Origin of the sequence: Burkholderia territorii, from assembly GCF_902833055.1 — a bacterium.
Taxonomy (GTDB): domain Bacteria; phylum Pseudomonadota; class Gammaproteobacteria; order Burkholderiales; family Burkholderiaceae; genus Burkholderia; species Burkholderia territorii.
In genome coordinates this window covers 56,209-113,879 of the sequence record NZ_CADFEJ010000017.1, presented here as the reverse complement: position 1 = coordinate 113,879, position 57,671 = coordinate 56,209, and the positions used below count along the sequence as shown (strand labels likewise).

The 57,671-nt window shown below is 63.2% G+C and carries 48 protein-coding genes, 1 tRNA gene and 2 pseudogenes (2 of these 51 only partly in view); 38 read left to right on the top strand and 13 right to left on the bottom strand.

The annotated features are described in order from the left end of the window. The 9 genes from hisA to tatC all read left to right on the top strand — a co-directional run. Nucleotides 1-505, top strand: partial view of a 1-(5-phosphoribosyl)-5-[(5-phosphoribosylamino)methylideneamino]imidazole-4-carboxamide isomerase gene (hisA, locus tag HW466_RS24430; RefSeq protein ID WP_059449810.1) — the 3' portion only. It extends 251 nt beyond the left edge of the window; only the last 505 of its 756 coding nucleotides appear in the window; the start codon falls outside the window, past its left edge; its stop codon occupies nt 503-505. A 109-nt stretch (nt 506-614) separates the two neighbouring features. Continuing rightward, nucleotides 615-1,388, top strand: a complete 774-nt coding sequence (gene hisF / locus HW466_RS24425) for an imidazole glycerol phosphate synthase subunit HisF (protein WP_059449809.1) — start codon at nt 615-617, stop codon at nt 1,386-1,388. After that, a complete protein-coding gene (gene hisI / locus HW466_RS24420; RefSeq protein ID WP_044845954.1) occupies nt 1,388-1,804 on the top strand; it encodes a phosphoribosyl-AMP cyclohydrolase in 417 nt (138 codons plus the stop codon). Before hisF ends, hisI begins: the two co-directional genes overlap by 1 nt. Then, nucleotides 1,801-2,166 carry a phosphoribosyl-ATP diphosphatase gene (locus HW466_RS24415; protein WP_059449808.1) on the top strand — a complete coding sequence of 122 codons (366 nt, stop codon included), beginning with the start codon at nt 1,801-1,803 and terminating at the stop codon, nt 2,164-2,166. The genes hisI and HW466_RS24415 overlap by 4 nt, the downstream gene beginning before the upstream one ends. A 71-nt stretch (nt 2,167-2,237) precedes the next feature. Beyond that, nucleotides 2,238-2,630 (top strand): DUF4870 family protein, encoded by a 393-nt coding sequence (locus HW466_RS24410; protein WP_059449807.1) that lies wholly within the window; start codon nt 2,238-2,240, stop codon nt 2,628-2,630. A 29-nt stretch (nt 2,631-2,659) separates the two neighbouring features. Beyond that, nucleotides 2,660-3,025, top strand: coding sequence for a histidine triad nucleotide-binding protein (locus HW466_RS24405; protein ID WP_059504644.1), 366 nt, complete (start codon nt 2,660-2,662; stop codon nt 3,023-3,025). A gap of 93 nt (nt 3,026-3,118) precedes the next feature. Further along, nucleotides 3,119-3,349, top strand: a complete 231-nt coding sequence (gene tatA, locus HW466_RS24400; RefSeq protein WP_034183658.1) for a Sec-independent protein translocase subunit TatA — start codon at nt 3,119-3,121, stop codon at nt 3,347-3,349. 28 nt (nt 3,350-3,377) lie between these two features. After that, nucleotides 3,378-3,908: a Sec-independent protein translocase protein TatB gene (tatB, locus tag HW466_RS24395; RefSeq protein WP_059449805.1), complete on the top strand. Its 531-nt coding sequence runs from the start codon at nt 3,378-3,380 to the stop codon at nt 3,906-3,908. 41 nt (nt 3,909-3,949) lie between these two features. Further along, on the top strand, nt 3,950-4,735 hold the full coding sequence (gene tatC / locus HW466_RS24390; protein WP_059543780.1) for a twin-arginine translocase subunit TatC: 786 nt from the start codon (nt 3,950-3,952) through the stop codon (nt 4,733-4,735). A gap of 224 nt (nt 4,736-4,959) precedes the next feature. On the opposite strand, the gene HW466_RS24385 is transcribed toward tatC, so the two are convergent. Then, nucleotides 4,960-6,165 carry a Do family serine endopeptidase gene (locus HW466_RS24385; protein WP_059449803.1) on the bottom strand — a complete coding sequence of 402 codons (1,206 nt, stop codon included), beginning with the start codon at nt 6,163-6,165 and terminating at the stop codon, nt 4,960-4,962. A gap of 21 nt (nt 6,166-6,186) precedes the next feature. On the opposite strand from HW466_RS24385, the gene HW466_RS24380 reads away from it, so the two are divergent. The 9 genes and pseudogenes from HW466_RS24380 (at nt 6,187) to HW466_RS24340 (ending at nt 12,946) form a co-directional block, all read left to right on the top strand. Beyond that, nucleotides 6,187-6,933, top strand: a complete 747-nt coding sequence (locus HW466_RS24380) for a Nif3-like dinuclear metal center hexameric protein (protein WP_151004137.1) — start codon at nt 6,187-6,189, stop codon at nt 6,931-6,933. Between the two features lie 217 nt (nt 6,934-7,150). Continuing rightward, entirely contained in the window at nt 7,151-7,771 is a 621-nt protein-coding gene (petA, locus tag HW466_RS24375; protein WP_009691892.1) for a ubiquinol-cytochrome c reductase iron-sulfur subunit, read from the top strand. Then, a complete protein-coding gene (locus HW466_RS24370) occupies nt 7,771-9,153 on the top strand; it encodes a cytochrome b (RefSeq protein WP_059543788.1) in 1,383 nt (460 codons plus the stop codon). Before petA ends, HW466_RS24370 begins: the two co-directional genes overlap by 1 nt. 21 nt (nt 9,154-9,174) lie before the next feature. Beyond that, on the top strand, nt 9,175-9,933 hold the full coding sequence (locus HW466_RS24365) for a cytochrome c1 (RefSeq protein WP_059449800.1): 759 nt from the start codon (nt 9,175-9,177) through the stop codon (nt 9,931-9,933). Between the two features lie 94 nt (nt 9,934-10,027). After that, nucleotides 10,028-10,639, top strand: coding sequence for a glutathione S-transferase N-terminal domain-containing protein (locus tag HW466_RS24360; protein ID WP_006400565.1), 612 nt, complete (start codon nt 10,028-10,030; stop codon nt 10,637-10,639). 71 nt (nt 10,640-10,710) lie between these two features. Beyond that, nucleotides 10,711-11,232, top strand: a complete 522-nt coding sequence (locus HW466_RS24355; protein WP_059449799.1) for a ClpXP protease specificity-enhancing factor — start codon at nt 10,711-10,713, stop codon at nt 11,230-11,232. A gap of 19 nt (nt 11,233-11,251) precedes the next feature. Then, nucleotides 11,252-11,327: transfer RNA gene (locus HW466_RS24350), tRNA-Thr, on the top strand. Nucleotides 11,328-11,424: 97 nt separating this feature from the next. Then, nucleotides 11,425-12,060 (top strand): annotated as a pseudogene (locus tag HW466_RS24345) (site-specific integrase); the annotation flags it as partial. A 160-nt stretch (nt 12,061-12,220) separates the two neighbouring features. Beyond that, entirely contained in the window at nt 12,221-12,946 is a 726-nt protein-coding gene (locus tag HW466_RS24340; RefSeq protein ID WP_151004139.1) for a hypothetical protein, read from the top strand. Nucleotides 12,947-12,986: 40 nt separating this feature from the next. Here the strand turns inward: HW466_RS24340 and HW466_RS24335 are convergent, their stop codons facing one another. Genes HW466_RS24335 through HW466_RS24325 form a run of 3 tightly spaced genes read right to left on the bottom strand, consistent with a single transcriptional unit; the run spans nt 12,987 to nt 14,520 of the window. Then, a complete protein-coding gene (locus tag HW466_RS24335; protein WP_151004141.1) occupies nt 12,987-13,736 on the bottom strand; it encodes a nucleotidyl transferase AbiEii/AbiGii toxin family protein in 750 nt (249 codons plus the stop codon). Beyond that, entirely contained in the window at nt 13,724-13,909 is a 186-nt protein-coding gene (locus HW466_RS24330) for a hypothetical protein (protein ID WP_151004143.1), read from the bottom strand. Before HW466_RS24330 ends, HW466_RS24335 begins: the two co-directional genes overlap by 13 nt. Next, a complete protein-coding gene (locus tag HW466_RS24325) occupies nt 13,906-14,520 on the bottom strand; it encodes a type IV toxin-antitoxin system AbiEi family antitoxin domain-containing protein (protein ID WP_203385198.1) in 615 nt (204 codons plus the stop codon). The genes HW466_RS24330 and HW466_RS24325 overlap by 4 nt, the downstream gene beginning before the upstream one ends. Before the next feature lie 84 nt (nt 14,521-14,604). On the opposite strand from HW466_RS24325, the gene HW466_RS24320 reads away from it, so the two are divergent. Then, nucleotides 14,605-18,675, top strand: a complete 4,071-nt coding sequence (locus HW466_RS24320) for a helix-turn-helix domain-containing protein (protein ID WP_151004145.1) — start codon at nt 14,605-14,607, stop codon at nt 18,673-18,675. Between the two features lie 494 nt (nt 18,676-19,169). On the opposite strand, the gene HW466_RS24315 is transcribed toward HW466_RS24320, so the two are convergent. Beyond that, nucleotides 19,170-19,871, bottom strand: a complete 702-nt coding sequence (locus HW466_RS24315; RefSeq protein ID WP_151004147.1) for a hypothetical protein — start codon at nt 19,869-19,871, stop codon at nt 19,170-19,172. A gap of 427 nt (nt 19,872-20,298) precedes the next feature. Between HW466_RS24315 and HW466_RS24310 the strand changes: the two genes are divergently transcribed. After that, on the top strand, nt 20,299-20,502 hold the full coding sequence (locus tag HW466_RS24310) for a hypothetical protein (RefSeq protein WP_059449797.1): 204 nt from the start codon (nt 20,299-20,301) through the stop codon (nt 20,500-20,502). 79 nt (nt 20,503-20,581) lie between these two features. Here HW466_RS24310 and HW466_RS24305 read toward each other — a convergent pair whose 3' ends face one another. Further along, nucleotides 20,582-21,382: a transporter substrate-binding domain-containing protein gene (locus HW466_RS24305; RefSeq protein ID WP_014722334.1), complete on the bottom strand. Its 801-nt coding sequence runs from the start codon at nt 21,380-21,382 to the stop codon at nt 20,582-20,584. 359 nt (nt 21,383-21,741) lie between these two features. On the opposite strand from HW466_RS24305, the gene HW466_RS24300 reads away from it, so the two are divergent. From HW466_RS24300 to HW466_RS24290, 3 genes are read left to right on the top strand one after another with little or no spacing between them, the layout of a single operon-like run. Then, nucleotides 21,742-24,921, top strand: a complete 3,180-nt coding sequence (locus tag HW466_RS24300) for a type VI secretion system Vgr family protein (RefSeq protein ID WP_174905650.1) — start codon at nt 21,742-21,744, stop codon at nt 24,919-24,921. Between the two features lie 51 nt (nt 24,922-24,972). Continuing rightward, nucleotides 24,973-29,583, top strand: coding sequence for an RHS repeat-associated core domain-containing protein (locus tag HW466_RS24295; protein ID WP_239006175.1), 4,611 nt, complete (start codon nt 24,973-24,975; stop codon nt 29,581-29,583). Beyond that, nucleotides 29,571-29,837 (top strand): hypothetical protein, encoded by a 267-nt coding sequence (locus HW466_RS24290; protein WP_239006174.1) that lies wholly within the window; start codon nt 29,571-29,573, stop codon nt 29,835-29,837. Before HW466_RS24295 ends, HW466_RS24290 begins: the two co-directional genes overlap by 13 nt. A gap of 1,399 nt (nt 29,838-31,236) precedes the next feature. On the opposite strand, the pseudogene HW466_RS24285 reads toward HW466_RS24290, so the two are convergent. Further along, nucleotides 31,237-31,340 (bottom strand): annotated as a pseudogene (locus HW466_RS24285) (DotU family type IV/VI secretion system protein); the annotation flags it as partial. Nucleotides 31,341-31,390: 50 nt separating this feature from the next. On the opposite strand from HW466_RS24285, the gene HW466_RS24280 reads away from it, so the two are divergent. Both HW466_RS24280 and HW466_RS24275 read left to right on the top strand, forming a co-directional pair. Then, nucleotides 31,391-31,723 (top strand): hypothetical protein, encoded by a 333-nt coding sequence (locus tag HW466_RS24280; RefSeq protein WP_239006173.1) that lies wholly within the window; start codon nt 31,391-31,393, stop codon nt 31,721-31,723. A gap of 204 nt (nt 31,724-31,927) precedes the next feature. Further along, nucleotides 31,928-32,236 carry a DUF7716 domain-containing protein gene (locus HW466_RS24275; RefSeq protein WP_151004937.1) on the top strand — a complete coding sequence of 103 codons (309 nt, stop codon included), beginning with the start codon at nt 31,928-31,930 and terminating at the stop codon, nt 32,234-32,236. A 92-nt stretch (nt 32,237-32,328) separates the two neighbouring features. Here the strand turns inward: HW466_RS24275 and icmH are convergent, their stop codons facing one another. The 3 genes from icmH to tssJ form a co-directional block, all read right to left on the bottom strand. Then, nucleotides 32,329-33,111: a type IVB secretion system protein IcmH/DotU gene (gene icmH, locus HW466_RS24270; protein ID WP_059449793.1), complete on the bottom strand. Its 783-nt coding sequence runs from the start codon at nt 33,109-33,111 to the stop codon at nt 32,329-32,331. Beyond that, nucleotides 33,108-34,454, bottom strand: a complete 1,347-nt coding sequence (tssK, locus tag HW466_RS24265; RefSeq protein ID WP_151004935.1) for a type VI secretion system baseplate subunit TssK — start codon at nt 34,452-34,454, stop codon at nt 33,108-33,110. Before tssK ends, icmH begins: the two co-directional genes overlap by 4 nt. Before the next feature lie 102 nt (nt 34,455-34,556). Further along, entirely contained in the window at nt 34,557-35,156 is a 600-nt protein-coding gene (gene tssJ / locus HW466_RS24260; protein ID WP_059449791.1) for a type VI secretion system lipoprotein TssJ, read from the bottom strand. 391 nt (nt 35,157-35,547) lie between these two features. Between tssJ and HW466_RS24255 the strand changes: the two genes are divergently transcribed. From HW466_RS24255 to HW466_RS24195, 13 genes are all read left to right on the top strand, one after another. Then, a complete protein-coding gene (locus HW466_RS24255; protein WP_174905649.1) occupies nt 35,548-36,189 on the top strand; it encodes a tetratricopeptide repeat protein in 642 nt (213 codons plus the stop codon). 44 nt (nt 36,190-36,233) lie between these two features. Then, nucleotides 36,234-36,749 carry a type VI secretion system contractile sheath small subunit gene (tssB, locus tag HW466_RS24250; protein ID WP_059545056.1) on the top strand — a complete coding sequence of 172 codons (516 nt, stop codon included), beginning with the start codon at nt 36,234-36,236 and terminating at the stop codon, nt 36,747-36,749. A gap of 15 nt (nt 36,750-36,764) precedes the next feature. After that, on the top strand, nt 36,765-38,255 hold the full coding sequence (tssC, locus tag HW466_RS24245; RefSeq protein ID WP_059449788.1) for a type VI secretion system contractile sheath large subunit: 1,491 nt from the start codon (nt 36,765-36,767) through the stop codon (nt 38,253-38,255). Between the two features lie 70 nt (nt 38,256-38,325). Then, entirely contained in the window at nt 38,326-38,829 is a 504-nt protein-coding gene (locus tag HW466_RS24240) for an Hcp family type VI secretion system effector (protein WP_059449787.1), read from the top strand. 57 nt (nt 38,830-38,886) lie between these two features. Continuing rightward, nucleotides 38,887-39,372, top strand: coding sequence for a type VI secretion system baseplate subunit TssE (tssE, locus tag HW466_RS24235; protein ID WP_044845929.1), 486 nt, complete (start codon nt 38,887-38,889; stop codon nt 39,370-39,372). 77 nt (nt 39,373-39,449) lie between these two features. After that, nucleotides 39,450-41,285 carry a type VI secretion system baseplate subunit TssF gene (gene tssF, locus HW466_RS24230; RefSeq protein WP_060337848.1) on the top strand — a complete coding sequence of 612 codons (1,836 nt, stop codon included), beginning with the start codon at nt 39,450-39,452 and terminating at the stop codon, nt 41,283-41,285. Next, nucleotides 41,249-42,349: a type VI secretion system baseplate subunit TssG gene (gene tssG, locus HW466_RS24225; RefSeq protein WP_059449785.1), complete on the top strand. Its 1,101-nt coding sequence runs from the start codon at nt 41,249-41,251 to the stop codon at nt 42,347-42,349. The genes tssF and tssG overlap by 37 nt, the downstream gene beginning before the upstream one ends. A 40-nt stretch (nt 42,350-42,389) precedes the next feature. Next, nucleotides 42,390-45,062: a type VI secretion system ATPase TssH gene (gene tssH / locus HW466_RS24220; protein WP_151004983.1), complete on the top strand. Its 2,673-nt coding sequence runs from the start codon at nt 42,390-42,392 to the stop codon at nt 45,060-45,062. A gap of 44 nt (nt 45,063-45,106) precedes the next feature. Continuing rightward, nucleotides 45,107-46,228 carry a type VI secretion system protein TssA gene (gene tssA, locus HW466_RS24215; RefSeq protein WP_059545062.1) on the top strand — a complete coding sequence of 374 codons (1,122 nt, stop codon included), beginning with the start codon at nt 45,107-45,109 and terminating at the stop codon, nt 46,226-46,228. Between the two features lie 66 nt (nt 46,229-46,294). Next, entirely contained in the window at nt 46,295-48,976 is a 2,682-nt protein-coding gene (locus tag HW466_RS24210) for a type VI secretion system Vgr family protein (protein ID WP_151004981.1), read from the top strand. Nucleotides 48,977-48,978: 2 nt separating this feature from the next. Continuing rightward, nucleotides 48,979-50,391, top strand: a complete 1,413-nt coding sequence (locus HW466_RS24205; protein WP_060348855.1) for a hypothetical protein — start codon at nt 48,979-48,981, stop codon at nt 50,389-50,391. Further along, entirely contained in the window at nt 50,388-51,164 is a 777-nt protein-coding gene (locus HW466_RS24200; RefSeq protein WP_059449781.1) for a hypothetical protein, read from the top strand. Before HW466_RS24205 ends, HW466_RS24200 begins: the two co-directional genes overlap by 4 nt. A gap of 128 nt (nt 51,165-51,292) precedes the next feature. After that, complete coding sequence (locus tag HW466_RS24195) at nt 51,293-52,054, top strand: hypothetical protein (RefSeq protein ID WP_151004979.1); 762 nt, start codon at nt 51,293-51,295, stop codon at nt 52,052-52,054. Between the two features lie 162 nt (nt 52,055-52,216). Here the strand turns inward: HW466_RS24195 and HW466_RS24190 are convergent, their stop codons facing one another. The 3 genes in view from HW466_RS24190 to tssM are tightly spaced (at most 4 nt apart) and all read right to left on the bottom strand, a layout consistent with a single transcriptional unit that may run on beyond the window. Further along, nucleotides 52,217-53,158 (bottom strand): OmpA family protein, encoded by a 942-nt coding sequence (locus tag HW466_RS24190; RefSeq protein ID WP_059449779.1) that lies wholly within the window; start codon nt 53,156-53,158, stop codon nt 52,217-52,219. A 4-nt stretch (nt 53,159-53,162) separates the two neighbouring features. Further along, the gene (gene tagF, locus HW466_RS24185) at nt 53,163-54,152 is read right to left on the bottom strand and encodes a type VI secretion system-associated protein TagF (RefSeq protein WP_059449778.1); all 990 of its coding nucleotides are present in this window, start codon (nt 54,150-54,152) and stop codon (nt 53,163-53,165) included. Next, a protein-coding gene (gene tssM, locus HW466_RS24180; RefSeq protein WP_174905648.1) for a type VI secretion system membrane subunit TssM crosses the window boundary here: on the bottom strand, nt 54,149-57,671 show its 3' portion. 437 nt of this gene lie beyond the right edge of the window; the window shows 3,523 of its 3,960 coding nt (coding positions 438-3,960); the start codon falls outside the window, past its right edge; its stop codon occupies nt 54,149-54,151. Before tssM ends, tagF begins: the two co-directional genes overlap by 4 nt.

The following is a 57,671-nucleotide window of genomic DNA, read 5'->3' as shown; positions in this document are numbered from 1 at the left end:
CATCCGCAGCCTCGAGACGATCGAGAAGTATCTCGACGCCGGCCTGTCCTACGTGATCATCGGCACCGCGGCCGTGAAGAATCCGGGCTTCCTGCAGGACGCTTGCACCGCGTTCGCCGGCAACATCATCGTCGGGCTCGACGCGAAGGACGGCAAGGTCGCGACCGACGGCTGGAGCAAGCTGACGGGCCACGAAGTGATCGATCTCGCGCGCAAGTTCGAGGACTACGGCGTCGAATCGATCGTCTACACGGACATCGGCCGCGACGGGATGCTGCAGGGCATCAACATCGAAGCGACGGTGAAGCTCGCGCAGGCGGTCGGCATTCCGGTGATCGCAAGCGGCGGCCTGTCGAACCTTACCGACATCGAGCACCTGTGCGAAGTGGAAGAGCACGGCGTCGAAGGCGTGATTTGCGGCCGTGCGATCTACTCCGGCGATCTCGATTTCGCGGCCGCGCAAAAGCGCGCGGACGAACTGAACGGCGAACTCGACAACGCCTGAGCGCGGCGGCGTCTTCTTCGCCACGGGCTGCCCACGGGCGGCCCCGACCGGGCGCCTCGCGCGAGGCGTTCGCAACCGGCCGTCCCACCGCGGCCTATGGCGCAACATCATGGCTCTAGCTAAACGCATCATCCCCTGCCTGGACGTGACTGCCGGGCGTGTCGTCAAGGGCGTCAACTTCGTCGAACTGCGCGATGCCGGCGACCCCGTCGAAATCGCCCGCCGCTACGACGACCAGGGCGCCGACGAACTGACGTTCCTCGACATCACCGCGACCTCCGACCAGCGCGACCTGATCCTGCCGATCATCGAGGCCGTCGCGTCGCAGGTCTTCATTCCGCTGACCGTCGGCGGCGGCGTGCGCGCCGTCGAGGACGTGCGGCGCCTGCTGAACGCCGGCGCGGACAAGGTCAGCATGAATTCGTCGGCGGTCGCGAACCCGCAGCTCGTGCGCGACGCGGCCGACAAGTACGGCTCGCAGTGCATCGTCGTCGCGATCGACGCGAAGCGCGTGTCGGCCGACGGCGAGGCGCCGCGCTGGGAAGTGTTCACGCACGGCGGCCGCAAGGGCACGGGCCTCGACGCGATCGAATGGGCGCGCAAGATGGCCGAGCTCGGCGCGGGCGAGATCCTGCTCACGAGCATGGACCGCGACGGCACGAAGTCCGGCTTCGACCTCGCGCTCACGCGCGGCGTGTCGGACGCGGTGCCGGTGCCGGTGATCGCATCGGGCGGCGTGGGCTCGCTGCAAGATCTCGCGGACGGCATCAAGGACGGCCGCGCCGACGCGGTGCTGGCCGCGAGCATCTTCCACTACGGCGAGCACACGGTCGGCGAGGCGAAGCGCTTCATGGCCGACCAGGGCATCCCGGTGAGGCTGTGATGAATACGGAAACGAAATCCCTGCCCGCGTGGCTCGACAAGGTCCGCTGGGACGACAACGGCCTCGTGCCGGTGATCGCGCAGGAAGCGTCGACGAACGACGTGCTGATGTTCGCGTGGATGAATCGCGAGGCGCTGGCGAAGACGATCGAGACGCAGCGCGCGGTTTACTATTCGCGCTCGCGCAAGCGCCTCTGGTTCAAGGGCGAGGAGTCGGGCCACGTGCAGCACGTGCACGAGGTGCGCCTCGATTGCGACGAGGACGTCGTGCTGCTGAAGGTCGAGCAGGTGTCGGGCATCGCATGCCACACCGGCCGGCATTCGTGCTTCTTCCAGAAATTCGAAGGTACGGTGGACAGCGGCGACTGGGTCGCGGTCGATCCGGTGCTGAAAGACCCCGAACACATCTACAAATGACGCAATCGACCGAAGACACGCTGCTGCGCCTCGCGGCCGTGATCGATAGCCGCAAGGGCGGCGACCCCGAACAATCGTACGTATCGCGCCTGTTCCACAAGGGCGACGATGCGGTGCTGAAGAAGATCGGCGAAGAGGCGACCGAAGTCGTGCTGGCCGCGAAGGACGTGCGCCAGGGCGGCGCGCCGACGGCGCTGGTCGGCGAGGTGGCCGACCTGTGGTTCCACTGCCTCGTGATGCTGTCGCATTTCGACCTGAGCCCGGCCGACGTGATCGCCGAACTCGAGCGCCGCGAAGGGCTGTCCGGCATCGAGGAAAAGGCGTTGCGCAAGCGCCGCGAGCGCGAGCAGAACGGCGGGTGACGACACGCGGCCTGCCGTGCCGACGACAGTGCGGTAAGCTGTAAGAATTGTCATCTAACGGGGGTAGCATCATGACCGATACGCCGAGCCAGTTTCCGACACCGTCGGTGCCGGGTGCCGCGGACGCCGAGCGACTCAAAGGCCTGCGCACGTTGACGCACGTGTTGTACGGCCTTTATGCGATTCATTGGCTCACGGGCGGCGTCACCGGGATCATCGCGATCATCATCAACTACGTGAAGCGCGACGACGTGGCCGGCACGCCGTACGCCGACCATTTCGAATGGCAGATCCGCACGTTCTGGCGTGCGCTGATCGCCTACGTGATCGGCTTCGCGCTGATGTTCGTGGTGGTCGGGTTCGTCGTCATGTTTGTCACATGGATCTGGACGCTGTACCGTATCATCAAGGGTTGGCTGTACCTGAACGACAACAAGACGCTCGATCCGCAGGCCTGGTTCTGACCGGCGCGCGGGCGTTTCGCAGGAGCAACATGAGTCACGATCCGAATTGCCTGTTCTGCAAGATCGCGGCGGGCGAGATCCCGAGCACGAAGGTGCACGAGGACGACGAATTCGTCGCGTTCCGCGACATCCGCCCGGCGGCCGAGACGCACGTGCTCGTGATTCCGCGCCGGCATCTGCCGACGCTGTCGGCGGCGAGCGAGGACGATGCGCCGATGCTCGGCCGGCTGATGTTGCTGGTCGCGCGCCTGGCCGACCAGCTCGGCGTCGCGTACACGGGCGGCGAAACCGGTTTTCGCACGGTGATCAATACGGGCCCCGGCGGCGGGCAGGAGGTCTACCACCTGCACGCGCATATCCTGGCCGGCCCGCGCCCGTGGCTGCGGATGGGTTGACGTGGCGGGGCGTTTCCCCGCATCGATAGTCGAAGCCGGCGTGCCGCCGGCGATTTGCGCCGCGACGCGGCGTGGTTGAGGAGAGGTTTCATCATGGGTGGATTGAGCATTTGGCACTGGCTGATCGTGCTGCTGATCGTCGCGCTGGTTTTCGGTACGAAGAAGCTGCGCAACATCGGCAACGACCTCGGCAGCGCCGTGAAGGGTTTCAAGGACGGCATGAAGGAAGGCGAGACGCCGGCTGACGCGCAGCAACTGCCGCGCTCGGGTTCGGTCGACGTCAACGCGAAGGAAACGACGCGTTCCGATTCGAACAAGGCGTAAATCGCCTGCACGCTGACAGGCATTCGCGATGCTGGATCTCGGTCTTTCGAAGATGGCGCTGATCGGCGTCGTCGCGCTCGTGGTGCTCGGCCCCGAGCGCCTGCCGCGCGTCGCGCGCACGGCCGGCGCTTTGTTCGGCCGCGCGCAGCGGTACATCAACGACGTGAAGGCCGAGGTCTCGCGCGAAATCGAGCTCGACGCGCTGCGGACGATGAAGACCGATTTCGAGGCGGCCGCGCGCAATGTCGAGACGACGATTCACGACAACCTGCGCGAGCACGAGAAGGAGCTGAACGACACGTGGAATTCCGCGGTCGGCGGCCTTAACGAAGGCTCGGTCGATGCCGGCACGTACGGCTCCGACACGCCCGCCGCGCCGTCGTGGCGCGGCAGCACGGCCGCGCTCGCGCCGAAGCGTCGCAACTGGCGTGTGAAACAGGCGGCGACGCCTGTCTGGTACAAGCGCGCGACGACCCGCCGCACGCACGTGCAGTCGGGCGCCGCGCGAGTCGCGCGCCACCAGCCGGCCAGCCTGCGCCGGCCGACGCGCTTCTTCTGAGCCGAGCGCATGCTCGCTCGTCAATCCTACCGAGGGCCGGTGTGAGCGACCCCCAGCAGAACCCGGGCGACGCCCCGGAAGAAACCTTCATCTCCCATCTCGTCGAGCTTCGCGATCGCATCATTCGCGCGGGGCTGGCCGTGATCGTCGTGTTCCTCGGGCTCGTGTACTGGGCGCCCGACATCTTCCGGCTGCTCGCGCGGCCGCTGATGGAAAACCTGCCGAAGGGCGGCAGGATGATCGTCACCGACGTGACCGGCTCGTTCTTCGTGCCGATGAAGGTCACGATGCTCGTCGCGCTCGTGATCGCGCTGCCGGTCGTGCTGTACCAGATCTGGGCGTTCGTCGCGCCGGGGCTGTATCAGCACGAGAAGAAGCTCGTCGCGCCGCTCGTGGGCAGCAGCTATTTCCTGTTCCTGTGCGGGATGGCGTTCGCGTACTTCCTCGTGTTCCCGACGATCTTCCGCGTGATGGCGCACTACAACGCGCCGCTCGGGGCCGAGATGTCGACCGACATCGACAACTATCTGAGCTTCGTGCTCGGGATGTTCATCGCGTTCGGCGTGACGTTCGAGGTGCCGATCGTCGTGGTGCTGCTCGTCCGCATGGGCGTGCTGTCGCTGAAGAAGCTGAAGGAGATGCGGCCTTACGTGATCGTCGGCGCGTTCGTCGTCGCGGCGGTCGTCACGCCGCCGGACGTGTTCTCGCAGCTGATGCTCGCGCTGCCGCTCGTCGTGCTGTTCGAGATCGGGCTGCTCGCCGCGCGATTCTTCGTGCCCAAGGCGACCGAAGAACCCGAGGCGGAGAACAACGGCGCCGCCGGCTGACGAAAGCGCCGCGCAGCCGGGCCGGCATGACGGCCACCGGCGATGTCGCTTTTTCGGTTCGGTCACACTTGGCCGGCGGCAGCAAGGGTCGAACGGTGGGGGCGAACGCAGGCTTCACTGCGATGGAAAGAACTTCGCAACAAAACAAATGGGCAGCCGATCGGCTGCCCATTTGCGTTTTCGGCGTGGCCGGCGGACGAAGCCGCGGCGCGAACCGCCATCCGTTACTCGGAGTCGCTGTCCTGCTCGTCGAGCGTCTGTTTCGGCGGCGGCGGGCGCTTGCCGATCACCACGCTCACGTCGAACTCCTTGCCCTTGCGCACGACGTGCACCTTGGTCGGCGTGCCCGGCTTGATCTGCGCGACGGTATTCAGCAGCTTCGTCGTGTCGGTGATTTCATCGCCGTTCACGCTGACGAGGATGTCGCCCGGCTTGATGCCGGCCTTGTCGGCCGGACCGCCCTGCAGCACGCCCGCGACGATCGCGCCCGACTTCTGCTGGAGCCCGAACGACTCGGCGATTTCCGGCGTGACGTCTTGCGGCTCGACGCCGATCCAGCCGCGCGTGACCGAGCCCGTCGTGATGATGCTCTCGAGCACGGTGCGCGCGGTCGACACGGGGATCGCGAAGCCGATGCCGAGCGAGCCGCCCGAGCGCGAGTAGATCGCCGTGTTGATGCCGAGCAGGTTGCCGTTCACGTCGACCAGCGCGCCGCCCGAGTTGCCCGGGTTGATCGGCGCGTCGGTCTGGATGAAGTTCTCGAACGTGTTGATGCCGAGGTGATTGCGGCCCAGCGCGCTGATGATGCCCATCGTGACCGTCTGGCCGACACCGAACGGGTTGCCGATCGCGAGGACGACGTCGCCGACGCGCGACTGGTCGGAACGGCCGAGCGTGATCGTCGGCAGGTTCGTCATGTTGATCTTCAGCACGGCGAGATCGGTTTCCGGATCGCTGCCGATTACCTTCGCGGTGCCCGTGCGGCCGTCGGCGAGCGCGACTTCGATCTGGTCGGCGCCGTCCACGACGTGCTGGTTCGTTAGAATGTAACCTTCCGGGCTCACGATAACGCCGGAGCCGAGGTTGGCCGCCGGTTCGTCCTGCTGCTTGCGGGCGTTGCGGTCGCCGAAGAAGTAGCGGAACAGCGGATCCTTCGCGCGCGGATCGGGCGGCAGCGAGCCGTCCTTGCTGGAGAAGACGTTGACGACGGCGGGCATCGCCTTTTGCGCGGCTTCCGCGTACGACGTGGTCGCCGGTGCACCGCCGATGCCCGGCGCGACTTCCCGCAGCGCGACGATCGGCGTGGCGAGCTGCTTGCCGAGCTGTCCTTGCCGTTGCAGCCATTGCGGCTTGAGCGTCACGACGATGAACATCAGCGCGAGCAGTACGGTGACCGCCTGCGCGAAGAACAGCCAGAAGCGTCTAAGCATCTGAATGGATTAGAGGTTTATATGGATCGGATCGAACTTGAATTGTACTTGAACAATACCCTTGAAACCGCGCGCTTCAAGGACTATTGCCCGAATGGCCTTCAGGTCGAGGGCCGCCGCAAGATCGAGAAGATTGCCACCGGCGTGACGGCGTCGGTCGCGTTCCTCGAAGCCGCGCTCGAATGGGGGGCGGACGCGGTGCTCGTCCATCACGGCTATTTCTGGCGCAACGAGGCGCCGCAGATCACGGGCCGCAAGTACCAGCGCCTGAAGCTGCTGCTCGCGAACGACCTGAACCTGTTCGCGTTCCACCTGCCGCTCGACGTGCATCCCGAATTCGGCAACAACGCGCAGCTCGGCCAGAAGCTCGGCCTGATCGGCGAACAGCGTTTCGGCGACGGCGACCTCGGCTGGATGGCCACGCTGCCGATGCCCGTCACGCTCGAGCACTTCGTCGCGAAGGTCGAGAACACCCTGGGTCGTACGCCGCTCGTGCTCGGCGATCCCGACATGCAGTTGCGCCGCATCGCGTGGTGCACGGGCGCCGCGCAGAGCTATTTCGACGCAGCGATCGATGCCGGCGCCGACGTGTTCCTGACCGGCGAAGTGTCGGAATCCGTTACGCACGCGTCGGCCGAGAGCGGCGTCGCGTTCGTTGCGGCAGGGCACCATGCGACCGAACGCTACGGAATCCAGGCGCTTGGCGCGCATTTATCCGAAGAATTCGATATCGAGCACCTTTTTATCGACATTCATAATCCTGTCTGAGGACGAATTTGCGGCGGCGCATCGAAATTTCGCAATGTAGCGAATGCTTAAAAACGAAATGATTTAATCGCTCCGATAGTGGGGGGAAACCCTTAACTATCAACCACTTCGAAGGGATTTTCATCTCCGGGCCTTGTAAATGGCGACTCCATTCGCGCAAACTAGCGGCGGAATGAAAAGTCGTGACGGAAAATCCAACTCAGAAGTGGGGCGTGTGATGCGAGACAAGGAAGAAAAACGCGTCGACAGCGGCCGCCGTACCTGGCTGATTGCGACATCCGTAGCAGGTGGCGTGGGAGGCGTAGCCACCGTCATACCTTTCGCGGCGTCGCTTGCGCCGTCCGCGAAAGCGAAAGCGGCCGGTGCTCCGGTCGAGGTCGACATCAGCGGCCTGAAGCCCGGCGAGATGGTCACCGTGCCGTGGCGCGGCAAGCCGGTCTGGATCCTGAACCGCACCGACGACATGCTGGCCGACGTCGTCAAGGCCGACAAGGAAGTGGCCGATCCGACCACGAAATCCCCGTATTCGATGCCGTTGCCCGCGTATTGCGCGAACGAATATCGCTCGCGGGCCGATCGCAAGAACATTCTCGTCGTGATGGCCGTGTGTACGCACCTCGGCTGCACGCCTAGCCAACGCTTCACGCCGGGTCCGCAGCCGAACCTGCCGGACGACTGGCCGGGCGGTTTCCTGTGCCCGTGCCACGGTTCGACCTACGACCTCGCCGGCCGCGTGTTCAAGAACAAGCCGGCGCCTCAGAATCTCGACATCCCGCCCTACATGTTCACGTCGGCGACGACCCTCGTGATCGGCAAGGACGAGAAAGGAGAAGCGTGATGGCTGCCGACAACAAAGAAGTCTCCACGACAGGTCTCACCGGCTGGATCGATCAGCGCTTCCCGCTCACGTCCACCTGGAAGAAGCACGTTTCCGAGTACTACGCGCCGAAGAACTTCAACTTCTGGTACTTCTTCGGCTCCCTCGCGCTGCTCGTGCTCGTCAACCAGATCGTCACGGGCATCTTCCTGACGATGAACTACAAGCCCGACTCGCTGCTCGCGTTCGCGTCGGTCGAGTACATCATGCGCGAGGTGCCCTGGGGCTGGCTGATCCGCTACATGCACTCGACCGGTGCATCGATGTTCTTCGTCGTCGTGTACCTGCACATGTTCCGCGGGCTGATGTACGGGTCGTATCGCAAGCCGCGCGAACTCGTGTGGATCTTCGGTTGTGCGATCTTCCTGTGCCTGATGGCCGAGGCGTTCTTCGGCTACCTGCTGCCGTGGGGCCAGATGTCGTTCTGGGGCGCGCAGGTGATCGTGAACCTGTTCTCGGCAATTCCGTTCGTCGGCCCGGACCTGTCGTTGTGGATCCGCGGCGACTACGTCGTGTCCGACGTCACGCTGAACCGCTTCTTCGCGTTCCACGTAATCGCGATTCCGCTCGTGCTGGTCGGCCTCGTGGTCGCGCACCTCGTCGCACTGCACGAGGTCGGGTCAAACAACCCGGACGGCATCGAGATCAAGGCGAAGAAGGATGCGAACGGCATTCCGCTCGACGGCATCCCGTTCCATCCGTACTACTCGGTGCACGATTTCTTCGGCGTCTGCGTGTTCCTGATGGTGTTCGCGCTGATCGTGTTCTTCGCGCCGGAGATGGGCGGGTACTTCCTCGAGTCGAACAACTTCGTCCCCGCGAACCCGCTGCAGACGCCGCCGGAAATCGCGCCGGTCTGGTACTTCACCGCGTTCTACGCGATGCTGCGCGCGACCACCGACCCGTTCAAGATCGTGCTGATGATCGTGATCGCGCTGCTCGGCGTGCTCGCGCTGATTCGCGCGCGCGGCAAGTGGAAGATCGGCCTGCCCGTGCTGGCCGCGGCGATCGTCGTGTTCATGTTCCTGACGGAATCGAAGTTCTGGGGCGTCGTGGTGATGGGCTCGGCGGTGATCACGCTGTTCTTCCTGCCGTGGCTCGACCGCAGCCCGGTGAAGTCGATCCGTTACCGGCCGCTGTTCCACAAGGTGTTCCTCGGGATCTTCGTCGCGGCGTTCCTGACCCTTGCGTTCCTCGGCACGCGGCCGCCATCGCCGGCCGCGACGCTGATCGCGCAGGGCTGCGCGCTGATCTACTTCGCGTTCTTCCTCGGCATGCCCGTCTGGACGCCGCTTGGCACGTTCAAGCAGCCGCCGGAGCGGGTGCGCTTCAAGCCCCATTAATGTGAGCGAGGAGAGAACGACATGAAGAAACTGCTTTCGACGCTCGCGCTGATCGGGGCGACGGCCGTGGCGCTGCTGGCGGCGCCGGCCGTGCGCGCGGAAGGTAATTTTCCGCTCGACCGGGCGCCCGATAACACGGAAAATCTCGTTTCGCTTCAGCACGGCGCGCAATTGTTTGTAAACTATTGCCTGAACTGCCACAGCGCGAACCTGATGCGCTACAACCGTCTGACGGATCTGGGCATATCCCAGAAGGAGATCGAAAAGAATCTCCTGTTTACGACCGACAAGGTCGGCAACACGATGTCCGTCGCGATGCGGCCCGAAGACGCGAAGAACTGGCTCGGCACCTCGCCGCCCGACCTGTCGGTCGAGGAACGGGCGCGCGGCCGCGACTGGCTGTACACGTATCTGCGGAGTTTCTACCGCGACGATACGCGGCCGACCGGCTGGAACAACGCGGTGTTCGAGAACGTCGGCATGCCCCATGTATTGTGGCAACTGCAGGGGCAGCGCACTGCCAAATTCGAAGACAAGACGGACGAGGAGACGGGCGAGAAGGTCCACACGCTCGTCGGCTTCCAGCAGGTCACGCCGGGGACGTTGTCGTCGCCGGACTATGATGCTGCCGTGGCCGATCTGGTGGCCTATATGACATGGATGTCCGAGCCGGCCCAGCAGACCCGCAAGCGCCTCGGCGTGTGGGTGCTGGTCTTTCTCGGTGTCCTGACTTTCCTGGCCTGGCGGCTCAATGCCGCGTACTGGAAAGATATCAAGTAAACACGCCTGACCGGCGTGGGGCCGGCGCAAGGCGGAACCCGTGAAAGGGGTTGCGCCGCGTGCCGGCCCTCGGCTTTTTTGAGGAAACGCAAATATGATGGTTCTGTATTCCGGCACAACTTGCCCGTTCTCCCAGCGTTGCCGGCTGGTGCTGTTCGAGAAGGGCATGGACTTCGAGATCCGTGACGTCGACCTGTTCAACAAGCCGGAAGACATCTCGGTGATGAACCCGTACGGTCAGGTGCCGATTCTGGTCGAGCGCGACCTGATCCTGTACGAATCGAACATCATCAACGAATACATCGACGAGCGCTTCCCGCACCCGCAACTGATGCCGGCCGACCCGGTGCAGCGCGCACGTGCTCGCCTGTTCCTGCTCAACTTCGAGAAGGAACTGTTCGTTCACGTCAGCACGCTCGAGAACGAAAAGGGCAAGGCAGCGGAGAAGAACCACGAGAAGGCACGCCTCGCGATCCGCGATCGCCTGACGCAGCTCGCGCCGATCTTCGTGAAGAACAAGTACATGCTCGGCGAGGAATTCTCGATGCTCGACGTCGCGATCGCGCCGCTGTTGTGGCGTCTCGATCACTACGGCATCGAGCTGTCGAAGAACGCTGCGCCGCTGATGAAGTACGCCGAGCGGATCTTCAGCCGTCCGGCGTATATCGAAGCACTGACGCCGTCCGAAAAGGTCATGCGTCGTTGATGGTGCAATGAGTGCATGACGGAGCGGGCGGCGCGGCGTGCCGCGTGCCCGCTCCGGGTTCGAGGATTGTGATGCAAGAGATTTCAACGAAGCCTTATCTGCTGCGCGCGCTGTACGAGTGGTGCACCGATAACGGTTACACGCCGCATATCGCGGTGAGGGTCGACAACTCGACGCGCGTGCCGCGTCAGTTCGTGCGTGACGGCGAGATCGTGCTCAACATCAGCTTCGAGGCGACGAGCCAGCTGCAGATGGGCAACGAGTGGATCGAGTTCACTGCCCGGTTCTCCGGGAAGGCGCACAAGATCGAGATTCCGGTGGCCAACGTGCTCGCGATTTACGCGCGGGAGAACGGGCAAGGGATGGCGTTCCAGGTCGATGCGGTGGCGGGCGAGGGCGAGGATTCGGGCGCGTTCGAGGACGATGCCGAGCAGGCCGACGATGCGCGTCGCGACGAATCGCCCGCGGTGCTGACGCCGGTTGCGGATCATGGCGCGAACGAGGAGCCGTCCGAGGGTGCCGACGAGCCGCCGAAAACCGACGGCGATGGTTCGAAAGGCGGCAGCAGACCTCGCCTCAAGATCGTGAAATGAGGTAGAATCTCGGGCTTACGCCGGCTTAGCTCATCTGGTAGAGCAGTTGATTTGTAATCATCAGGTGGCGGGTTCGAGTCCTGCAGCCGGCACCAAATAAATCAAGGGGTTACGTGAATTTCACGTGACCCCTTGTGCTTTCTGGGTGTTGAAAAGTACATTTTCGGTACAGTCAGCTCTCAGAACAGGTACATGGCGACCATCGTCAAGACGCCTTCCGGTACGTGGAAGGCGGTCATTCGCCGGTTCGACTGGCCGACCACGGCCAAGACCTTCCGCACCAAACGCGATGCCGAGGACTGGGCGCGCCGGACGGAAGACGAGATGGTCCGAGGTGGGTACGTATGTCGCGCGCCGTCCGAGAAGCTGGCCGTCGCCGGCGCGCTGAAGCGCTACACGGAAGAGGTCTCGGTAACGAAGAAGCCGACTACCCAGCGTAGCGAACGCTTCACAGCCCAGCACCTGGAGCCGTTCTTCGGGACGTATTCGATGGCAGCCGTCAGCGCAGACCTGGTCGCTAAGTACCGCGATGCGCGGTTGGCGGCGGGCAAGTCGAACAACACGGTTCGCATTGAGCTCGCGATGCTGGGCCATTTGTTTCGAACGGCGATTCAAGAGTGGAGCATCGGCTTGGCCTTCAATCCGGTTGCCAATATCCACAAGCCAAGCCCGGGGACCGGACGCGATCGTCGTCTTAGTTCAGATGAGCAGCGGCGGTTATTTGCGGCTGTGTCAGCTCACAGCAATCCGATGCTGGGTTGGATCGTGAGCTTGGCTGTGGAGACCGGGATGCGGTCATCCGCGATCACAACGCTACGCCGCTCACAGCGGCAGCATGCCAACTTGGCCCGAGGATCTGAAAACACTACGAGGCTCGGTGGCCCTACCAGCTCGGGCAAGGTCATAGACTGGTTGGCCGCTTGACAAGAGTCTTTTGTCAGCACGCGCTGGACCAATCAATAGTGGCATTTCGCAATTTCCTTGGCCTATGAACAAGTTTGCAGCTGTGACTGCGGTAGCCCTCACCGTCATCTATCTAGCCGGAGATGCGGGCCGACAAAACCCAAAGATCAACGCCTTTCTCGAGCACATTGAAAACGGGTACGGATCGATCAATGACACGCTCAAGGACGCAAAAGTCATTGATGGCTTATTGGTGCTCCGCAAGCTGTACGGCGCGATCGCTATTGCCGCGTTCGCTCTGTTCTTCATCTTTCCAAAGGTGATCGGTCCCAGTGTTCAGGTCGCGGGACTCCTCTCGACCGCTGGTCTCACCAGCATTTTCGCGTGGCTTTCGATCAAGTGGTGTCTTAGCCACAAGAAGGCTGCGGCCGAGTTCGGGTCTCAAGTCGCGCTGCTCGTTTGTGGGCCGCTGGTCTTAGGCATTGCTGATCTGGTCCTCAAGACCCCTTTCACTCAGGCGCTTGTTGAGCCCCTGTATCGCATGCCGCCGCCATTCGGCACCATGATTCCGCACTTCACGAATCCACTTGCAATTGGCGTAATGTTTTCGCTGGTGTTTGCATGCGTTACCGCCGCACTCTATGTCGTCATGTGGGTAGCGGCCTTGCCGACGACGGCTGCCTCGGCGGCACTCGTCTTGTTGCCGGTGGTTTTCGCGCGGTTCATTCACCTCTTCGCTCCTCGCAAGGCGTTCATGGGCTTTGCTATTGTGCTTGCGGTGATTGCAACCTACTGGGCGGCATATGCTTAGGCGGTATTGGGCGGCCCTCGTCGTTGTGCGGTCCACAAATTCACCGCCAAGCTCCAGCATCTGGGTCCCATCGACCCTTGGCACCTTCCGGCAGCGCAAGGTTGGCGATGACGGGGGCGAAGAAGCGTCGTAGCTCCTCCTGCAGGTCCGCGAAAGGTGGGGGTTGAAGGGTTGGCGGGTTCCGGCGCAGGAAGCCGCTCCAATGACCGCGATCCTCGGCGATCTTCGTGAACGTCTCTGTAAGGCCTACCGGCATTTCGGTTGGGATTGCAGTCTCGCGGCGCCGAAGTGTTCCGCTGATTGCTTCGACCAAGGTGGGCATGTCGAAAGAGAACGTGCGGATCACGACCCACATGTCGTGAAAATCCTTGGCTCTTCCGTTTGCTTCCCCGAAACGAATCATGGCTTCGAACTTTTCGGCGACCACGGTCTCTGGCGGATACATCAGGATATTTGCTGCAGGCAGATCTTGCAGAAGGCTAGGGAAGGTGTGGTACCTCGGCGGCGGGTAGACATAATCGCCAAAGCCAATATCCACCTGTACGTGGATTATCGCCTTGGCTAGTTCACCCTTTAGGCTTAACTGAACGCCCTGATACTTGTCGGCTTCACGCACAGGTTCGATCTTTAGGGTGGTCGGGTCGAAAACGAGGCCGTCGTCGGGGGCTTCGACTTGGCAGATGCGGGTGAAGAGTTCGGTAATTGCAGCAGGGTCCGGGTCACCTTGGCCGAGTAGGTCGAGGTCGCCAGAGGGGCGGAAGATGTGCTCGGGCCAAGTCACGAATAGCATGCACCCTTGAGCACATAGCGCTGGGCAGCTTCTGTCTGGCTGAGTCGGAAGAGGAGGCGTTCGATTGCATAGCGCGTCAAGACGCGCTGATAGAGGTCGCCATGCTGCTTGGCGTGACTGAGCAGTCGCGCCCTGATCGATGCTCCAGAATTCTTAGGGGGCGTCATCTTCATTGCATCGCCTTGATGTAGGGCTCCATCCGTTTGGTAACACGGTCGATGGCCGCGTATTTCATCAGTTCGCTCGCGGTGGTTTTCCTTTGCTGCAGAGCGTCTCGAAGCGCCTCTATGGCGACGTCTTCGCCGACATGACGGCGATGCTTGAAGCAGTCGGCGATGGTTTTAGCGATGCCGTAGATCGGCACATCGACCCCCTCTACGCGGATATGCTCGACGCCCGCAACCAGGACTTCGCTGGTGGCGCGAACGATCTCAAGCCTCAGTCCCTGAATGTTCGGTGTCCTAGCCTTGTGAGGGATGGTCATCCATACTGCGTGCGGCAGTTGGGTGGTCAACTCATAGTGTCGAAGTGCGCTGACTAGGCTGATAACGCCGTTTGGCACGAGGCGTGCAGCTTCGGCTAACTCATGAGCGATGTCTTCCCCGACACGCTCTGGGTCTTGATAGAGGCCGCGGCCAAGGCGGACCAAATCGCCGGAGTCAGTCAGGCGCTTCAGATAGGCAAGAGGGATGTCCGCCGCCTTGAAGTCGCGTGCGCGCGCAATCCCTCGGTCTCGGATGAGCCGAAGCGCGCGCTCGCGATGAGTCATATGACGTTCGGGCATGGTGTTACCCATTGTCGGCAAAAATGCGAACTTGTCAACATAAAGGCGAGGTTGCCACGTTTGTGCTGATGTCATATATTTTATATGACCATGGCTCAGCTAAATACCCCCTCCGATCTCACGCCTAAGCATGTCCGGGCTGCCCGCGCGCTCTTGGCGTGGTCCCAACAGGATCTAGCCAAGGCAGCCAGTGTGGCTACCTCCACCGTGGCTGACTTTGAAAGAGGCCACAGGACCCCGGTCGCCAACAACGCTCAGGCTATTCGCGGCGCGCTCGAGAGGGCGGGCATTTGTTTTCTGCCCACCGGGGCCGTGATCGGGCCAGCTATTCCCCGCATCGCACCGGCCAAGCGCCCAAGCACTCCAATTCGATGGGTGGATGCGGAAGATCTTTCGAACTGGGCCGATCGAACCGATGGCGTTTTCAGCCTGCCGACCCTCCTTGCCCAACTGATACGCGGCGCCGCCCATGATCCAGCTGCTCGCCTGCGCTTTCCCTCCGACGAGAGCGTGCGGCATCCGGGCTGGGACGGCTACACCTCAACCGACGTCGAAAGCGCTTATGTACCGAAGGGCGACGCCGGCTGGGAGATCGGTAGTCAGCGCAGCAACATCGCGCAGAAAGCGACGGAGGACTACCAAAAGCGGACAGCGAAACCCGGGGCGCTCGATCCCGCCAATGCAGCCTACGTCTTCGTCACTCCCCGTCGCTGGCCCAAGAAAGACGAATGGGCCAAAGCTAGACAGGACGAAGGCGTTTGGCGAGAAGTCCGCGCCTATGACGCCGATGACCTCGTCCACTGGATCGAACAAACACCCGCTGTCGGGCTTTGGCTGGCCACCCGACTGGGGAAGCGGCCCGACGGCATACGAGAACTCGACGACCTCTGGGAGGAATGGTCACTCGCGACCCAATGGCCCCTGACGGAAGACCTAGTCCTTAGCGACCGGGACCAAGACGCCGCTGAAGTCCTGCGCTGGCTGCGTGGCGAGCCATCTGTGCTCTCGCTGCAGGCGACCACGACAGATGAGGTGGTGGCATTCTTTCACGCCACCCTCAGCACGCTGCCGGACGACGTAGCGGCAACCTATCGGGCCCGCTGCCTTGTGGCGACTTCTGTCGCCAGTGCCCGAGCACTGGCGAATGCGCCTGCACCCTTGATCCTGGTTCTGACCGAGCCTGAACCCGGTCTAGCTGCGACTCTTGTGGGCAGAGCACACTATGTGTTGCAGGCCTATGACGATCGGCCAGTGGCGCGCGGCGAAGTTCGCACCCTTGCGGCTCCCTCGCGTGAAGGAATTGCCAGCGCTCTAATCGCAGCCGGGATCACCGAGCTTCGGGCTAATGCGCTGGCTCGCGATAGCGCTCGCAACCTCGCCGTCCTTCGCCGTCTCATCCCGGGCGCGCCGGGGCGTCGTCCTCGCTGGGCACAGGAAACGCCGCCACGTGCTTTGCTGGCAGCGCTGCTGGCCGGCGGTTGGGACGAGAACGTTGAGGCCGATCGAGTGCGGCTCGCCGAGATCGCAGGCGAGCCTTATGAGGCTGTCATCGCTACGCTGACCTCCTACGTCGGTAGTTTCGACAGCCCGGTGCAGAAGATCGGATCGACCTGGCGCATCGCTTCACCGGTTGACGCGTGGTTCTCGCTCGCGCCGTACCTGACGAGCATCGATATCACGCGCTTTGAGGCCGCTGCACACACAGTGCTCGGTTCTGCGGACCCACGCTTCGAGATGGCCCCCAGCGACCGCTGGATGGCGTCCGTGCAAGGTATTCGTCAGATCTATTCGGGGATGCTGCGCCACGGTATAGGGCAGGTGTTGATCCTGCTTGCTCGATGGGGTGAGGAAGTTCGTACGGTCTCCGACGCGGCACGGCGTGCCGATGCCATCGTCGACAAGCTGCTCCGGAATGCCGACCAGCAACGGTGGTGGTCACTCTCACGGGATTTCCGGCTACTGGCCGAGGCATCGCCCAAGGCTTTCCTGGGCGCGATCGAGGACAGCCTTGATCAGAACGCCTCCTCCATCCGTGCTCTGTTCAGCACTGACGACGGAGGCCTGTTCGGGACAGAGCATCTTTCGGATTTGCTTTGGGCGCTTGAGTCTTTGGCTTGGTCGCCAGAACTGATGCCGCGCGTGACCCATGTCTTGGCCCGCCTCGACGCTATCGACAACCCACCTGGGAGGTACGCGAACCGGCCAGCGGAAAGTCTGCGCAAAATTCACCTCCTCTGGAACCCTCAAACCTATGCGACGCTCGACCAGCGGCTTCGGGCTCTCGACCTGATTCGAAAGCAAGAAAGCGAGGCTGCGTGGAAACTGATGCTCGGCGTTCTGCCTAGAGGCCACGACACGTGCACGCCGTCACCCATGCCGCGATGGCGCGACTTCACGATCGACAAGGTCGAGGCGGTGACCTACGGCTTGATTGGGCGCGGCGCGGCGGCGATCACTGAACGGCTGCTTGCGGATGTAGGTGTGAACGCCTCTCGCTGGTCGGCCCTTCTTGATAGGTTCGCGGATCTAGCGCCGGACGCAGAAGCCGGACTCTCGACGCTGGAGGCAGTGGAACTGAAGATCACTGCCAAAGCCGATCGCGCGGTGCTTTGGAAGAGCCTGCGGCAAGTTCTGCACCACCATCGACAGTTCCCGGACGCCGGATGGTCTATGCCGACAGAAGTCCTGGATCGGCTGGAAGCCATCTACGACCGCTTTGCGCCACTCGATCAGCTTGAGCGCGCTGCTTGGCTCTTTGAGCAACCCGTCGCTCTGCCCAAACCTTCGACGGCGGGCTGGGAGGCGCAGGAGCGCGACGTCGACGTCGCCCGACAGCAGGCAGCGCATGCACTCTTCGCTGAGGGTGGCGTGGCAATTGTCATGGCACTTGCGCGCCTAGTTGACACCGCCGGTTACCTAGGCAAAGCGCTCTACGACAGCGGACTTTCTGAGTCCGACCTCGATGCGCTTGTAGAAACAGCGCTTCAGAGCGACAACGCTCGTGAGCGGGATGTAGCCCACGGCCTAATTGTTTCCGCTTTCCGTGATCGAAAGGAGCCCTGGGCGGCGGCCTTGATCGCCAAAGCTAAGGGCGAGGGTTGGGGTGACGTCGCACTGTTGACGATCCTGCGCGCTCTACCGGTTCAACGCTGGACGTGGGAGCAAGTCGCCAAGGCCGGCCCGGAAATCGAAGATACCTACTGGCGCCGAGCGCCAGTGTTTTGGGTAGGCGAAGACGGCGACGAAGTTGCTTTCACCATCCGCAAACTGATTTCTGTCGGTCGAGCGCGCCATGCGCTGCCTTTGGCAAGCCGCGGTGGCAAGGTTCATCTGCCGTCAAGCCTGCTCGTTGAGGTACTGTGGGAGGCGGTGCACCAACCGTTCGAAGACAGCGACGATACAAATAATGCAACTATGTTCCAGCATTACGTCGGCGAGATCCTCCAAGTTCTGGATGCGCGCATTGATGTGGACAAGAACACCCTGGTTGACCTCGAGTGGGCCTATCTACCGCTTCTGGAGCATTCGCGTCGGCCGGTAAGGGTACTGTTGGATGCGCTTTCGGAGCAGCCCACGCTATTCATCCAGATGCTAAGTGCGGTGTTCAAGCCGAGCGAGGAGAGTGGGGTTGCCGATGTCGAATCGGAGAACCCGGAGCATGCCCACGCCGTTGCCAATCAGGCTTATCGGCTGTTAGAGCTCTGGGACCGCCTGCCTGGCACCCGTGACGACGGCACGATCGATGGCGAGATTCTGAAGGCCTGGATAAAGGAAGCACGTTCACTTGCTAAAGCGGCTGGGCGGGAGGATGCCGCCGACGACCGGATCGGGAAGATGTTGTCGGCCTCTCCAGTAGGTGCTGACGGCAACTGGCCAGCCGAAGCGGTGCGTGACGCAATCGAGTTGTTTCACAACAAGGCACTGATTGAAGGCTTCTGGATCGGAAAGAGTAACCGACGCGGTGTCACAACACGGATGCCACGCGATGGAGGGAATCTCGAGCGCCAGGAGGCTGCGAAGTATCGCAGATGGGCGAAGGCGATTGGCTACGAACATCCACACACCGCGAAGGCCCTCGACACCCTGGCGGACAGCTATGAAGACCAAGCGCTTCGCCATGACGAAGACGCAGAGCGTCTGGACTGGAAACACTAGAGTCGTGGTGGCAGCACGAAAGCCGTTCTCTCATCGTCGGCCTTGGCGAACCGAATCTCTGAGCTACTGCCGTGCCTTCGAGGTGCGTAACAGTGTTCTGATATTCGGGCGTCGGGCTCCATATGCGTCGATACATCTGCGGTACAGACGTCAGTTCGGGTAAGCTACGCCAAACCACGCTAAGTTACTGATGTATAAATACTTTTCAGTACTTCAGGTTACGCTTGTATACGCTTGATTTCTCTAGGAACACCGCGTTAAGGGCAAATTTGTAATCATCAGGTGGCGGGTTCGAGTCCTGCAGCCGGCACCAAATTGAACGAAGGGCCGGGAGATTTTTTCTCCCGGCCCTTCGTCGTTTCTGCGCCGCGAACCGATAAACCCGACGCCGGGCGCGCGGCAAAGCCACTTCAGCGTATTGCATGTGCGCACGCGAGCACGCGGGATTTCCTTCACGCCCGGGCGCCGACCATCCGCCAGATTGCCGTACGTTGCTAAGCGAGGCCGTTGCGCCGCAGCCAGTCCTTCAGGCAGTGCCTGCATACCGATTTTCCGCTTTCGAGCAGAAGAAGGCTGCGCTCGCCCGATTCCATGCGACAGACGCCATCGGAAAGATCGACGTCTGCTCCAAGTGAGCGGCGAAGAAATGCTTCGTCGAACCAGAATTCGTTTTCGGCTTTCGGCGAAACCACGACTACCTTCACTACAGGGCCGGGTGGCCGCGTGTCGCGCAGATCGATCAAGGCTGCCATGTCCGGGGACGTGCATGAACCGAAAACAATCCCGTGAATGCCGCATTTGACGAGCGGGCCGCTTACCGTCGCATTCTCGGCGACGATCGCCGTGTCGAACGCACGTGACGCCGGCGTCGGCGAGTGCGGTTGTTCGCCCGAACGCACGAGCAGTTCATCGAGGCAATCCGGGCAAACAGGCCCGCACGCCTGGTCGAGCAATGCGATCTTTCGCAGTTCGGTGACATGTGCGACGCCGTCGACATGGCTGGCCTCTACCGCATGCTCGTCCAGATCCGCGCGAGTCATCCATTTAACCTGGCTGCGTTTGGGCCGATCCAACGACACCCGCACCAATTCTTCGCGCTCGAATCGTCCTCGCTCGCGAATTCGGTCGCCAATACGTTTCGATGCCACTGTGAACGGCCGGACGCCATGTCTGGCGCACAACGTTGGAGACATCATCTGTCGCTACCTCGTCATCGGTTACTTTGTACGTGGGCCGACGCCAGCACGGTTGAGGAATGCCCACGCACGCTTGCCGCGCGCCGGAACGTCGGCTCCGCCGGCGTTGAGCACGTCCATCACGTGCGTCATGCAACTGTTGTTGGACACGTCGTAGGCACCGTCGGACTCACCTTTGTTGCCGCCTCTTTTATTGTCACGGCCGCGTCACGATGACCCAATAACGTTGCACGTCCCAGCAGTGGCGTACGCATCCGGCGGATCCGATGACATCGCCCCGCTCAGGGAGCGCCGGCCTCCTCGCGACGACGTGCCCTCGTCGCAAACGGCCGCGCATTTCCGCATCCCCATGCCTTCGAGCCACTCCATCCGAAAACACGATCGACGCCGATCACACTGGATCGCGGACGATCAGGAGACAAGGACCATGCTGAGTCCGCACGAATTTTCAATGCTGTTGCGGGTTGCCCGCGCACCGGACAGTGTCGACCCGTCGAATCCGGCGTTCGCCGTGCTTGTTGAAAAGCGGCTGGTGGACGATACGCAGGTACGCGTGAATGCGGTGGCGGCGCGCCCGGCGCTTACGCCGATCGGCCAGATGCTGCTTGCGCGCTTCGACGAAGCGGCTTGAGAGAAAGGAAGCGTCACGCAAATGAGGCGTCACGCCTTCGCAGCGAATGACGTGACGCAATACGAACGCGGCGAACCGCTTACTGCGCGACCGGCACCGTCACATCGCTGCCGAACCAGTGCATCGAGATCTTCTTCAGCGTGCCTTCCTTGCGCAGCGAATCGAGCGCGTCGTTGATCGCCTTCTCGAACTTCGGATTGCCCTTGCGGAACGGGATCGCCATCTCCTGCTTGCCGCCGTTGAGCACCGCGCCCGAGCGCAGCGGCAGATTCGACGTCTTGATCATGTACGGCAGCATCAGGCGATCGTCGAGCGTCGCTTCGATCCGGCCCGCGGCGAGGTCGCGCAGCTTTTCCGGTGCGCCGGGATACGTCTGCACCTCGATGCCCGGCACGCTGCGGGCCATCTGGTCATAGTTGGTGCCGAGCGTCACGCCCAGCTTCTTGCCCTTGAAATCCTCCAGCGACTTGAAGTTGCGCGTGTCGTCCTTGCGCTGGATCAGCTGCGCGGCCGAGTAGGTGTACGGTTCGCTGAAGTCGAGCGCTTCCTTGCGCTGCGGCGTGATCGTGACCTGGTTGACGATCACGTCGAACTTGCCGGCCTGCAGCCCCGCGATGATCCCGCTCCATTCGGTCGGGACGAACTGCGTCTTCACGCCGAGCTTGCCGGCAACCGCGTTGGCGACATCGACGTCGAAGCCCTCGAGCTGTCCCGACGTGCCGCGCGAGTTGAACGGCGGATACGTGCCCTCGAGGCCGACGCGCAGCACGCCGGCCTTCTTCACCGAGTCGAGCAGGTCTTCAGCGTGCGCGGCGACGGCCGTGAAACCGAGGGCCGACGCGAGCAGCAGGCCCGACAGCAGGAACTTCGAACGTTTCATCGCAGATCTCCAGTGTTCAGTGTGGTAATCGAGCGCCGGGCACCGGTCGTGCCCTGGCTTGGCCGGAATACGGGCACGTAGACACTACTCGCAACCGGCTCGCGCCGGAAGTCGAATTGGCCCTGATTGCAATCGATTTCAGCGGGCCATGAGCGAGCAATTCAGTGCGACGTTACGGCGGATGCGTGTCGAACCCGCGTTCGAGCGGCTTCCCCGAACCGTTCGGAATATGCGACCAAAAACTCTTTTAAATCAGGTCATTTTTCTGAGTCGCGCAGTAATTTGTCTGTAAAATCGCGCGAGCGAAATCGCATAGCGCGCCATCCGAGGGCGCGTCAAAAGAAGAAAAGGCCGTAGCCATGAACATGCAGAACACTGTTGCCGCCTTGCGCGGCGGGTTGCTTCAGCAGGACCGGCTGTTGAAGCTCGATACGCCGTTGGGCGCCAATGTGCTGACCGTGCAGCGGGCCGTCGGCCGTTCGCGCATCGGTCGCGCGTACGAATTCACGCTCGACGTGCTGTCGACCGACAGTGATCTGGAACTGAAAAAGCTGATCGCGCAGCCCGTGACGTTGTGGATCCAGCAGGGCGATCGCAGCTACCGGCCGATCAACGGATACGTCCACACCGCGCGCCGCCTCGGCGCCGACGGCGGGCTCACGACCTATCAGCTCACGTTCGCCGATTTCACCCATTTCCTGAAGTTTCGTCGCGACCAGCGCCTCTGGAACGACACGACCGTCGACCAGATCATCAGCGACGTGCTGAACCAGCATCCGCAGGCGCGCGGGCATTTCCGCTTCGCGCTGTCGCAGCCGCTTCCGAGCCGTTCATATACCCGCCAGCACGATACCGACTGGCATTTCGTGCATCGGCTGATGGAGAGCGAAGGCCTCTACAGCACATGGCAGCAGGCCGACGACGGCAAGTCGCACACGCTGGTGATCACCGACAACCTGCAGGCATTCGCGCCGTTGTCGCCGGAAACGGTGCGCTTCTATCGCGGCGGCGCGGCGAGCGAAGCCGACGGGTTCACGCAATGGTCGGGCTCGCGCACACTGCAGAGCGTGACGCGCACGACGCGCACGTTCGACTACAAGAACCCTTCGCAACCGTCGAATCCGAAGGGCACGACGCTGCCGACGATGGCCGGCCAGGGCGAATTGCCCGACCAGCTCGAGGTGTACGAGTACACCGGCGCGTACACGTATCTGGACCAGACGCGCGGCGACCATCTGACGAAGATCCGGATGGAGGAATGGGAATCGCAGGCCAAGCGCTTCCATGGCGCTGGCGCTGTGCGTGCGATCGACGCGGGCCGGCGCTTCACGCTGTCGGATCATCCCGAGCACGATCGCGATCCGGCCGACCAGCGCGAATTCGCGGCGATCGGCGTCGAATGGTGGATCGAAAACAACCTGCCCGTTGCAAGCAGCAGCGCGGATTTCCCGTACAGCCTGCGCGAAGCGTTGATGCAGGCGCAGGAGGGCTACGGTGCCGACCCGGCGTTTCGCGTGCCGCACGACGACGGCTCGGTCGGCTTCTATCTGGTCGAAGTCGAGGCGCAGCGCGTGAGCGTGCCGTATCGCAGCCCGTTCGAACACGAGAAACCGAAGATGCACCTCGAGACGGCGATCGTCGTCGGGCCGCAGGGCGAGGAAGTCTATACCGACGAGCTGAACCGGATTCGCGTGCAGTTCGTGTGGGACCGCCTGAACCCGGGCAACGAGAACGCGTCGTGCTGGGTGCGCGTCGTGCAGTCGGATACCGGCGCGGGCTACGGCGGCGTGCATGTGCCGCGCATCGGCGAGGAAGTGCTGATCGACTACGTGGGCGGCGATTGCGATCGGCCGCTCGCGGTCGGGCGCGTGTACAACGGCGCGAACCAGCCGCAGTGGCATAGCGACGGGATTCTCTCTGGCTACCGGTCGAAAGAATATTCGGGCAGCGGCTACAACCACCTCGTGATGGACGACGCAACCGGGCAGAACCGCGTGCAGCTGATGAGCAGCAGCGCGAACAGTCTGCTGCATCTGGGCTACCTCATCGATCAGAACGGCAATGCGCGCGGGTCGTATCTCGGCAGCGGCTTCGATCTGCGTTCGGACGCGTATGGCGCGGTGCGGGCGAGCCAGGGCCTGTACGTGACCACCCATCCGAAGGCGCCGAACAGCCAGCCGCTGGACGTGAAGGAAGCGCAGCAACAGCTCGTGACGGGCGAGAGTCTGGTCGAGGCGATGTCGGGCGTGAGCGAGCAGCATCAGGCGGAAAGCCTGAAGGATGCGCAGGACTCGATGCGCGCGTTCACCGACGCGACGCAGGACAGCGCGTCAGGCAACGCATCCGGCGGGCGCACGGCGGGTGGTGGCACGGGCAGCGCGAATGCGTTCAAGGAACCGGTGATGCTGTTCGGCAGCCCGTCGGGGATCGGGATGTCGACGCAGCAATCGCTGCACATGGTCGCGAACGATCACGTGAACGTGGCGAGCGGACAGAGCGTGCACGTCGCGACGGGCAAGTCGCTGATCGGCAGCATCGGTCAGAAGCTGAGCCTGTTCGTGCAGAACGCGGGGATGAAGCTGTTCGCGGGCAAGGGCAAGGTCGAGATCCAGGCGCAGTCGGACAACGTCGAGGTGACCGCGCAGAAGTCGGTGAAGGTTGTGTCCGCAACGGAGCGGATCGAGATCGCGGCCGATCAGGGGATTCTGCTGACGAGCGGCGGCGGCTATATCCGCATCAAGGACGGCAACATCGAGATTCATACGCCGGGCGCGGTAGATGTAAAGGGCGCGTCGCATACGTTCGCGGGCCCGGCAAGCATGGGATATCCGTTGCCGAGCCCGAGGCCGGATCAGCCGGGACAGTTGGAGCTGTTTCACAAGTACGTGAATGGCGAGGCGGTGAAGGGCGGGCTGTTCACGGTGAGAGACGTGAACGGCGCCGTGCTGAAAAAGGGCGCGCTCGACAGCAGCGGCCACACCGTCGTGAGCGGTTTGCCGCCGGGCGCGGTGCGCGTCGAATTCGGCAAGGACCCGCGCGAGTCGGATCAGCCGGCGAACTATTTCAAGCAGGCGAATTGGCCGGCAGAGCCGGTCGCGCCGTCGCCGGAGGCGGCGCAGGCAGCGGCGAGCGGGCAGCTTGCCAGCCAGCTCCAGGGAATGGCGCCCGCTGCGACCACGGCGGCGTTGGGCCTCGTGAGCGGTGGCGGCGCCGGCGCGGCGCTCGGCGGTCTCGCGAGTTCCGCGTTGCCGGCTGCCGCGAGTGCGCTCGGTGGGGCAGGCGCCGTTTCCGCGCTGCAGACGGCTTCGAGCCTGGGCAGCGCTGCGAAGCAGGTGGCCGGGATGGTGCAGGCCGCACGGCAGGGCGGCCTTGCAGCGCTCGCCGCGCCGGCTGCGAATGCGGCGTCCGGTGCGTTACAGGGTGCGTTGCCCGGCGTCGCGGGAATTGCGGGCAAGGGCACTGCGACGGTGGCGTCGGCGGCGGGTGCGACGGGCATGAAACTGCCGACGACCGGGTTTGGCGGACCGCTGAAATCCTGAGAGGGCGGCTTGTCAGCCGTCTTGAAAAAAACGAATTGAACGAAGAACGACATGGCACAACAACTTCCACCGGGCGCCGAGAAGGAACAGGCCGTTACCTGGCTCAGTGATGTTTCGCCGAAGGACGTGGCGGCGGTCGGCAACCGCTTCGACGCATGGTTGCGCCGCATCAGCGGCAATCACATCACGTTCGAGGATGTGAAGACGTTTGCCGGCGCGGTGCCGATCGTCGGCAACATCATGGCGATGGTCGACGCGCTCGGCGATATTGCCGAGATTGTCGAGAAGCGCGGCGGGCAGGTGCTCGACTACATGAGTCTCGCGATCAACCTGCTCGGCATCATTCCGCTTCCGCCGACGCTCGCACCGTTCCGTATGTCGGCGCGTCCGCTGCTCGCGCTCGTGCGTCACGAATTGCTGGCCACGCGCAACAACCTGGGTGCCGCGATCATCTCCGTGCTGGTCACGCACATCAATGCGACGTGCGCGACGGAGATCGAAGATTTTCTCAACAAGCTGAAGGCCGGCCTCGTCGAGCTGCTGGACGGCTGCGCGTCCAAATCCGAGGAGCTCATGCTCGCGCTGGCGACGGGCATGGACAAGGCGTTGCATGGGCAACTGTTTGACGCCAACGCGAATTTGAAACGCCAGGAGCAGCTTGCGAAGAAGATGGCGGACAACCGGCCGTGGTATAGCCCGAGCCGTGTGGGCGACGGTATCCAGTTCGCATATGAAGGCACCAAGGTGCTCGGCAAGAAGGTGGTCAACAAGACGGCGGGCACGGTGGCGAAACTCGCACCGGATGCGTGGCTCGAACCGTTTCGCGGCACGGTGACGTTCTTGCGGACCGAAGCGCCGAAGATCGCGACGTCGATCCGTTCGCTTGCCGGCAGCGAAGAAGGCAAGATGATGTGGCTCGTGTTGCAGTTGATCGAGGCCGTTGGGCGCGTCAAGGCACGCTCGAAGCTTCATGAGCAGAGCGCCGACGTCAAGGCGGCCGGGAAGAGCCAGGCGAAGAAGACGCGCGGTCAGGACGGGCTCGAGAAAACCGACGCGCAAGCACCGGCCGAAGGCGCGGGAAAGAGCAGGTGCAAGGCTTGCGGCGTCGGCGCGTCGCCGGCTTCCATCGATTTCGCGTTCGGCGACGAAACGTTCTCGCATGTGGATTTCGACCTGCCGGGCGCGCTGCCGCTCGTGTGGGGGCGGACTTATCGCTCCCGGTTGTCGGCCTATGACAACGGTGAACTGGGTGCGCGATGGATTACGCCTTATACGACACGCATCGACGTGAAGAACGGCCAGTGGATCTTTCGCGATGCCGAGGGGCGCAGCATCGATTATCCGGCACTCGCTGTCGGTGCTGTGCACGACGACCTATCGGAAAACCTGACGCTGTCGCGACTCGACGATACGTGGGTGACGGTCGCGTACGGCCACGATGAACTGCACGTGTACGAGCGCCGTGGAGATGCGTTCCGGTTCGCGATGCAAAAGGATCGCGCCGGCAACACGATTACGTGCGACTACGATGCGCTCGATCGGCTTGCGCGCTTGATCGACGCGAGCGGTAACGTGCTGGCGTTCGAGCATGACGAGCATGGTCGGATCGTGCTGATCGAGCATGTGCTGGAGGATGGCGCACGCCGCGCGCTGGCGAGCTACGAGTACGACGCGAACGGCGATCTCGTACGTGCAGTCGATCGCCACGGCAATGCGCGGACGTATCAATATCACCGCCACCTTGTGACGCGCTATACCGATCGTACCGGCCGCGGTATGACGCTCGAATGGGATGGCGCGGATGCCGAAGACAACGCGGATGCCAAATGCATACGCGAATATGCGGATGACGGCAGCCTCGATCTCCGGCTCGCATGGCATCCGAATATCCGTCTGACCTACGTGACCGACGCGCTCGGCCAGATGACGCGGTACTACTTCAATATCCACGGTTACGTGTACCGGATCATCCATCCGGACGGCAATCAGGAGTGGTTCCGTCGCGATGCGCATCACAATCTGGTTCTGCATATCCGTCAGGACGGCAGCATCGAGCGGCGGGATTACGACGCACGCGGCAATCTGGTTCAGCATGAACGCGCCGACGGCAGCATCGTCGAGATGGCGTACGACGACAAGGATCAGATGATCCGGCTCGTCGACCCGAACGGGAACGTGTGGGAGCGCAAGTACGACGATGCCGGCAATCTCGTCGAAGAAATCGATCCGCTCGGGCACGCGACGAAGTACGGCTACAACGGCAAGGGTTTGCCGACGCAGATCACCGATGCGAAGGGCGGCTCGAAGGCCCTCGAATACAACGACGCCGGGCAGCTCACGAGCTATACGGATTGCTCGGGCAAGAAGACCGAGTGGCGTTACGACGACATCGGTCGCTTGATCGAGAGCAAGGATGCGTCGGGTGGCATGGTCGCTTATCGTTACGGCCCGAACGGGCAGTTGACGGAGATTCGCTCGCCGGCCGGCGTCGAGCAGGTGCAATACGATGCCGAAGGCCGGTTGTTACGGCATACCGATCAACTGAACCGGTCGACGCGATACGGCTATGACGCCGTCGGCCGAATCGCGAGTCGCGCGGATGCGCTCGGGCAGACGCTCGCGTATCGGTATGACCGTCTCGGCCGCCTGAGTGCGCTCACCGATGCGAACTTTGCGACGTACCAGTTCCATTACGATCCGGCCGGGCGGCTGATCGAGGAAGTCGGCTTCGACGGCAAGTCGACGCGCTATCAGTACGACAAGGAGACCGGCAGCCTCGTTTCGGTAGATGAAGCCGGCTGCGTAACGGCGATCGACGTCGATGCGAACGGCCGGTTGATGAAGCGTGTTGCCGGGCAAAGCGAGGAACGGTTCGCCTACGACCCGAGTGGCAAGCTGATCGACGCGGTGAACCGTTACAGCCGCGTGCAGTTCTTCTTCGATCCGGTCGGCAACCTCGTGCGCGAACATCACGCGTACGATCTGTTCGGCGAGCGGCGCAGCTACGTCTGGCATCACGAGTACGACGAACTCGGCAACCGGCGAAGAACGGTGCGGCCGGACGGGCATGTGGTCGATTGGCTCATGTATGGCTCGGGACATGTGCACGGGATGCTGCTCGATGGCGACGAGCGCGTGCAGTTCGAGCGCGACGATCTTCATCGCGAGACGGTGCGTGTGCTGTCGAGCAAGGTCGGGCAACGCACGCATTACGATCCGGCCGGGCGCGTGCTGCAGCAGACGATTCAACGAGCGACATCGCCGGCGCCGCTTGCCGAGCGGCGGTATCGCTATGACGCGGCGGGGCAGTTGTCGCGAATCGAGGACAGTCGCAAAGGCGGGATCGACTATCGATACGATCCGGTCGGGCGATTGATCGAGGCGATCAGCCCGGTCGCGAAGGAACGGTTTGCGTTCGATCCTGCGAGCAACATCATCGATCCGGCGCGGACCACGGAAACGCCGGCTTCGCGTCCGAGCCCGGTGCGGCCGGACAGCACGTTGCCGGTTGAGGTGCCGAAGGTGCTCGGCAACCTGCTGAAGGCGTATGCGGGGATGCACTTCGAGTATGACGCGCGCGGGAATCTGGTGCGCAAGCGCACGCCGGCCGGCGAGCAGGAATACGAGTGGGACGAGTTCAATCGCTTGATGTCCGCGCGGGTTGCGGAGACGTCGCGGCAGAGGCGGGCGCGGTATTTCTATGATGCGTTCGGCCGCCGGATTGCCAAAGAGGTGGACGGCGAGCGCACGGTCTTCGGGTGGGACGGTGACACGCTGGCGTACGAGAGTGACGGCGAGCGCGGCACGCATTATCTGTACGAGCCGGGGACATTCGTGCCGCTGGCGCAGTATGTGGCGGAGCCGGTCGAGGGAATCTCGACGCCGGAGTGGAAGAGTACCGACCGCTATGTGCCGGAGGAAGATCCGCTACAGAAGCTGCCGGAGCGGCGCGGTGATGCGGCGGTGTTCTATTACCACTGCGATCAGATCGGTACGCCGCAGTTGCTGACGGACGATGACGGCGATGTCGTGTGGGAAGCGTCGTATAAGGCGTGGGGTGAAGCGCGCGACGTCATTGCGCGGGCGTCGAAGGCGGCGGGGATCGTGGCGAGGAATCCGTTGCGGTTTCAGGGGCAGCAGGTTGATGAGGAGACGGGGCTGCACTACAACCGGCATCGGTACTACGATCCGAACAGCGGGCGGTTCATCAGCAAGGATCCGATTGGACTGCAAGGTGGGTTGAATGCATTCCAGTACGCGCCTAACTCCATCGATTGGGTTGATCCGCTGGGGCTCAGATGCGATAGTCCAGCAGATAAACTTCGTCGGAAGCTGTCAGCGCTTGAAGGAGCACAGGCGACTGCTGATCGAACGCGTGCGCTTCCAGACGGACGTATCCGATACTACGATAAAGAAGCATTAGCCAGAACTGCCGGGCCGACTAGAGGACGATCACATGTTACCGAATGGAATCCTGCTACTGGTCAAGTCCGCAGTTGGGAAGAGACGTATGACCATTCTGGAGCAGTGAATCGTGTTCATCCTAAGATGAGTGATGGCGAGGTTCTCGATTTGCCCCACTACCCACCGACCAAGGCAGACATAGATCAAGGCAAGGCGACGCCGGGCGGCAGAGCAATTAATTGTCCATGCAGGTGCTGACGATGAATCAACGCGATGAAAAACTGAAACTAGTCACGGAAATAATGGAGTTCATCGAGACGCAATCCTACGACCCAGAAATCTGTGCTCAATATGTCTATCTCAAGTCGCTTGATGCCAGGGCATATCGCTATGGTGATAAGAGGCTCGACACGCTGCTCGACACGATTGGTGGGATGAGTGCGGGAGAGGAGTTCGTCTATTCAAAAACTGAGCTTCTAGAGATGTTGAAGGCATACTTGTCAGAAGCGTAGTAACGAAAGATCGCTCGAACGGCTCCCGGCGTGGAAATTTATTGGGAAGCGCAAAAAATATTCCTTGAATTAAGACCGGGAGTAAGTAATTGTGGAGGCTCGAGATATCAATTCTTGGGGTGAACTTAAGAGGGCTTTTTGTGATTACGTCGGATTGAGAAGGGAGTTTTTGAGAAAGGTATCGGCAACTGATTTGATTCGGAATGCACTTCTTGTTCCGGATGAGAGATCGCTGGCCATCAGTTTGGTGGCATCTTATCCACCTATGGAGAGGGTTGTATTTTTTTTGCGCAGCTGGTCTCGTTGGCTAGCTATGTAAATGGATTTACGGAGGAATGTCGAGAATTAATATTGCAGTTGCCGCGTGACTGGGTGATGGGGCGTATTGAGGGTGAGATAAATGCGATTCTTATAAATGCAGATTATTAGGGGTATCGTTGTTTGTTGGAATTGTGTTATGGGCTTGGTCGGGATCTGATGATTAAATTCGCAAAGCAGGCTCTGGCTAGTGAGGATGAGGGTATCAAAGAGGCTGGGGCGGACTATTTGTCTCGCTCGTTCGATTTGATTGGGAGTGGTGGTTGATGGTGTCTCGGCTAAACCGGTAGCCGAAAGACTATGACGCCGCCGATCTGAGCTTGTCATTATCAGTGTTTTCGACCTTTCGATCGAGAGAGGTGGCATTGTTTTGATGTCTGTATCAACGGTCTCCCATAATGTCGCTTCGATAGCGATCGATTGAAAGGAAGGTGAGTCGATTGCTTGGATGTGCAATTGGGTTCGCGTGGAGGAAAGGCGCGTGCGGTAAGGGAATGACGCGATTGGCGCATAAATTGCGCAATTGAGCGCGCAATTCGATTGGCTTTTTCATGACGGACCACGATGCACCTACTGCGCTTTACTCGGGGGGAAATTCGCTTGCCGGCAATGCAGGGCCTATACTTGCACGGAAAGAAAACGGCCAGGGCTATCAAGGCGATGACGTGTACAACTACGTCGTCGGATCGTCCGAGCGATTCGGGCCGGTATTAACCTGACGAGCAGGGATCTTGATTGAGATAGGGTACTTAGCGATGCGAGAGTTCAATTCGAGAGATCTGGATACTCTGGATTTCGATAGCGTCTGCGGCGCTTTGTGCTCGGGGAGGAGTGGAATTGTCCTCGAAAAAGTCGCTCGTCTACCGGAAGCTGACGTTTTGTGTTGCAGGTATAAAGGCAGGAAGTTTAATGTGAAATTTGACTCGTCTTACGGAGTCTGCATTGAGGCGACGAGAGATTTTTCTCTTGATGAGCTTGAGGGCATTGCTGGAATTTTGGCCGGCTAAAAGTTGATGCAATCGGGCTCGCTTAAAAGATTTTTGAGCGAGTGCTACCTGGAGCCGAACCCGCCAGCATTGTTCGCGAACGGGGCCGCGAGTGCGAACACCGCCCCGATCGCCCAAACCGGCACCTCGCGCTTCAACCGTGCGAGGCCTGATCCGGCAGCGGCCAATGCGGCTCAAACGCGCAGACGATCACTACGTGAAGACGCTCGTGAGCGCGAGCGTTAGAAAATGATGCCGATCCCGAAAAATGAAACCGTCGTGATCGATATTGCAGGCAACAGGTGTGTTGTCCTTTCCGATGTACCTGCGCACGTCCCGAAGTTGCAGACCGCTGGATTCCATAAACAGGGAGATCAGTGGATACGGCAAATTTCCGACGATGCGGACCGCCAGCATCTCGTGAGAATGCTGACGGAGCTCAATGTACTCTTTTCGGCCGGACGAGGCTGGAGTCCGCAGGACCTCGTCGAGCATTACCGGGAAAACGGGGCAGTCACGGGGCCTTATCGTTCGGTATCGTGGGCGAAGCCTGACGAGTATCGTATCGTCGAGCATGGCTAGATGGCGGCCGGACGCGGCCACGCGCCATGCTTGGCCCCCATCTTCCCGGTATCCTGGTGATGAGTCGAAGACGTGGCGAAGATAGCCGCCGGCCAACCTTATGCATGCGCTATTTGGCACAATCGCGGCTCGCTGACGTGGGCGCTACAACGCAAGTGCGTCCACAGCCCGTTACATTTCTCTTAGTTACCACCGCCTTACCCCATGTCGACTATCACCGCGACCGAAGTGTCGTTGAAACACGTTTTCGAACATCCCGGTGACTTCACCGGGCGGCTCTGCCTACCACCGACGCCATGGACGCCCGACACGAGCGGTGTCTTCTTCGAAGACGTGAAAGACGGCGCAGTATCGGATGCTGCAACCCCGCCCGGCTGGCGCGTCACGCTAAGCAGCACGACGATCGAAGACATCGTCATCAACGCGCACGACCAGGTCGACGAACCGAGCATCGCGCAATTGTTCGACGCGTTCGTGTACTACGTCGAAAACGACGAGTTCATTCTGCTCTGACGGCTTATCCCGCACGCCACAGCAAAAAAGGACCGCCGGGCGGTCCTTTTCCACGAAGCAGCAGCCGCGTTAAAACGACGACTCAACGCCCCTCAAGGCAACGAAATCGTCAAATTCGCCGACTCCGGCCCGACCTTGATCACCTGCGAATAAGGCGCCAGCGCCTGCAGCGTCTTGTCCTTCAGATAAGTATTGAGCCCGAGATACCCGAGCAGGGCCACGAGCGCGAACACCGCGCCGATCGCCCAAACCGGCACCTCGCGCTTCAACCGGTGCGAGATCTGATCCGGCAGCGGCCAATGCGGTGCGAACGCCGCGCGCTTGCCCTTCATGTGCGCAATCTCGTCCCCCAGCCGTGCGGTGAGATATGCGAGCTTCTCCGGCCCCTCGAGCAGATACTTGCCCTGGAACCCGAGCAGCAGGCACATGTGAAACACCTCCAGCGACTGCAGCCGCGCCGCGCCCTGCGCGCGGCATTCCTCGAGATACTGGAAGAACTTCTCCCCCGCGAGCTGCTCGCCGAACAGCACGAGCTGCAGCGGCCGGCGCTCCCAGTCGGTGCGGATCTTGAATTGCGACGACAACACCATTTCATCGACCGCCGCGCAATACGCGAACTTCGCGCCATACACGTCCTCGGCCGGGATGTTCAGCTTCTTCGCGCCGCGCTCGAAGTCCGACAGGAATTCCTGGATCTTCGTGCTGAACTCGCTCGCGCTATCGGGCTCGCGGCCGTTCTTGAGCAGGAACAGCATGAAGAACCCGTCGTACAGCAGATCGAGCAGCGAACGAGCCTGGAACGCGGCGTCGGTCGACGCCGGGGTGTGCAACGGAGCCGGCGTGTTGTCGCCGAACAGGGAGGGCGCGTAGCTCATGATGTGACCGCGATCAGTTCGAATTTCAGGTCATTGATGCCAGTCGGCGCGTAGATCATCGCGGACTGGGCCTGCAGCATGCGCTCGTACAGCGCGCCGCGCGAATCGAGCTGGAAATAGCACGCACCGGGCCGCACCGGAATCGCGGGCGGCACTTGCGGCATGTACGACAGCCGCACGCCTGGCATGGCCGACAGCACGAGCTTGTCGACGTCATCCGGCGCGCCGACCTTGAAGCGTGCGGGCACGGCGTCGATGAGCTCGACGTTCGGCATGTCCGCCGATACGGCCAGGTAGAACTCGGTCTTGTCGTCGATCTTGCCCGAGTCGAGGCGGCCCAGGTGGAACGACGGGCGCACCTCGTCGAGCGTGATCGCGAAGTAGCGCGTCGAGATCACGGTGTCGAGCAGCTCGCGCAGCATCAAATCGAGACGCGCGAAGCTCGGCCCCGGATCGTCGTGGCGATACACGGGCAGATCGGCGAGCGTATAGCCTTTCGAAAACGTCATCAACTGGCCGGCGAGGCGCAGCAGTTCCTGGAACAGCCGCTCCGGATGCAGCGCCGCGTGCTGATGCAGGTGCGCGAGCGTCGCGAACGCGGCGTTCGCCGTGTGCAGCAGCCAGAACGACGCGATGTCGCCCGAGCGGAATTCGATGATGTTCTTCGACGGCTCGCGGTGAAAGCCGTACAGTGCGTTGACCTTCGCCTGCAGCGCGTCGATGAGCTGGCGCAGCCGCTGATGCAGGATCGGCGACGATTCGATCGCGAGGCACGGCGGCACGAAGCTGTCGTCGATCTCGAAGCCGGACGTCGCGGTGCGGCGCACGCGCACGAGCGGCACCGACAGCAGCTGGTCGCGCGGCTCGCTGTGCGCGATCAGCTTGACCTGCGTCTTGAGGAACGTGATGTCGGCTTCGGCGGCATCGGTGAAATTGTCGGCGACGCTCGTCTGCTCGCTGACGAAACGCGTCATGAAGCCGGCGGCCGGATCGTCGCTGTAGTTGGTGCCGTTCTCGCGCAGCGGATGCAGCGCGAGATAGAACACGAATTCGTTGATCCCGTCGGGCAGCGTGTCGAGCGCGATCGGCGGCGGCAGGTCGTCGGCCTGCGGCGCGGCATACAGCGCACCGTCCGGAAACACGAGCGCGAGCTCGGCCACGCGCAGCACGTTGCTGCCGAGCGCATCGCGGTCGATGCGCACGGAGCGCACGCCCCAGTTGTACGGCTGGATCGCCTGGATGGACTCGAACAGGCGCGCCTCGTGGTAGGCGTCCTGCCGCTGGAAGTGTTGAGGCCGGAGGAACAGCCCTTCCCCCCACAGCACCTTGGCCGAATAACTCATGTCAAATCCGGTTAATGTAGCGTTGCGATCTAATCGATTTGGTCGTGCCCGAATTAATCGCCAATTTGTTAACTCTTGTTAATTGACACTCGTGCGTCATGTTTAACCGCAGGTGACCGACGAAAGCAAATTCAGCGGTTGCGAAGGCGCACCTTGTTGCGGTGCGATGACGGAGCCATCGGTGACCGTCATCGCGCAATTATGCAGGCCGATGATTATGCCGGATTTCTCGGACTTCGCCGGGTCGAACGTCAGTTTCCATCGCTGGATTGCCGGGTCGCGGAACAGCGCGACGATGCCGAATGCCTGCGCTTCGCGCGACACCTTTTCAGTCGCCGTATAACGCTGCCCCGGAATCAGCGTGATTTCACGCACGTTCAGCAGATCCGCGCCGAGTGCCGCTTTTTCCTTGGCCGGATCGGTAAATGCGTCGAATGGCGCCTGCTGGAACGAAGTCGGATCCTTCAACGCGTAAAGCCGCACCACCAGCGCGAGCGGCTTGCGATCGTTCGCGGCATTGAGATTGGGCGCCGCGGCGAGCGTGAGCCCGATGTTGCGCGGCGGCTTCTGGGCATCCGGCAGTTCGGGCTTGCCGACGCCGGCGGCCTGCATCACGGCGCTCGCGGCGGAGCCGAGCAGCGGCGCGGCCGCGCATCCGGCCAGGAGTGCGCAGGCAATCACCGGCAGCGCAAAGCGAATCATGGGCGATCTTCTCATCTTGTTTCCGGCTTGCCGCCTTTAACTCCCTGTCAAATCTGCCGGGTATTTCCGCGTTCGCCGCGAATGCCCGCCCGATCAGCTGTTCAACTATTAAGCACGCACGCGCGGCATCGGGCCGCCGGAAATTTTTTCCGTTGCGCGGGCAACGTGCCGAGAAGCCAGTAAAACTTGCGCATTCCGATCGATGCAAAGGCCGCTTCCGGCCCGCTGCCAGACGCGATTCGAGGGGTAGCGCACGGATTTAAAAGGAATTACTCTGCACGCAGCGATTGAATTATGAAAAATTGATCGGTACTATACCCGCGCGCTTCTTGCAAAGCAAAAGAACCAGATTCTCAACGATTTTAATACTCACGCGCCGGTGGATATAACGATGAAAGACCGTCTCTTCGCAAAATTGTCTGGGGTTGTGCTGGCTTGCGGCGTGATCGCCGGTTGTGCGAGCCAGCCGCCGGCGCCGCCGACTGCCGAGGTGTTCAACAAGTCGCTGGCCGATGCGGACGCTGTTGCGAAGTCGGGTGACCAGGACAAGGCGCTCGGCCTGTACCAGCAACTCGCGAAGTCGGATCCGACGCGCGAGGAGCCGTGGTCGCGCATCGCGCAGATCCAGTTTGCGCAGAACCACTATGGCCAGGCGATCGTCGCCGCGCAGGAGGCACTGCAGCGCGACGCGACCGATCGTCAGGCGAAGAGCGTGCTCGCCGTCGCGGGGCTGCGGATCGCGACGCAGTCGCTCGGCGAGCTGCGCCAGGATGCATCGCTCGCGGGCGATGCGAAGTCGGATGCGCAGGCGCTCGCGAAGCAACTGCGCGACACGCTCGGCGAATCCGCGCTGTTTCCGCCGGAGCAACGGGTGACGAAGCCGCGCACCGCGCGCCGTGTGATTCATCGTCCGAAGCCCGGCGCGGCGCCGGCAGCGGAAGCCGCAACGGCCGCGCCGACGCCGGCCGCCCCGCCGCAGGCCGCGGCACCGCAAAAGGGCGGCGCCGATCCGTTCAGCGCGCTGCGCAACTGAGCGCAACTGACGCGATAACCACAACTAACCTGGGAGCCGTCGAGATGGCCAAGAAAGAAAGCATTCAGAAAAGCTTGCAGAAAATACGGCCGCCGCGCGTCCAGCTGACCTACGAGGTCGAGAAGGGCGATGCGATCGAGGTGAAGGAACTGCCGTTCGTCGTCGGGGTCATCGGCGATCTGGCGGGCCAGTCGGAAGTCGAGCAGCCGAAGCTGCGCGACCGCAAGTTCGTCAACATCGACCGTGACAACTTCGACGACGTGATGAAGGCGATCGAGCCGCGCGCCGCGTTCCAGGTGGAAAACCGCCTGAGCCCGGAAGGCGGCAAGTTCGCGGTCGACCTGAAGTTCCGTTCGCTGTCGGATTTCAGCCCGGACGAAGTCGTCGAACAGGTCGAGCCGCTGCGCCGCCTGCTCGAGGCGCGCTCGAAGCTCGCCGACCTGCGCAACAAGCTCGCCGGCAACGACAAGCTCGAGGATCTGCTGTCCGAGGTGTTGAAGAACACGCAGCAGCTGCAGGAGCTCGCGAAGGGCACCGGCGCCGACAAAGACGGCGAATGACGACGGAGTGTTGAGATGAACCAGCAAACGGCTGCGGCCCAAGCGAGCGGCGCGGAATACGCCGCCGGGACTTCGCTGCTCGACGATATCGTCGAGAAGAGCAAGGTCGCGAAATCCGATTCCGAGCATGCGCGTGCGAAGGACCTGATCGGCGAGCTCGTCCACCAGGTGCTCGACGGCACGGTGATCGTGTCGGACAACCTGTCGGCGACGATCGACGCGCGCGTCGCGGAACTCGACCGCCTGATCTCCTCGCAGCTGTCCGCGGTGATGCACGCGCCGGAATTCCAGCGCCTCGAAAGCACGTGGCGCGGCATGGACTATCTGGTCAAGGAGAGCAACACCGGCCAGACGATCAAGATCAAGGCGCTGCACGCGCCGAAGCGCGACCTCGTGCGCGACTTCAAGGGCGCGAGCGAGTTCGACCAGAGCGCGCTGTTCAAGAAGGTCTACGAAGAAGAATTCGGCACGTTCGGCGGCTCGCCGTTCGGTGCGCTGATCGGCGATTACGAGATCTCGCGCCAGCCGGAAGACATGTATTTCATCGAGCAGATGTCGCACGTCGCGGCCGCCGCGCACGCGCCGTTCATCGCATCGGCATCGCCCGAACTGCTCGGCCTCGAGTCGTTCTCCGATCTCGGCAAGCCGCGCGACCTCGGCAAGGTGTTCGACACGGTCGAATACGCGAAGTGGAAGTCGTTCCGCGATTCGGAAGACTCGCGCTACGTCGGCCTGACGCTGCCGCGCTTTCTCGGCCGGCTGCCGTTCAATCCGAAGGACGGCCAGACCGCGGAGAACTTCAACTTCGTCGAGGACGTCGACGGCACCGAGCACGACAAGTACCTGTGGTGCAACGCGGCCTGGGCATTCGCGGCACGCCTGACGGCCGCGTTCGACGACTTCGGCTGGTGCGCGGCGATCCGCGGCGTCGAGGGCGGCGGCCTGGTCGAGGACCTGCCGACCCACACGTTCAAGACCGACGACGGTGAAGTCGCGCTGAAGTGCCCGACCGAAATCGCGATCACCGATCGCCGCGAGAAGGAGCTGAGCGACCTCGGCTTCATCCCGCTCGTTCATTGCAAGAACTCGGATTACGCTGCGTTCTTCGCCGCGCAATCGGTGCAGAAACCGAAAAAATACAGCACCGACAGCGCGAACGCGAATGCCGTCCTGTCCGCCCAGCTTCAGTACATCTTCTCGGTATCGCGCGTCGCGCACTACCTGAAGGCGATGATGCGGGACAAGATCGGCAGCTTCGCATCGGCGCAGAACGTGGAGACTTTCCTCAACCGGTGGATTTCGCAGTACGTCCTGCTCGACGACAACGCGTCGCAGGAACAGAAGGCGCAATTCCCGCTGCGCGAGGCATCCATACAAGTGTCGGAGATTCCGGGCAAGCCGGGCTCGTATCGTTCGGTCGCGTTCCTGCGCCCGCACTTTCAGCTCGACGAACTCTCGATTTCTCTGCGACTTGTCGCTGATCTGCCCAAACCGGCAAATTCATAAGCGAGTAGATCGCCCGGGCGGGCCGCCTGGGTAGGACGTTAAAACCACCTCTTTGGGGAGTCGAAGGGCCATGTTACATATGCACTTGCAGTTTGGTAGTCCGGCGGTGAAGGGCGAATCCGCGGACAAGGACCATCAAGGCTGGATCGAGCTGAAATCGTGGGATCACTCGATCGTGCAGCCGCGTTCGGCAACGGCATCGACCGCGGGCGGTCACACGATGACGCGTTGCGAGCACGGCGACATGATTTTCACGAAGGAAATCGATTCGTCGAGCCCGCTGCTGTATCAGCACGCATCGGGCGGCACCACGTTCGATGAAGTGACGGTCCATTTCTCGCGCGCGGACGGTGAAGGCAAGCGCGTGCAGTATCTGGAAGTCAAGCTCAAGTACGTGATCATCTCGAGCATCGCACCGAGCGTTCGCGAAGAAGGTCTGCCGATCGAGACGTTCTCGCTGAAGTACGCAGCCGTGCAGTGGAAGCAGACCCAGCAGAAGATCGGCGGCAACCAGGGCGGCAACACGCAAGGCGCCTGGAGCCTGACGAAGAACGACAAGACCTACGCGGTCTAAGGTCGGTTGCGGCAACGGGGCGCCACGCGTCCCGTTGCCGTTTTTGCACGTCGACCGATGAAACGATTCGAACCCAGCTTTCTCGACAAGCTGTTCGACGACGAACCGCACCTGCCGGCCTCGGCCGCGATGCGGCAATTGTCGCTGGACGAGCTCAAGAACACGGTCGCCCGCGACGTCGAGGCGATCCTCAACACCCGTATCGCGCACACGGAAATCGAGCTGGCCGCGCTGCCGGAATGCCAGAAGTCCGTGTTGACCTACGGGTTGAACGATTTCGCGGGGCTGAGCCTCGCGAGTCACTACGATCGCGCGTTCATCTGCAAGTCGATCCAGCAGGCCATCGCGCGGCACGAGCCGCGGCTTCAGCAGGTGCAGGTGACCTTCGAGCTGAACGAGCAGTCGACCAACGCGCTGTACTTCGCGATCCAGGCGCTGCTGGTCGTGCATCCGGCCGAGGAGCCGGTGAGTTTCGACGCGATGCTGCAGCCATCGACGCTGCAATATTCGGTCACGCGTGCGCGCGCGGCCAGAATGCTGTAAATCAAGCCGCCGAGCGGGCCGGACCGCCCGGTGACGGTTCAGGGTCCGGCAGGAAATATTGAGGTTCGGGGTCGTCGATGGAAGAGCTGCTGCCGTATTACGAGCGCGAATTATCGTTTTTGCGGCGCTATTCGCGAGATTTCGCCGAGCGTTATCCGAAGATCGCCGCGCGGCTCGCGCTGTCGGGCGAGCACTGCGAGGATCCGCACGTCGAGCGGATGATCGAATCGTTCGCGCTGCTCGGCGCGCGCATCAACAAGAAGCTCGACGACGACTACCCGGAATTCACCGAAGCGCTGCTGGAAGTGCTGTATCCGCACTACCTGCGGCCGTTCCCGTCGTGCTCGATCGCGCAGTTCACGCCGGCTTCGCCCGGCCAGCAGACCGAACCGGTGGTGATCGAGCGCGGCACCGAGCTGAAGAGCCGTCCGATTCGCGGCGTGCAATGCCGGTTCCGCACCGCATACGACGTGACGCTCGCGCCGATCCGCATCTCGGAGGCGCGCTTCACGCCGGTCGCGCTCGCGCCGAGCGCGACGGTGCTGCCGTCCAACGCGACGGGCGTGATCTCGATCACGTTCGAATCGCTCGCCGCGCAGCTCGATCTCGGCGCGTTGAAGCTGCCGACGCTGCGCGCGCACCTGCACGGCGAGCAGTCGTTCGTCGCCGCGCTGACCGACTGCCTGTTCGTCAACGTCCTCGGCGCCTACGTCGAGCCCGAGCGCAACGGCCGCTGGACGCCGTTGCGCAAGCTGCCGATCGCGCATGCCGGCTTCGACGAGGACGATGCGCTGATCGACTACCCGGCGAAATCGCACCCCGCGTATCGCCTGCTCACCGAATACTTCGCATTCCCGGACAAGTTCGATTTCGTCGATTTCGATCTCGCTGCGATCGCGCGTGCGTCGGGACGCTGCCAGCGCGCGACGCTGCACCTGGTGCTGCAGGACGTGCGCAGCGATTCGCACGTCGCGCGACTGCTCGAGCTGCTCGCGTCCAGCCATTTCCGGCTGTTCTGCACGCCGATCGTCAACCTGTTCCGCCAGCACGGCGAGCCGATCCGCATCACGCACCGCGCGGTGTCGTACCCGGTGATCGCCGAAGCGCGCCGCGCGTTCGCGTACGAGGTGTATTCGATCGATTCGGTGAAGCTCGTCCGGCAACAGGCGCACGAGGAATCGGTGATCGAGTTCCGGCCGTTCTATTCGCTGCATCACGGCGAATCGGCGCGCATCGGTCATTACTGGTTCGCGCGTCGCAACGACTGGGTCGCGCAGAAGAGCCCCGGCTATGAAACCGAGATCTCGATCGTCGACATCGACTTCGAGCCGACGTCGCCGCAGACCGATACGCTGAGCCTCGACCTCACCTGCACGAACCGCGACCTGCCGTCGATGCTCGCGTTCGGCCTCGAAGGCGGCGACCTGTTCCAGGAGGGCGGCGCGCAGACGAGCGGCATCTCGATGCTGCGGCGCCCGACGCAGAGCGTGCGCTTCGAGCGCGGTCGCGCCGCGCACTGGCGCCTCGTGTCGCATCTCGCGCTGAACCACGTGTCGCTGGTCGCGCACGGGCTCGCGCCGCTCAAGGAAATGCTGACGCTGTACGACCTGCGGCGCACCGCGGTGTCGATGCGCCAGATCGACGGGCTCGCCGGCGTCGAGCAGCGCGGCGCCGTGCAATGGCTGCCGGGCAAGCCGTTCGCGACCTTCGTGCGCGGCATCGAGATCCGCTTGACGATCGACGAGGAGCACTTCGTCGGCGCGAGTCTCGCATCGTTCGTGCGCGTGCTCGACAGCTTCTTCGGGCTGTACGTGCACCTCAACAGTTTCGTTCAACTAGTCGTGGTGTCGAAGCGCACCGGCGAGGAGATCATCCGATGCAAGCCCCGGACCGGCGAATCGATCCTGGCGTAGTCGACGCGCTGCTCGACGAGCCGCACCGCTTCGAGTTCTTCCAGGCGGTGCGCGTGCTCGAGGGGCTGTTCGCGCGGCAGGCGTCCGATGCGCCCGGCGCATGGCGGCAGGGCGACGTCGTCGCGCAGCGCATCGAATTCCGCAACACGCTGTCGCTCGGTTTTCCGCCGAGCGAGATCGAAGGCGCCCGTTCGTTCGACGACGACGGCACGCTGCTCGATTCCGGCGAGGAGCGCGGCGCCGCGCTCGCGGCCGGCAAGCTCGGCCAGGTCGAGCTGACGCCCGCATTCTTCGGGCTGCTCGGCGGGCAAGGCGCGCTGCCGCTGCACTATACCGAGCAGATCGTCGCGCGCGAGCACCTGAAGCGCGATCACGCGGCGCGCGCCTTCTTCGACGTGTTCTCGAACCGCGCGACCGCGCTGTTCTACGCGGCATGGAAGAAATACCGGCTGCCGTTCCATTACGAACTCGACCGCGACGAGCGCTATCTGCCGCTGCTGCTCGCGATCGCCGGCGTGCCGAGCGACGAAGTGCGCGACAGCCTCGCGGCCGGCGCGGGCGGCGTGCTCGACGAGGCCGTCGCCGGTTACGCGCTCGCCGCGCGGCACCGGCCGATGTCGGCCGCGTACCTGCAGCGCACGCTGTCCGACTATTTCCGCGTGCCGGTGAAGATCGACCAGTTCGTCGGCAAGTGGTACGACGTGCCGCCCGACCAGCTGAGCGTGCTCGGCGAGGTGAACGCGGTGCTCGGCGCGACGGCGCTCGTCGGCGAACGCGTCTGGCAGCGCGACATGCGCGCGCGGATCGTCGTCGGCCCGCTGTCCAAGCGCGACTACGAGGCATTCCTGCCGGGCGGCGCGCAGGCCGTCGCGCTCGAGCGGATGCTGACGCTGCTCGCCGGCGTCACGCTCGAATACGAGGTGAGGCTCGTGCTCAAGCGCACCGAAGTGGGCGCGAGCGTGCTCGGCGCGGGCTCGCGGCTCGGCTGGGATGCGTTCCTCTGCACGCGCGACGCGGACGAGGACCGGTCCGACGCCCGCTACGAACTGCATGTGATTCATTGATACCGAACGACAACAAGCAATCGAACCTGAGATCGACGCCATGAGCACGCCTCTGAAGACCCTGATCACGAAACTGAACCCGCTGTGCCGGCACGCGACCGAGCGCGCGGCGAGCGCGTGCCTGGCGCGCGGCCATTACGAAGTCGATCTGGAGCACCTGTTCCTCGCACTGCTCGACGAGGCGACGGGCGACCTGCCGCTCGCGTTGCGTGCGAGCCGTGTCGATCCGCATGCGCTGCGCGCCGATCTCGAACGCGAACTCACGCGCCTGAAGACGGGCAACACGCGCACGCCGGTGTTCTCCGTGCACCTGATCGCGCTGTTCGAGCAGGCATGGCTGATCGCGTCGCTCGATTCGCAGCTCGGCCGCATCCGCTCCGGACACCTGCTGCTCGCGCTGCTGACCGCGCCCGATCTCGCGCAATTCGCGCAGCGCATGTCGTCGCAGTTCGCGGAAATGAACGTGACGGACCTGAAGCACAAGTTCGACGAGATCATGGCCGGCTCGAGCGAGGCCGAGCCGCGCCAGGCCGATGTGGAAGACGGCGACGACGTCGCGCCGGCCGCCCACGGCGCCGCGTCCGCCGCCGGCCCGTCGAAGACGCCCGCGCTCGATACGTACACGACGAACCTCACGCAGCGCGCGCGCGACGGCAAGATCGACCCGGTGATCGGCCGCGAAGCTGAGATCCGCCAGGCGATCGACATCCTGATGCGCCGCCGGCAGAACAACCCGATCATGACCGGCGAGGCCGGCGTCGGCAAAACGGCCGTCGTCGAGGGCCTCGCGCTGCGGATCGCGGCGGACGACGTGCCGCCGCCGTTGCGCGGCGTCGCGCTGCACGTGCTCGACATGGGCCTGTTGCAGGCCGGCGCCAGCGTGAAGGGCGAGTTCGAGAACCGTCTGAAGAGCGTGATCGACGAGGTGAAGAAGAGCGCGCACCCGATCATCCTGTTCATCGACGAGGCGCACACGATCATCGGCGCGGGCGGCCAGGCCGGCCAGAACGACGCGGCGAACCTGCTGAAGCCGGCGCTCGCGCGCGGCGAACTGCGCACGATCGCCGCGACGACGTGGAGCGAATACAAGAAGTATTTCGAGAAGGACGCCGCGCTTGCGCGGCGCTTCCAGGTCGTGAAGGTCGAGGAGCCGAGCGAGCCGCTCGCGGCCGCGATGCTGCGCGGGATGTCCGGGCTGATGGAGAAGCACTTCAACGTGCGGATTCTCGACGACGCGATCACCGAGGCCGTGCGCCTGTCGCATCGCTATATCAGCGGCCGCCAGCTGCCGGACAAGGCGATCAGCGTGCTCGACACCGCGTGCGCGAAGGTCGCGCTCGCGCACAGCGCGACGCCGGCGGCGATCGACGACACGAAGAAGCGCATCGAGCGCATCGACGCGGAAATCGCGTCGCTGGAGCGCGAAGCGGCAGGCGGCGCGACGCACGACGAGCGGCTCGGCGAGCTGCGCGGCGCACGCGATGCGGCGCTCGCGCAATTGACCGGGGACGAGGCGCGCTATGAAGCCGAGCGCGCGATCGTCGCCGAGATCGCCGCGCTGCGCGAGACGCTCGACAACGCACGCGGCCCGTCCGAAGACGGCGAGCCGGTCGACGTGCCGGCCACCCGCGAGAAGCTGGCCGAACGCGTCGCGGCGCTGCACGCGCTGCAGGGCGGCGAGCCGATGGTGCCGCTGCAGGTCGACGGCCACGTGGTGGCCGAGATCGTCGCCGCATGGACCGGCATTCCGCTCGGCCGCATGGTGAAGGACGAGATCGACACCGTGCTCAACCTGCAGGCGCTGCTGACCGCCCGCGTGATCGGCCAGGACCATGCGCTGGAGGCGATCGCGCAACGCGTGCGCACCGCCACCGCGAATCTCGAGGATCCGAACAAGCCGCGCGGCGTGTTCATGTTCGTCGGGCCGTCGGGCGTCGGCAAGACCGAGACCGCGCTCGCGCTGGCCGACATCCTGTACGGCGGCGAGCGCAAGATGGTCACGATCAACATGAGCGAATATCAGGAAGCGCACAGCGTGTCCGGCCTGAAGGGTTCGCCGCCGGGCTACGTCGGTTACGGCGAGGGCGGCGTGCTGACCGAGGCCGTGCGGCGCAATCCGTATTCCGTCGTGCTGCTCGATGAGGTCGAGAAGGCGCACCCGGACGTGCTCGAGATGTTCTTCCAGGTGTTCGACAAGGGCACGATGGACGACGCCGAAGGGCGCGAGATCGACTTCCGCAATACGCTGATCATCCTGACGTCGAACGTTGGATCGGCCGCGGTGATGCAGGCGTGCCTGAACAAGCCGGCCGAGGAACTGCCGGACCCGGACGCGCTCGCCGAGGCGCTGCGCCCGCAGCTGTACAAGGCGTTCAAGCCGGCGTTCCTCGGCCGGATGAAAGTCGTGCCGTACTACCCGATTTCCGACGACGTGCTGGCCGAGATCATCGAGCTGAAGCTCGAACGTATCCGCCGCCGCATCGAGGCGAACCACAAGGCCGCGTTCGAGTGGGACGAATCGCTCGTCGACGCGGTGCTCGCGCGCTGCACCGAGGTCGATTCGGGCGCCCGCAACGTCGACCATATCCTGAACGGCACGCTGCTGCCGGAGATCGCGGGCCACGTGCTCGGCCGGATCGCCGACGGCGCGGCCATCGCGCGCATCGCGGTGCGCGCGGACGAGGCCGGCGAATTCGCGTACACGGTCGAATGAGCCGCCGCGCGCGACATCTGATGCATCAACGGATTCACTGAACCATGCCGATCAATCTCCCCGAGCTGCTGACGCCGATCAGCGATGCGTCGCCCAGCGGCGACGACCTGCTGTTCTCGAACGAATTCGACGCGATCCAGGACGCGCGGCGCTATGACGATCCCACGCTCGACCAGGGCGAATGGGTCACCGAGATCAAGGAGGCCGACTGGGGCTTCGTCGTCGATCGCGCGGGCGAATTGCTGCGCACGCGCACCAAGGACTTGCGGCTCGCGGTGTGGCTGACCGAGGCGCTCGCGCTCGAGGACGGCATCACCGGTCTCACCGAAGGTTATGCGCTGCTTGAAGGCCTGTGCCGGGACTACTGGGACACCGTGCATCCGCTGCCCGAGGGCGACGACATCGAATACCGGCTCGGCAACGTCGCGTGGCTGTCCGGGCGCACGGCCGAGCTGCTGCGCGGCATTCCGGTGACGGAGGGCGCATCGAACGCGTTCACCACGCTCGACTGGGAAGTTGCGCAGCACGTCGCGCAGGCCGTGAGACGCGATCCCGAACACGCGGACGACATCGCGCGCGGCAAGCCGTCGGTCGAGCAGGTCGATGCGTCGCGGCGCGTGACGCCGATCGCGTTCTACACGACGTTGCTCGCGAACCTGAAGGCATTCGAATTCGCGCTCGACGCATTCGAGGAGCGGCTCGTCGAACGCGCCGGCGATTCGGCGCCGAGCTTCCGGCAGGCGCGCGACGCGTTCGAGACCGTGTACCGGCTCGTCGAGCGCTTCGCGCGCGAACAGGGTTACACGGGCAGCGCGCCGCATGCGCCGTCGGCGCCGCAGGCGCAGCCCGAGCGTATCGAGCCGAGCTTCGGCGACACGTTCCACAGCGAGGAGACTCACGTGCAGTCGCAGACCGCTCCGCGTCCGCCGGTGACGCAGATGATCGCCGGCATCCAGAACCGTGCGCAGGCCGTCGACCAGCTGCGTGCCGTCGCGCGCTACTTCCGCCAGACCGAGCCGCACAGCCCTGTCGCATATCTCGCGGACAAGGCAGCCGAATGGGCCGACATGCCGCTGCACAAATGGCTCGAGAGCGTCGTGAAGGACGACGGATCGCTGTCGCACATTCGCGAACTGCTCGGGGTGAGGCCCGACGAGCAGTCGTAAGCGATGACGTTTTGACCTGAGAGCGCGGGCCCGGCGGGCTCGCGATGAACGAGAAGAAGGGTGACGATGAACGTGACCGAACTGGCGCAGGCGCTCCGCGGTGGCCTGATTCAGCAGGACCGCCTGCTGAAGACGGACATCCCGTCGCTGCCGAACAATGCGCTCGTGCCGCGCCGCGCCGTGACGCGCTCGGAGCTCGGCCGCGATTTCAGCGTGATGCTCGACCTGGTGTCGACCGCGAGCGACGTCGAGCTCAAGACGCTGATCGCGCAGCCGATCACGCTGTGGATCCAGCAGGCGGACAAATCCTATCGGCCGATCAACGGTTATATCCATACGGCGCGCCGGCTCGGCGCCGACGGCAGCCTGTCGAGTTACCAGCTCGGCTTCGCGTCGTGGATGCACTTCCTCAAGTTCCGCAGCGACATGCGGTACTGGCAGGACAAGCCGGTCGACGCGATTCTCTCCGACGTGTTCGACATGCATCCGCAGGCGCGGGGCCAATACCGGTTCGCGCTGTCGAAGCCGTTGCCGTCGCGCTCGTATTGCCGTCAGAGCGAGACCGACTGGAACTTCGTGCATCGGCTGATGGAGGACGAAGGGCTGTTCGGTTTCTGGCGGCACGGCGAAGACGGACGGGCGCATACGCTCGTCATCACCGACGACCTGCATGCGGTCGATGCGCTGTCGCCGAATGCCGTCACGTTCGAACGCTCGGGCACGGGCACCGAAACTGCCGGTTTCACGCAATGGGCCGCGTCGCGGACGTTGCAAAGCACGCTGCACACGACTCGCACGTTCGACTACAAGTCACCGTCGTCGGCGGGCAATCCGAACGGCACGTCGCTGCCGACGAAGTCCGGTCAGGGCGACCTGCCGGAGCAGGCGGAAATCTACGAATACACCGGCGCATACACATATCCGGGCCAGGAACGCGGCGAACACCTGTCGAAGATCCGCCTCGAGGAGTGGGAGTCGCGCGCGAAGCGCTTTTTCGGCGTGGGTGGCGTTCGCGGTATCGACGCGGGCCGGCGCTTCACGCTGACCGGTCATCCCGAGCACGATCGCGATGCCGAGAGCGATCGCGAGTTCGCGGCCATCGGCGTCACGCGGTACATCGAGAACAACCTGCCGATTTCCGATCACGAAGCGACCTTCCCGCATAGCCTACAGGGCCGGCTCGCGCAGGCGAAGGCCGCTCACGGCGAAGCGGCGGCATTCGAGGTCGGGCATGACGACGGCTCCGCCGGGTTCTATCTTGTCGAAGTCGAGGCGCAGCGCGCGAGCGTGCCGTATCGCAGCCCGTTCGAGCACCGCAAGCCCGCGATGCAGCTCGAGACGGCCATCGTCGTCGGCCCGAAGGGCGAAGAGGTTTATACCGACGAGCTGAACCGGATCAAGGTCATGTTCGTCTGGGACCGGCAGAGCGAGGGCCGCGAGAACGCGTCGTGCTGGATGCGCGTGGTGCAGTCCGATACCGGTGGCGGGTATGGCGGCGTGCATATTCCGCGCGTCGGCGAGGAGGTGCTGGTCGGCTACATCGGCGGCGACTGCGACCGGCCGATCGTCATGCACCGCGTATACAACGGGGCGGTCAAGCCGCAGTGGCACAGCGACGGCATTTTGTCGGGCTTCCGGTCGAAGGAGTATGCGGGATCGGGGCACAACGAGATGGTGCTCGACGACGCGACCGGGCAGAACCGCGCGCGCCTGTTCAGCAGCAGCGCGAATTCGCTGCTTCATCTCGGTTACCTGATCGAGCAGAACGGCAACACGCGCGGCGCGTATCTCGGCTCCGGTTTCGATCTGCGCACGGATGCTTACGGCGCGATGCGTGCCGGGCAAGGGTTGTACGTGACGACGCATCCGAAGCAGGCGAACAGCCAGCCGCTCGACGTGAGCGAGGCGAAGCAGCAGCTCGTCAACGCGCAGGGCCTGGTCGAGTCGATGTCGCAGGTCAGCGAGATGCATCAGGCGGAGAGCCTCGGCACGGGGCACGAGGCGCTGAAGCAGTTCACCGATGCGACGCAGAACAGCGTGGCGGGTGCGAGCGCGGGCGGGGGCAGGACGGCCGGCGGCGGGACGGGGAACGCGAACGCGTTCAAGGAGCCGGTGATGCTGTTTGCGAGCCCGGCGGGGATTGGGGTGGCGTCGCAGCAAAGCACGCACATCGCCGCGGATCGGCACGTGAATGTCGTGAGCGGGCAGAGCACGCATGTTGCCAGCGGGAAATCGCTGGTTGCGAGCGTCAAGGAGAAGCTCAGCCTCTTTGCGCAGAATGCCGGCATGAAGCTCTTTGCCGGGAAAGGCGCCGTCGAGATTCAGGCACAGAACGACAACGTCGAGATGGTCGCGCAGAAGACGATCAAGGTGCTGTCGGCGACCTCAACGATCGAAGGTGTCGCGAAGGAAGAGATTCTGCTGACGTCGGGCGGCGCGTATGTCCGGATCAAGGGCGGCAACATCGAGATTCATGCGCCGGGCAAGATCGACGTGAAGGGCGGACAACACGCGTTCAGCGGACCGACGAGCATGCACAAGACGTTCAAGGCTGAAGGCAAGAAGGCAGACATGCGGATTCGCTATGTGGATGCCGACGGCAACGTGCCGCACGGCGAGCCGATCAAGTTCACGACGGAAGACGGGACCGAGCATAGCGTCGCGCTCGACGCGGAAGGCAAGGCGGAATTGAAGAACATCGATTTTGACGAGTTCGTGGCCAGTCAGGTCAAGCGGACGGGGGAGTGAAAATGGGTGGCAAGGCGCTCGTTCAACATCAGGTTTGTATCGATCTGCCGGGGGAGCCGGTCAGTTGCTGGGCTGAGACAGATATCACGGTCCTGTTGCGAAAACATCGGGACGTGGTATTTGAGGTGCATTTGCACAAGGGCAACAACTACACGGTCGAGGCTACCGAGGATTGGTTTTACGACACCAATGCGAAGCGACGAGTCAAGACCGGGAAATTTCAGGACGGGGAACGGTATCACATCTGGATCGGTCGTGATTTCAAGGGGTTTCTCGTGCTTAAGAAGGACGGGGTGGAGCTTCAGCGCTATTCGATGCTCCTGTTGAACACCGACAACCACGGTTCCGATCCTAAAACCAAACCGGAACCCATTACTCTCGTCTACGGCGGACAATCGGGAGTGAGCGGCACGCCCAAAATCGCGAATTTCTTGCAATACCCTTCCGGCTCGTCGACTGCCGCAGTCGGCCAGGCAACCTATCGTCCTAATTGGCAACTCGGTCTTTCCGGACTTTCGTCAGGCATGACCACGATCGACGATGAGTACAGCTGCAGAATGTTGCTACCACTGGCCGCCCCCACAGCTCAAGTGGAAACGTCGCAAGTAATGCACATATTCGAAGTCGACGTGAAGACGATACCAAAGGATCTGATCGCGGCGCTGGAAAATGGCGGCGCTGACGAGACCGCGATCGATACGGCCCACGTCGCGACTCGCAACTGGATTATCGGTCAAGTCGCCGGTTTTTTTGGATACGTCGGAGACAATTTGCCATGGATCCGGGAGCTAATGAAGAGTAAATTCAAGTTAATCAAGATCGTTCACCGAAATGCCGGGCCAAAGTGGTATGTAGTATTTAAGGGAACTATAGGATCCCGAACAGAAATATCCGCCGCCAAGTATAGCGTGAAGAATACGAAGATTCTGGCGATCACCGGAGGTGCCGGGACGGCGAAATCGATGGCGCAGGCTGCCTGGCGCAGTGCCAAGGGCTCGATGACGACCAAGGCTGGCGTTATTACACTTGTATTGACGATCGCGCTGGACTTCGCGGAGTGGTATCACGACTACAAGCAGGTCGATGCTTCGGGAAAACCTCGAAAGGACTTGTGCGATCTCTTTGCAAAGATTGGAATTGATCTGGTTGTCGCAGGACTCACGGCGGCTTTGACGTCGTTGGTGGTGGGGGCGATTGCGTCGGCGGCCGCAATTGCGGCGGTGCCGGTGGCGCTTACGGTCGCTGTCGCGATTGGCGTTGCTGTTGCCGTCGGATACATCGTCAATTACGTAGACAAGAAAGTGGAATTTACCAAGTGGGTGGCGAACAAATTGCGTGAGATCGGGGAAAGCTACGAAAAGTACATGCCCAAGGATTACAACCCCTACTCGCCGATGTTTGGAGCCCTGCCATGAGGAACGAGGCCGTCGCTCACGGCGCGGATAAATCGCTGTCACCGGCCGTCGCCCAGGCTGTCTGGATCGGGATTCTGCTCAACGCGTTGGCGGTTGCACTCGCGTTTACCGCCTACAAATTCGATTACGGCGTTTCCAGCCTGCCCGGCCAAATCAGTGTTGCGATTGCCGTGGCATGCGTGGCGACGCCGGTGATTTGCTGGCTCGTGTGCCGGGGCACGAAGAAATTCATCGTCTATGGATGCCTCCGATTGATCAGCTTGCTGTCGGCCTATGCGTTGATCGGCATCGCCTTTTACTTTTACTACTTCATTTTCGCCCCGATGCCGGTTCTTGCCCGGATCGCCGGGTTGGTGATCGGTGGCGGGCTCAGCGTCTACTGGCTGGTGTTTTCCTACGTCGCGCTGACGCGCCATATCGAGCAGTCGGATTTCGAGGGCAAGGCTTTCGACGTCCTTGACGGTGCGATCGTCTGCCGGAACGACTTCTTCGAGATTCTGGACGCCACCTACGCCGAACGCAGTCCGTTCGTCAAATGGCATTCCTGGATCGTCATGGCGCTTGCGCCATTCTTTCTGGTACTCAGCCGACTGCTGTCGATGTACTTTGGGACAGGGGGCGTGCTGTTCTTTGTCGCGGCCATCACATTCCCTGCATCGCTCTGGTTGATCGGCGTCATGATCAGGGTCGGAGTGACGATGATCCAGTTGCCGAATGCGATGGAGCGAAAATACCGGAAGCCGGTGGTGATGGCGCCTGACGCATCGTTCTAGTGGGGATCGGGCCGGTGACTTCCGTCAGCGCGACGGAACGAACGCGGGCCCTTAACTGATGCAACAACAGCACGTCAAACCATGTGATACGAACGCGGGTGACACATCAGCGATGTCGGCGCTTATGTATGAGCGGTGTTGATCGGCTCCGGCCTGATCACGTACTGGCGATGGTGCGGAAAGCCGTGCCGCTGTGCATGGCGTTGCCCTTGGTGGGCGCAGGGATATCGTACGCAGCCTATACGGACGAATTGTCGATATCGACCTGGCCGTGGAGGATCGGCGTTCTGGTTGCATTGGGTTGCTGTACGGGACTCCTGCGCATCCATTTGAGGTACCGCGGCACGAACGAGTTGTTCGCCTACGGACTGGTTATGTCGCTGGGCACGTTCGCGACGTACTACTTTTTCGGCATATTCGGATACTTCTGCTTCTTCATATTTGCGCCCATGCCGGCGTTGGCGCGTTGGCCGGGATTGATCGGCGGCATCGTGCTGAACATTTTCTGGGCGGCAATGGCGTACCGAAGCGTGTGTCATACGGTCGAGGCAACGCCCTTTGTCGGCAACGTATTCGACGATCGCGGCGAGTTCGTCGTTTATGACGTCCAGCGTGGAGTGACGGAGTTCGAGCGGCATCACAAGGAGCCTTCCGCCATCCCGAAATTCGGCCGACATATCGTGTTCGGGCTGGCGCCGCTTTACCTGATACTGGGTCGCCTGCTTTCGTCGGGTTTCGGGGCAAACGGCGTGCTGCCGTTTTTGGCCGTAATGAGCATGCCGCTGGCATTGCTGTTCGTCAGCTTGTTCATACGCAATTACGTATTGATGATCGCCTTGCCCAAGCGAATCGAGAACCAGTGCGGCAAGCGTGTGCTGGTGGCCGAATAGGCCGCATTTTCCTGCGGGCGAATGTCGCGCGATGTCGAACGTATCATCTGCAACGAGCGACGTAGGCCACAATCTGGCAGCCCTTGCCGCCAGAAAGTCAGATCGCTTCTTGCTTCGTGCCGGAATCGGCCGGCGACCCGTGTACACGGGTCGCCACTTCGGTCACTGCCCCACCCTGAACTCGATCCTTCGATTCCTCGCCCGCCCCTCCGCCGTATCGTTCGGCGCGATCGGCTGATCCGGCCCGACCCCTGTCGTCGTCATCTGCTGCGGCGGGATGCTCTTCGTGATCAGATAACCCTTCACCGCATCCGCGCGCGCCTGGCTCAGCGCGATGTTCGACGTCCGGTTTCCCGAGTTGTCGGTGTGGCCGATGATGTCGACCGTGCGGTTCTGCATCTTCGACAGCGCGGCCGCCATCTGGTCGAGAATCTGCTTGCCTTGCGGCGTGAGCGTCGCGCTGCCCGTCTCGAACTCGATCGTGCGATTGGCCAGCGTCTGGTCGAGCAGCCCCTGCTCGGACGCCGACACGCGCAGCCCGTTCTTGATCGTATAGGTCGGATTCAGCGTGTTCGCCATGTCGCTCGCGAGCTGCTGGCGCTGCGCCTCGTTGTGCACCTCGCCCTTCATCTCGATCTGCGTGCCGTTGATCTTCAGCTGGCCCTTGCTGATCTGCTTGAGCTGCGCGCCGAGCAGCTTCTGCACGTTCGCGCTCCAGTTCGGCGGCGTCGCGACGTCGCCGACCTCGATCTGGTCGACCACGTTCGCGGCGCCGTAGGTGTCGCGCAGCTTTTGCAGCACGGCGGCCTTGGTTGCCTCGTCGGGCACCTTGCCGCCGACCACCACCTGGCCGGGCGTCGCGTTCGCGGGCGGCGGCGTGATCGTGCCGGCGGTGCCGTGCACCACCGTGCCGGACGCCGTGCCCGGTGCGGCGCCGGCGTTCGGCGTGGCGGGCAGGGCGGCGGCTGCGACGGTGCCGTTGCCGACGGGCGTGACGGTCGCGCCGCCGGTGTTCTGCGCGCAGGCCGCGCCGCTGGCGACGAGGCCGGCGGTCGCGAGGGCGACGACGAAGGGCGACAGGCGGGCGTGAGTCGTGCGTTGCATCCGGTCAGCCTCCGATGAACGCTTCGCGGAACGCGTCGATGGCGACGCGCAGCGAGAGTTGCGGTTGGTCGAGATAGCTGACGAGCTTGCTGATCCGTTGATCGTTTTGCGCATGGGCGTCGATCCATTCGGGATCGTCGATGTCGATGTTGTGGGCGGCGTAGGTTTGCGGGTCGACGACGCTCAGCAGCGTCTTCGACGACGCGCCGTTGAAGCCGATGATCAGCCGTTCGCGCTCGGCGATCGTGCCGATGAAGATCGCGAGCTCGAAGTCGGCCTGCGCGACGAACGGCGCGATCAGCTCGAGCCAGAACGCGGCGACGAGGCTGCGATAGAACGGGTCGACCGGCAGCGGCAGCGTCAGGCCGCGCTCGATGTGCGACGAGCCGCTTTGCATCACGGGCCGCAACAGCGAGCCGAGCGCGAGCATCGCGCCGCGCAGCCGGACCGGATGGCCGCTTTCGAGCAGCATCTGCTGAAGGCCGTACAGCGACTGGTGTTCGACGAAGTCGTTGAAGGTGCCGTCATGCGACGTGCCCGGGCCGCCGATGTCGATCGGCACCTGCGTGTCGCCGAGCGCCTGCAGCGCGCCGGGCGGCTCCTCCTTCGCGAGCAGCGGCGGCATCTGCGCGGCCACGCGCGACCACAGCCGCGCGAACGCGAGCGGGCTGCGCGCGAGGAATGCGAGCGGCCGGTCGACCTCGAGCGCGGTCGCGCCGAGGAACGGGAAGCGGCGCATCGACACGTCGTGGCTCGCGACCATGTGGCCCGCGATCGCGAGCTTGCTGCGCGAGCCGAGGAACGCGAAATGCATCGGCTTCGCATCCTCGTAGACGATCTTCCAGCGCGGATCCTCCGCGAGCAGCTCGAGCGCCTGCGCGATCCAGCGATCGAGCGTCTGCAGCAGCTGCGGGTTGTGCGGGCTCTTCACGAAGTCGCCGCGCGACGGAATCTTGCCGAAGTAGGCGATCTGCGCCTGAACGGTTTGCGTCATTGCGCCCCCTGTGCATTCGTTGCGGCGGCGGCCGCGACGGCCGGTGCCGGTGCCGGTGCCGGTGCCGCGGCCGGCGCGCCGTTGGCGGCCTGCGTCGCGTTCTGCGCGGCGCCCGCGCTCGCGTCGGCAACCGACGACGGCAGCTGCAGGCCGCGCAGGCTTTGCTGCTGCGGCTGGTCGCCGCCGCCGCTGGTCGGCTGCGACGTGCTGATGATGCGCATCGTCACCGACACGTTGACGCTGCCTTGCGCCCACGTGAGGTCGAAGGTGCCGTCCGGGCGGCGCTTGCGCTGCGCCGAGTTGATCAGCTTCTCGAGACCGTAGCGGCCGGGCTCGTTGACGAGCTGCACGGTGCGGCCGTCGAAGGTCGTCGCGGACAGCGTCGCGCCCGGCGACCCTTGCGGGTTCGGCCACACGAAGTTGGTCCACTGCGGCGGCGTGTTGCGGTAGCGCAGCTGCTGCCCGTCGATCGCGATCGTGTATTCCGTCGTGCCCGTGCTCGGCTGCGGCAGGATCTGGAACACGGTCTGCGGTTCGGCCGCGGCGGCCGCGCCGCCTGCGGCGCCGCCGGAAAGCGGCGCGACCCAGCGCGCGAAGCCGTTCGTGAAGTCCGGCGTGAGGCCGATGCCCATGTCGCCCCACGTGCGGGCCGCGAGCGTGTCGCCGCGGCGCACCGCGAGCGGCCCCAGCGTCGTGCCGACGAACTTCGCGATCGCGCCGTCCGGCCCGAACACCTGCGCGATTTCACCGGCGCCGGCCTCGACCTTCGCGTTCGCCGCGAACGGATACTTGGTCGCGAGCGAGTTCTGGAACGGCTGGTAGACCTGCGCGTTCCACACCTTGTTGACTTCGGCGCTGGCCGGCTGGATCACCACCGAGAACGCCTGCATCAGCGGACGCACCAGCAGCGGGCGCAGCGACTTGCGTTGCGAGTCGGTCAGGCCGGTCAGCATCTGCTCGTCGACGAACTTCAGCGAATCGGCCAGTTCCGAGCCGTTGCCATCGAGCGTCTGCTGCATCAGCTGGCGCGCGCCGGGGCCGGGGTCGCCCTGGTTCTTGATCACGTTGAAGCGCGTGCGGACCTTCGACAGCGAATCCATGTAGCCCTTGAGCATCGACGTGCCGTCGTGCGTCGCGACGATCCGCGCGAGCCCAATGAACTCCTGGCCGATCGGACCCATCGGCACCTCGGCCGGATTGCCGTTGATGTCGATGTTCGCCGCCGCCATCTGGCCGGCCTGCGAGCGCGTGAACAGTTGCTTGACCCAGTTCACGACGCCGGTCTGCGCCTTCTTGATCGTGACATTCGCCAGCGACGGGTTGTCCCACGAGGTCTGGTCGTACGCGGTCTCGAGAATCTTGCGGATCGGCGAATCCTGCGGGTCGCCCAGGCGGTTCATCCCGTCGACGGCCTGCCCGAAACTCGTGAAGCCCTGCACCGCGATGCCCTGCATGAACTTCTGCCAGTGCTGCGCGTACTCGGTCTTGTACATCCCGACGAGCGTCTTCTGGATCTGTTCGGGGCTGCCTTCCAGCGTCAGGTCGTCCTGCGTCGAGGTGTTGAGCACCCAGTCCTTCGCCTGCAGCTCCTTGGTCGCCGCGTCGCGGATCGCCGGCTGCACGTAGTCGAACCACGCTTCGCGCGTGAAGGTGCCCGGAATCGCATAGCTGCCGGCGACCAGCCCCTGGTTGCCGTCGCCGACGATGCGAGCGATGGTCATCGGCGCGAAGCGGGTCGACGCGCGCGCCTTGATTTCTTCGTAGACGCGCTGACGAGCCGGCATGCCGCGCACGACGCGGCGCAGGTTCTCGCGGGTCTGGTCGACGAGCGCGAGGTTCGCGTCGATCATCGGCCAGTCGTCATCGTTCACGCGCGCGAGGTAGAACGAGATCATGCGCTCGGCGCTCTTGATCATCTCGTCGCGCGGCATGTTGCCGCGATTCGTCTCGAGCCAGCCGCGCCAGAAGCGGGCCAGCTGGTCGGTCAGGTGCGCCTGTTCGACGTGACGCTTGTCGGACAGCATCAGGTAGGTCTTCAGCGCGTTGTACGCGTCCTGCACGTTGGTCGGCGATGCGTCGCTGTACAGCCCGCCCTGCGGTGCCGCCGGCTGCTGCGGCGCGGCGGCCGGCGCGGCGGATGCGCCTTGGGCGGCGCCGGCGAGCGGCGTGGCGCCCGACGGGTTCGTCGACACGGGAATCGCGCCGCCCTGCACGGCGCCCGATTCGGGCGGGCGCGTCATCGGCACGAGCTGTTCGGGATGCGCGTTCACGTCCTTCATGAACGACGCGAGGTTCTGCGAGACCGGCGCCAGCAGGATCTGGCGCACGCCGTTGTAGTACTCGGTCAGCAGGTGCTGTTCGAGCCGGTCGCCCTGGTACAGGCCGAGCGACACCGACATCGGCTTGTCGCGGCGGAACTGTTCGAGCTGCTCGATGCGGTCCTCGAGGATGTCCATCGCCTGCAGGCGCGACTGCAGATCGTTGCGGCCCTGCTGCAGGCGCGTGACGTTGTCGAGGTCGGCCTGCACGTTCGCGACGAGCTGCTGGTTGCCGATCGTCGACCAGGTCCAGCCGCCGAGCGCGAGCGCGAGCGCCGCGACGAAGCCGAAGAAGGTCGCGTAGCGCAACCGCGTCTTGGTCGGGCTCGCGAACTGGCGCACGGTCTGGCGGTCCGCGAAGATCACCTTGGAGAACAGGTCGCGCAGGAAGAAGCCGTTCTTCGAGAACGCGCTGTGCGGCTTCGGCAGCGCGGTCGCGTCGAGGCCGAAGCGCTGCGCGATGCGTTGCGCGGCGGCGCTGTTGGTTTCGCCTTCCTGCAGCGCGCTGGTGAAGTAGAAGCCGCGGAAGATCGGCTTGTACTGGAACGGGTTGTTCTCGAACAGCGTCGCGAGGAACGCGCGCAGCGACGGCTTGATCGTCGAGAATTCGAGCGGGAAGCTCAGTTGGCCCGGCGACAGCTGGTTGCCGCGCGACAGCGACAGCTGCGCGACGCTGATTTCCTTCAGCCCTTCGTACAGCTCCTCGAAGTGCGTGTCGAACTGCGCGACGACGTCGCGCTTGTCGTCGGGCTCGTAGGGCAGGGTGGCGCCCCACACGCGGTCGTATTCGTGCTTGTCGCTGCTGCTGAAGAATTCGGTGAAGCCGGTGATCAGGTCGGCCTTCGTGAACATCACGTAGACCGGCGCGAACACCTCGAGCTTTTCCGTCAGCTCCTGAACGCGCTGGCGGAGGTTTTTCGCGAGGTTGATCGCGAATTCGGGGCGGTTGCCGGTGAGTTCGGCGATGCTCGCGGTCACGATGATGCCGTTGATCGGCGCCTTCGGGCGGTAGCGCTTCAGCAGGCCGAGAAAGCCGAGCCATTCGCTGCGGTCTTCCTCGTGCACCGAGTATCGGCCCGCGGTGTCGAGCAGGATCCCTTCGGTCGTGAAGAACCAGTCGCAGTTGCGCGTGCCGCCGATGCCGTGGATCACGGCGCTGTTCTTGTCCGCGAACGGAAACTGCAGGCCGGAGTTCAGCACC

Excerpts from the sequence above, each read along its gene's own strand:
- hisF (WP_059449809.1), top strand. The coding sequence starts at position 615 with ATGGCTCTAGCTAAACGCATCATCCCCTGCCTGGACGTGACTGCCGGG.
- hisI (WP_044845954.1), top strand. The coding sequence starts at position 1,388 with ATGAATACGGAAACGAAATCCCTGCCCGCGTGGCTCGACAAGGTCCGC.
- HW466_RS24415 (WP_059449808.1), top strand. The coding sequence starts at position 1,801 with ATGACGCAATCGACCGAAGACACGCTGCTGCGCCTCGCGGCCGTGATC.
- HW466_RS24410 (WP_059449807.1), top strand. The coding sequence starts at position 2,238 with ATGACCGATACGCCGAGCCAGTTTCCGACACCGTCGGTGCCGGGTGCC.
- HW466_RS24405 (WP_059504644.1), top strand. The coding sequence starts at position 2,660 with ATGAGTCACGATCCGAATTGCCTGTTCTGCAAGATCGCGGCGGGCGAG.
- tatA (WP_034183658.1), top strand. The coding sequence starts at position 3,119 with ATGGGTGGATTGAGCATTTGGCACTGGCTGATCGTGCTGCTGATCGTC.
- tatB (WP_059449805.1), top strand. The coding sequence starts at position 3,378 with ATGCTGGATCTCGGTCTTTCGAAGATGGCGCTGATCGGCGTCGTCGCG.
- HW466_RS24385 (WP_059449803.1), bottom strand. The coding sequence starts at position 6,165 with ATGCTTAGACGCTTCTGGCTGTTCTTCGCGCAGGCGGTCACCGTACTG.
- HW466_RS24380 (WP_151004137.1), top strand. The coding sequence starts at position 6,187 with ATGGATCGGATCGAACTTGAATTGTACTTGAACAATACCCTTGAAACC.
- petA (WP_009691892.1), top strand. The coding sequence starts at position 7,151 with ATGCGAGACAAGGAAGAAAAACGCGTCGACAGCGGCCGCCGTACCTGG.
- HW466_RS24370 (WP_059543788.1), top strand. The coding sequence starts at position 7,771 with ATGGCTGCCGACAACAAAGAAGTCTCCACGACAGGTCTCACCGGCTGG.
- HW466_RS24365 (WP_059449800.1), top strand. The coding sequence starts at position 9,175 with ATGAAGAAACTGCTTTCGACGCTCGCGCTGATCGGGGCGACGGCCGTG.
- HW466_RS24360 (WP_006400565.1), top strand. The coding sequence starts at position 10,028 with ATGATGGTTCTGTATTCCGGCACAACTTGCCCGTTCTCCCAGCGTTGC.
- HW466_RS24355 (WP_059449799.1), top strand. The coding sequence starts at position 10,711 with ATGCAAGAGATTTCAACGAAGCCTTATCTGCTGCGCGCGCTGTACGAG.
- HW466_RS24340 (WP_151004139.1), top strand. The coding sequence starts at position 12,221 with ATGAACAAGTTTGCAGCTGTGACTGCGGTAGCCCTCACCGTCATCTAT.
- HW466_RS24335 (WP_151004141.1), bottom strand. The coding sequence starts at position 13,736 with ATGCTATTCGTGACTTGGCCCGAGCACATCTTCCGCCCCTCTGGCGAC.
- HW466_RS24330 (WP_151004143.1), bottom strand. The coding sequence starts at position 13,909 with ATGAAGATGACGCCCCCTAAGAATTCTGGAGCATCGATCAGGGCGCGA.
- HW466_RS24325 (WP_203385198.1), bottom strand. The coding sequence starts at position 14,520 with ATGCCCGAACGTCATATGACTCATCGCGAGCGCGCGCTTCGGCTCATC.
- HW466_RS24320 (WP_151004145.1), top strand. The coding sequence starts at position 14,605 with ATGACCATGGCTCAGCTAAATACCCCCTCCGATCTCACGCCTAAGCAT.
- HW466_RS24315 (WP_151004147.1), bottom strand. The coding sequence starts at position 19,871 with ATGATGTCTCCAACGTTGTGCGCCAGACATGGCGTCCGGCCGTTCACA.
- HW466_RS24310 (WP_059449797.1), top strand. The coding sequence starts at position 20,299 with ATGCTGAGTCCGCACGAATTTTCAATGCTGTTGCGGGTTGCCCGCGCA.
- HW466_RS24305 (WP_014722334.1), bottom strand. The coding sequence starts at position 21,382 with ATGAAACGTTCGAAGTTCCTGCTGTCGGGCCTGCTGCTCGCGTCGGCC.
- HW466_RS24300 (WP_174905650.1), top strand. The coding sequence starts at position 21,742 with ATGAACATGCAGAACACTGTTGCCGCCTTGCGCGGCGGGTTGCTTCAG.
- HW466_RS24295 (WP_239006175.1), top strand. The coding sequence starts at position 24,973 with ATGGCACAACAACTTCCACCGGGCGCCGAGAAGGAACAGGCCGTTACC.
- HW466_RS24290 (WP_239006174.1), top strand. The coding sequence starts at position 29,571 with ATGCAGGTGCTGACGATGAATCAACGCGATGAAAAACTGAAACTAGTC.
- HW466_RS24280 (WP_239006173.1), top strand. The coding sequence starts at position 31,391 with ATGATGCCGATCCCGAAAAATGAAACCGTCGTGATCGATATTGCAGGC.
- HW466_RS24275 (WP_151004937.1), top strand. The coding sequence starts at position 31,928 with ATGTCGACTATCACCGCGACCGAAGTGTCGTTGAAACACGTTTTCGAA.
- icmH (WP_059449793.1), bottom strand. The coding sequence starts at position 33,111 with ATGAGCTACGCGCCCTCCCTGTTCGGCGACAACACGCCGGCTCCGTTG.
- tssK (WP_151004935.1), bottom strand. The coding sequence starts at position 34,454 with ATGAGTTATTCGGCCAAGGTGCTGTGGGGGGAAGGGCTGTTCCTCCGG.
- tssJ (WP_059449791.1), bottom strand. The coding sequence starts at position 35,156 with ATGATTCGCTTTGCGCTGCCGGTGATTGCCTGCGCACTCCTGGCCGGA.
- HW466_RS24255 (WP_174905649.1), top strand. The coding sequence starts at position 35,548 with ATGAAAGACCGTCTCTTCGCAAAATTGTCTGGGGTTGTGCTGGCTTGC.
- tssB (WP_059545056.1), top strand. The coding sequence starts at position 36,234 with ATGGCCAAGAAAGAAAGCATTCAGAAAAGCTTGCAGAAAATACGGCCG.
- tssC (WP_059449788.1), top strand. The coding sequence starts at position 36,765 with ATGAACCAGCAAACGGCTGCGGCCCAAGCGAGCGGCGCGGAATACGCC.
- HW466_RS24240 (WP_059449787.1), top strand. The coding sequence starts at position 38,326 with ATGTTACATATGCACTTGCAGTTTGGTAGTCCGGCGGTGAAGGGCGAA.
- tssE (WP_044845929.1), top strand. The coding sequence starts at position 38,887 with ATGAAACGATTCGAACCCAGCTTTCTCGACAAGCTGTTCGACGACGAA.
- tssF (WP_060337848.1), top strand. The coding sequence starts at position 39,450 with ATGGAAGAGCTGCTGCCGTATTACGAGCGCGAATTATCGTTTTTGCGG.
- tssG (WP_059449785.1), top strand. The coding sequence starts at position 41,249 with ATGCAAGCCCCGGACCGGCGAATCGATCCTGGCGTAGTCGACGCGCTG.
- tssH (WP_151004983.1), top strand. The coding sequence starts at position 42,390 with ATGAGCACGCCTCTGAAGACCCTGATCACGAAACTGAACCCGCTGTGC.
- tssA (WP_059545062.1), top strand. The coding sequence starts at position 45,107 with ATGCCGATCAATCTCCCCGAGCTGCTGACGCCGATCAGCGATGCGTCG.
- HW466_RS24210 (WP_151004981.1), top strand. The coding sequence starts at position 46,295 with ATGAACGTGACCGAACTGGCGCAGGCGCTCCGCGGTGGCCTGATTCAG.
- HW466_RS24205 (WP_060348855.1), top strand. The coding sequence starts at position 48,979 with ATGGGTGGCAAGGCGCTCGTTCAACATCAGGTTTGTATCGATCTGCCG.
- HW466_RS24200 (WP_059449781.1), top strand. The coding sequence starts at position 50,388 with ATGAGGAACGAGGCCGTCGCTCACGGCGCGGATAAATCGCTGTCACCG.
- HW466_RS24195 (WP_151004979.1), top strand. The coding sequence starts at position 51,293 with ATGAGCGGTGTTGATCGGCTCCGGCCTGATCACGTACTGGCGATGGTG.
- HW466_RS24190 (WP_059449779.1), bottom strand. The coding sequence starts at position 53,158 with ATGCAACGCACGACTCACGCCCGCCTGTCGCCCTTCGTCGTCGCCCTC.
- tagF (WP_059449778.1), bottom strand. The coding sequence starts at position 54,152 with ATGACGCAAACCGTTCAGGCGCAGATCGCCTACTTCGGCAAGATTCCG.